This is a genomic window from Pseudonocardia lutea, from assembly GCF_042658055.1.
GTDB lineage: Bacteria > Actinomycetota > Actinomycetes > Mycobacteriales > Pseudonocardiaceae > Pseudonocardia > Pseudonocardia lutea.
Genome location: NZ_JBHSQK010000093.1, coordinates 1 through 57,226, shown reverse-complemented (window position 1 = coordinate 57,226; position 57,226 = coordinate 1). Strand labels below are relative to the sequence as shown.

The following is a 57,226-nucleotide window of genomic DNA, read 5'->3' as shown; positions in this document are numbered from 1 at the left end:
GTGACGAACACGGGTGACCAGCTGGGATCGGTGTAGGCGGTGACGAGGATGTCGTCGGTGCCGAGGTCGGCGTGCGCCATGTCCAGGACGACGCGGGCGCGCCCCTCGACGGTTCCGGCGGACACCGCGAGCCCGGCCAGCGCACCGGCCGGGACGTCGTCGCGCCGGTAGGACCCGGAGAGCGCCTCGCCGTCGGACGTGAGCACCCGCGGCGGCGTGAGCGCCTGGTACCCGCGGTACTCCTCCCTGCGCCGCGCGAGGAGCTGCCGGTCGGCGCACCCGGCGCGGACGACGTCGCACAGCTCGTCGAAGCGCAGGTAGTAGATGTCCTCGCGGTCGGCCAGCACGCCCTCGGCCACGAGGCGGTCGGCCTCGCGCAGCAGGGCCTGCTTGTAGCGGAAGTAGCGGCTGACCATGCCGAACTTGGGGTACTCGCGATAGCCGATGAAGGTCCGCAGGCGGTCGATCATCGTCTTCGTCTCGGCCGCCCGCCGGTCCCCGCCGGGCAGGGCCCGCAGCCGGGCGAGCAGGTCCTGCTCCTTCTCCCACGCCTCCTGCCGCCCCTGCGCGAAGCGCCGGCGGCTCGCCCCGGGCTCGGCGTGCTCGACGTGCCCGAGCAGCACCGGCACCAGGACCGTGGGCTGCTCGCTCCATCGCGGCCTCGTGATGTCGATCTCGCCGGCGCACCGCATGCCGTAGGTGTCGAGGTAGCCGCGGATCGCGTCCCGCGCCGCGCGCCCGCCCGCGACCCGGGGCAGCTCGTCGAGGAAGCCGTCGTCGATGACGCCGCGCAGGAACTCCACCACCTCCGGGTGGGGGCGGACGACGTCGGCGACGTCGAGGAGCGCGAGCCCCATCTCCGAGGTGACGCTGTTCGGGACGGACTGGGTGAGCGTGTCGGTCGCGCCCTCCTCCCCCAGCCACTCGCGCAGGTGCTCGTCGAGCCACCACGCCGCGTTCATCGCCGTCATGAACACCCGGTGGCCGAACGGGTCGAAGAGCAGCCGCCGCAGCTCCTGGAGGTCCTCGCGGATGAAGTCGAGCAGCTCCGGTCCCCGGCGGGTGCGGATCTCGCGGTCGAGAACGGCCAACGACGCCCGGGTCCGCGCGATCAGCTCGTCGACGACGGCCGGGTCGGGGTCGACCGGGTCCGTCGGCGGGACGGCACGCGGTCCGTCGTCGGCGGACGGCGCTCCGCCGAGGTCGCCGCGGGCCAGCACCGTCCGCAGCGCGTCCGCCATGAGCGGGTCGGACCGGCCCATGACCTCCAGGATGTTCTGCCGGCCGGCCGCCGACGCCAGCATCGGGGTGGCGTCGACGAACAGCCGCCCGCCGGCCTCCGCCATCGGCCGCGGTGTCGTCATCTGCCAGAACGACAGCCCGAGCGGCTTCAGCGCGTCGGTCATCATCTGCTGGTGCCCGACGGAGAGGTAGACGTGGGCGCCCCCGTCGTCGGCCGGCGGGACGGGGAACAGGGTGGTGATCGGGCGGGTCTGCACGATCCGGAGGTCGTTCCCGGTCAGGCACCACTCGATGTCCTGCGGGCAGCCGAAGTGCGCCTCGATGCGGCGGCCCAGGTCCGCGAGGCGCAGCACCTGCGTCTCGGTCAGGGCCGGCGCCTGCCGGGCCTGCGGGGCGACCTCCTGCCGCCGGGTACCGCCGCCGGCCGAGGCCCGGACCGCCCACTGCTTCGTGGCGATCGCCCGGTCGACGACGGCGCCGTCGCGCACCGTGAAGCGGTCGGCATTCACCAGGCCGGAGACCAGGGCCTCGCCGAGCCCGAGCACGGCCTCCACGCAGGTGACCTGCCGGTTCGACGTCACGGGGTCGGCCGTGAACAGCACACCCGACGCGTCCGGGACGACCATCTCCTGCACGACGACGGCCATCCGGACCTGCCGGTGGTCGACGCCGCCGCGCAGCCGGTAGGCCACGGCACGCTCGGTGAACAGCGAGGCCCAGCACCGGCGGACGTGGTCGAGGACGGCCGCGGCGCCCACGACGTTCAGGTAGGTGTCCTGCTGACCCGCGAAGGAGGCCGTCGGGAGGTCCTCGGCGGTCGCACTGGACCGCACGGCGTAGGCGGTCGCCTCGCGGACCGGGCCGGTGACGGCCGCCGCGAGGTCGTCGGGGACGGGAAGGGTCGCGACGACCTCACGGATCTCGGCGCTGAGCGCCGCGATCGCGTCCCGGTCGTCCGGGTCCACGGATGACAGCCGGTCGAGCCGGTCCTCGAACGCCGGCACCCCCGCCGTCACCCGTCGGAACGCCTCCGTCGTCACGCAGAAGCCGGGCGGCACGTCGACGCCCTCGATCCGCGAGAGCTCCCCCAGGTGCGCGCCCTTCCCGCCGACCGAGCCGATCCGGCCGCGGTCGATCTCCTCGAACCTGAGCACGGGACGACCGAGCGCGACCGTCGTCGCCGCGCCACCGCCGCTACCCACCACTGCTTCCCCCACTTTCGTCGGCTGCCGCCACCGTCCGCACCTCGCGGACCCCGGTGACGGCCGCAGAGTCTGCGGCACCCACCGGGTCTTGTGGCAAGCCCCCTGGGGCGCTATACGTTGAAGTGGGACAGAGATCGAGATGCCTTCGGCACTCGGCCCTCCCCTGAATCTCACCCGGTCACCGCGTGCACGTCCGACACCCGCCCCCTCCTGGGCGCCTGGGCACCCTCGCCGATCACGCGGGCCCGGAGCGGCACTGGCGGGCATTGGCCGGCCGGCTGCGGCCCTCCATGCTGGAGGACGCGAGGTCACCCGGCGCGGCACGACACCGACGGAGGGGAGTGCGCTGTGGTCGCGGAGCAGAGCGGTGCGGTGACTGCATGGCCGAGCCTGCCGGTGGCGGACTGGACGGCCACGCGGGACACCCTGCACATGTGGACCCAGGTCGTGGGCAAGATCCGGATGGCCCACGCGCCGCTGGTCAACCACTGGTGGCAGGTGACGCTGTACGTCAGCCCGCGCGGGCTGACCACGTCGACGATCCCGTACGCCGCGGGCGCGTTCGAGATCGAGTTCGACTTCCTCGGTCGTCGGCTCGAGGTCCGCAGCAGCGACGGCGGCTCGGGCGGGCTCGAGCTCCGGCCGATGTCCGTCGCCGACTTCCACGACGAGACGATGGCGGTCCTCCGCCGGCTGGGCATCGAGGCGCCGATCCGCCCGGTGCCGAACGAGGTGGACCCCGCCATCCCCTTCCCCGACGATCACGAGCACGCGTCCTACGACGGTGAGGCGGTCCTGCTGTTCTGGCGGCAGCTGCTGCAGGCGAACCGCCTGATCGGTGAGTTCCGGTCGCGTTTCGCGGGCAAGGTCAGCCCCGTCCACTTCTTCTGGGGCTCGATGGACCTGGCCTGCACCCGGTTCTCCGGGCGTCCCGCCCCGCCGCACCCCGGAGGGGCGCCGAACTGCGGGGACTGGGTGATGGTCGAGGGCTACTCGCACGAACTGTCCAGCTGCGGGTTCTGGCCCGGTGGTGGCGAGGAGGGCGCTTTCTACGCCTACGCCTATCCCGTGCCCGACGGGTTCTCCAAGTACCCCGTCGAGGCGGAGGGCGCGTTCTACAGCGCGGAGTTCCAGCAGTTCGTGCTGCCCTACGAGGCCGCGCGCACCGCCGCCGACCCGGACCGGCTGGTACGCGAGTTCCTGCAGGGCACCTACGAGGCGGCCGCCGAGCTCGCCGGGTGGGACCGCGCCGCCCTGGAGATCGACCCGGGCCGCTGGCAGCACCGCACGAAGGGCGGAGAGGGCCGATGAACGCCACCGCCCGCACCGCCGTGGTCGTCGGCGTCGACGGGTCGGACCCGGCGCTCGCCGCCGTCCGCTGGGCGGCGGTCGAGGCCGCACGGCGGGGCGCGCCGCTGCGGCTGGTCGCGGCCGTAGGAACGGGCGCCAGGAGGCCGGGAAGGTCAGGTCGAAGGAGTGCTCGTCGTAGATCGGGTCGAAGCTGCGCCGACGACGGACGGCTGAACACCCCGAGGTGGCGGTCGAGCGGGTCGTGCGGCGCGACCCCCCGGCGGCCGCCCTGATGGCGCGCTCGCGCGGCGCCGGGCTGGTCGTCGTCGGGTCACGGGGGCGCGGCATGGTGCGCGGAGCGTTGCTGGGCTCGGTGAGCCAGGCCGTCCTGCAGCACGCCGACGCCCCGGTCGCCGTCGTGCGGCCCGAGGCCGGCGACCGTCCGGAGCAGTGGCCCTGAAGAACCGGGGGCGCTCAGCCCGCCGGCACCTCGTCGCGCTCCCGCTCGTGGTGGTGCGGCAGGCGCTCGGCCACCCGTCGGATCCGGCGCAGCAGGGGGATGCTCGGGTAGCGGTCCTGCTCGACCTTCGCCTGCAGCACCCTCAGGTACTCCGGGATCCTGCGGCGGGGGATCCATTGCTCGAGGAGGTCGAGCTGGGTGTAGCTGGGACAGCGGCTCTCGCGGACCCTGTCGAGGAGCAGCTCGACCAACCACTCGCGGACGTCGTCGCGGGTCATGTCGTCCTCGATCTCGTCGCGGTTCATGTCGGGATCGAACCTCCGCCGCCGTCGGGCCGTCAGCCCGGTCAGGGTCGGTGGACCGGGTGGCGGGGGCCAGGGACGAAGGACCTCGTGTGCCCGGTCCCCCGGGGAGTCGCCGGCACCGGGGCGGGTAGGCCGCGGACATGCTGAGTCGTGCGGTGTGGCAGGGGGCCCTGGCCGGGGCCTGCGGGGTGGCGGTGATGACGCTCGGCGAGAAGCTCGAGCAGCGGCTGACGGGCCGGCCGGACTCCCACGTCCCGGCCCGGACGCTGGAGCGGCTGACCGGGGCGAGGGAGCGGCCGCGGCGCCAGCCGGTGCCGGTGAACTGGGCGATGCACTACGGGCAGGGCGCCCTGCTCGGGGTGCTGCGCAGCGTGATGGCGCAGGTGGGGCTGCGCGGCCCCGCGTCCTCGGCGATGTTCACCGTGGTGCGGCTGACGAACGACCAGATCCTGGAGAACGCGACGGGCGTCGGGGCGCCGCCGCAGACCTGGCCGCGCCCGGAGCTCGCGGTGGACCTGCTGCACAAGGCCGTCTACGCCTTCGCCACCGGGGCGGTCGCCGACGCGCTGGCGGCGCGGTCCGGACCCGGGCCCGGGCAGCAGCACGCCGCCCTGCGCTCCGGGCGCCGGCCGGACGTCGGCCCCCTCCCCCGCTGAGCGGCCCGCCGCCGACCGGCACATGTCGGGGCAGAGGAACGCCCGATCCGTGATGCGGCGACGGCCTCAGGGCGGACCCAGGGGTGGATGGCCGTGGGCGACCGGAGTCTCGGCGATCCAGGCCTGCAGCCCAGGGTCCAGCGGGCCGTGCAGGTGCACGGAGGTCATCTCGGCCAGCGCGGGAACGCGATGCAGGAGGTCGGCACAGTGCCGGTTGTGCGCCAGGGCCGCCTCGGCGTCGGCGTACTCCTCGACGACGACGAGATCGTCCGGATCGTCGCTGGTGAACCACTCGTAGCGGAGGGTTCCCGGTTCTTCCGCGGCGGCCTCGGCGAGGGCGACCGCCAGTCCGGTGAGCTCCTCGCGCCTGCCGGCGCGAGCCCGCAGCTCGGCACGGACGAGGATCGACATGAACACCTCCCGGTGATCGACCGTCAGGGTGCCGCCGGGGCGAGGAGCGGCCCCGCGGGCACGGCCACGCGGCGGCCCGTCCCCGGCCGCACGAACAGGGCGCCGATCGCGGCGAGGGTGCGCGCGTGCGCGGCGCCCCTTCCCAGGCCGACCTCGACGACGTCGTCGAACACCGCCCGGTCCCCCGCCGCGGCGAGCACGGCGGCGTGCACGAACCGGGGGCTCCGCATCAGGCGGGCCAGCGCCGCGGTGTGGCGGTGGTGGCGGGCGAAGCAGCGGCGCAGGCTCGCCCGGTGGACCGCGCCCGCGGCCGCCCCGCACAGCGCGGCCTGCCCGGCGAGCACCCCGGAGGCCACCGCGTCGAAGATGCCCTCGCCGGTGAGCGGGTTGACCAGCGCGGCCGCGTCGCCCGCGAGGAGCACCCGCCCGTCGGGCTGGACGCGGCCGCCGGTGGACAGCGGCAGGCGGTGCCCCCGGACGGTCGCGGGGTCGAGGCGGCTGCCCGGCAGCTGCGCGTCGAGCCCCGCGAGGAGCTCGTCGCGGCTGGTCGGCGCGGTGCCGTCGAAGATCCCGTAGCCGACGTTCGCGCCGCCGTCGGCGAGCGGGAAGGACCACGCGTAGGCCGGGCGCCGCCCCTCCGCGAACGCGATGTGCAGCGCTCCCGGGACCGCGGGGGCCTGCGGGCTGTAGCCCCGGACCGCCACGGCCGTGTCCCGCGGCCGGGACGCGATCCCGAGGCTGCGCCGGACGACGGAGTTGGCCCCGTCGGTGCCGATCACGATGCGCGCGGCCGTGTCGCCGTCGAGCACCACGTGGTCGGCGTGGGCGTCGACGCGGCGGACGCGCTGCCGCCGCAACCGGGCCCCGCGCCCGACGCAGGCCCTGACCAGGGCGTCGTCGAGCACGGCCCGGGGCACGACGCGGTTGGGGCGGGCGCAGCACCGGTCGACCACGGCCCCGCGCGGCGAGCGCACGTGCAACCTCGGCACGGACGCACCGAGCCCGGCGAGGTCGGGCACACCCAGGGCCGCGAGCAGGTCGAAGACCCCGGCCGCGATCCCGTCGCCGCAGGTCTTGTCGCGCGGGAACCGGGCCGCGTCGAGCAGCAGGACGCGGGCGTCCGGCCGGAGCTGCAGCACCCGCAGGGCGGCCGCGCTCCCGGCCGGTCCCGCCCCGACCACGGCGACGTCGTACATCCCGGTCATCACGACCTCCCCGGCCGCCGGCCGGAGCGCCGACGTCGCCGGGTGGTACCCCGTGACGGCGCGACCGGAACCGACCGGCTGCGGCGGACACGGCGGCGGGTACGGACACTAGCGGTTCACACGGGTACGGCGACGGACGAGCGGGGGCGGACATGGCGGGTCGGGGGCGGCCGACGGGTCCGACGGGCCCCGTGCTCACCCGCGGGCTCGCCCTGCTCGCCGCGTTCGGGCCGGCCCGCCCGGCGATGACGCTGAGCCAGCTGGCCCGCCACGCGGGGATGCCGCTCTCGACCGCGCACCGGCTCCTCGGCGAGCTCGTCGAGTGGGGCGCCCTGGAACGCGACGACACCGGCTGCTACCGGGTCGGACTGCGGCTCTGGGAGCTCGGCGCGCTCGCCCCGCGCGGGCAGGGCCTGCGCGAACGCGCCCTGCCGTTCCTCGAGGACCTCTCCCAGATCACCCGGGAGAACGTCCAGCTCGCCGTCCGCGAGGGCACCGAGGTCGTGTTCGTCGAGCGGATCGGCGGGTCCGGCGCGGTCCCGGTGCTCACCCGGGTCGGCGGGCGGTTCGCGCTCACCGCCACCGGCGTCGGGCTGGTGCTGCTCGCGCACGCCCCCGTGGAGGTGCAGGACGACGTCCTCGGCAGCCGGATCGAGCGGTTCACCGAGCGCACCGTCACCGACGCCGAGCAGCTGCGGCGGATGCTGGCCGACGTCCGCACGAACGGCTTCGCGATCAGCGACCGCCAGGTGACCATGGACGCGCTCTCGGTCGCCGCGCCGATCCAGGACGAGCGCGGGCAGGTGGTCGCGGCCGTCTCGCTGGTGATCCGGCACGGCACGGCCTCGCCGCACACGCTCACCCCGCTGGTGCGGACCAGCGCCCGCGCGATCGGCCGGGCGCTCGCCGAGGGCTACCGCCCCGGCTGACGCCTCCCACAAACCCTTCCATTTCCCGGAAGTCGGGTTCGGCGGGGCCGGACCCCGCACGCATGCTCTCGGACACCGCCCCGGGACCCGATCCGGGCGGCGCCCGCCCCGGCCACCACCTCCCGCCGGCGGGCCCCGACGCAGTCGACAACGGAGTGCTGCCATGCGTCCTCCCACCCTTCCCGCTCGCGAGGGCCGGCGCGGATGAGCGCCTCGGTCCGGGAGCTGATCGACGACCGGCCGATGTCCCGCTTCCAGTGGGGTGCCGTCGTCGTGTGCGTGCTGCTGAACATGCTCGACGGCTTCGACGTGCTGGTCATGGCCTTCGCCGGCAAGTCCGTCTCCGCCGACTGGGGGCTGAGCGGCGCCCAGCTCGGCCTGCTCCTCTCCGCCGGCCTGATCGGCATGGCCGTCGGGTCGATGGTCGTGGCCCCGTGGGCCGACCGGTTCGGCCGGCGGCCGATCGTGCTCGGCTGCCTCGCCGTCGCGGCCGCCGCGATGCTGCTGTCCGCGGCCAGCCAGTCCGCGGTCCAGCTCGGCGTGCTCCGCGCGGTGACCGGCCTGGGCATCGGCGGCATCCTCGCGACCAGCAACGTCATCGCGGCCGAGTACGCGTCGAAGCGGTGGCGCGGCCTCGCCGTCAGCCTGAACTCGACCGGATACGCGCTGGGCGCCACGCTCGGCGGCCTGCTCGCCGCCCTCCTCGTCGGCCAGTTCGGCTGGCGGTCGGTGTTCCTGGCCGGCGGGCTCGCGACGGCCGCGTCGATCCCGCTGGTGTGGTGGCGGCTGCCCGAGTCGCTGGACTTCCTGCTGGTCCGCCGCCCGGTGCGCGCCCTGGAGCGGGTCAACGCCCTGCTCGCCCGGATGGGCCACGCGGCGCTGGCCGCCCTGCCCGAGCGGGTCGCCGCGCCGAAGGGCGTCGGCGCCGGGTACCGGGAGCTGCTCACCCCGCGGCTGCGCCGGACCACCCTGGTGCTCTGGCCCGTCTTCTTCTGCATCATGGCGGGCTTCTACTTCGTGACGAGCTGGACGCCGACCCTGCTGGTCGAGGCGGGCCTGTCCCCCACCGCCGGGATCGCCGGCGGCACCCTGCTCAACGTCGGCGGGATCTTCGGCGCCGCGCTGCTCGGCCTGCTGGCCGCGAAGTTCGCCCTGCGCACCGTCCTGGCGACCTACCTGGTGGCCACCGGCGCGCTGCTGGCGATCTTCATCGGGGCGTCCTCCTCGCTCACCCTGGCCTTCGTGATCGCGGCCGTGATCGGGGTGTTCGTCAACGGCTGCGTCGCCGGCCTCTACGCCCTCACCCCGACCGTCTACGACCCGGCCGTGCGCACCACCGGCGTGGGCACCGGCCTGGCCATCGGCCGCGCCGGCGCGATCCTCGCCCCGACCCTCGCCGGCACGCTGCTCGACGGTGGCTGGACGCCCGAACAGCTCTACGTCGTCTTCGGCGCGGTCTTCGTCGCGACCGCGGCCCTGCTCTTCCTCCTCCGGCTGCGCCGGACCGACGGGGCCGCCCCCGCCGCCACCCCCCGAACCACCACCCGGGACACCGCCGCACCCACCACGGCCCGAGTCGAGGGAGCGTCCTCGTGAGCACCATTCCCCGCAACCAGTGGTACGTCGCCGCCTACGGTTCCGAGATCCGCAACGAGCTGTTCGCCCGCACCATCTGCGACGAGCCGATCCTGTTCTGGCGCACGGAGGCCGGTGAGGTCGTCGCCAACTCCGACCGCTGCGTGCACCGCCGCTTCCCGCTCTCCCAGGCGCCGTCGCGGCTGGTGGACGACAAGGTGGTCTGCGGCTACCACGGCTTCACCTACGGCGCCGACGGCAAGTGCGTCGCCGTGCCCGGCCAGACCCGCGTGCCGCGCACCGCCCGGCTCACCCCGTACCCGGTCGTCGAGCTCGACTCCCTGGTCTGGATCTGGATCGGCGACCCCGCGCTGGCCGACCCCACCCGCATCCCGCGCGCGTCCTACCTGGCCTCGCCGGACTACACGACCGTCCGCGGGCTGGAGCCGCTGGCCGCCCGCTTCTCGCTGCTGGTCGACAACCTGCTCGACCTCTCGCACGAGACCTACCTGCACGGCGGCTACATCGGCACCCCCGAGGTCGCCTCGACCCCGATCTCCACCGAGGTCGACGACGAGGCCGGCGTCGTCTACGTCTCCCGGCACATGGACGACGCCGAGTGCCCGCCGTTCTACTCGCGCTCGACGGGCCTGCAGGGGCGGATCGCCCGCTGGCAGGACATCGAGTACACGCCGCCGTGCCTCTACAAGCTGCACAGCCGGATCGCCCCGGTCGGCTCCGTCCCGAACCCGGACGGCACCGACCCCGACGCCTTCCACGTCGAGGTCGTCTACGCGATCACCCCGGAGACCGAGCACTCCACGCACGACTTCTGGATGGTCGCCCGCGACTTCGCGCTCGGCGACGAGGAGGTCTCCGCCTTCCTCGCCGAGAACAACCGGACCGTCGTGCTCCAGGACGTCGAGGCCCTCGACGTGCTCGAGCAGGTGATCCGGCGCGAGCCCGAGGGCTACCAGGAGCTCTCGATCAACATCGACACCGGCGGCCTGGCCGCGCGCCGCATGCTCGCCCGCATGGTCGGGCAGGCCCCGCGCAACGCCCCCGCCGCGCCCACCCGATGAGCGGCCCCGCGAACGGCGGCATCCCGGAGACCCCGCCCGTCCTGAGCGGGGACCGGGTCTACCGCATCCACTGGGTCCTGGGCACCGACCGGCTCCGCGCGGTCTGCCACTGCGGCAGCGAGCGGATCTTCGACGACCCGGTCGAGCTGTGGGAGTGGCTGCTCGCCCATCCCGAGGGCCACGACCCCGTCGCCGTGCCGGAGCCCTCGCCCGAGCCCGCCCCGTCCCGCGAGCCCGCACCGGCCTGAGCCACCCGAGGAGACCGATGACCACCGACCCGCGGACCGAGCCCGAGCTCGACCTGGTCCTCGAGAAGAAGGAGACCCTGGCCGACGGCGTCGTGCAGCTGACCCTGCGCGACCCCGCCGGGGCGGACCTGCCCGCCTGGGAGCCCGGGGCGCACGTCGACCTGGTGCTCTCCGGCGACCTGACCCGGCAGTACTCGCTCTGCGGCGATCCCGCCGAGCGCTCCGTGCTGCAGGTCGCGGTGCTGCGCGAGCCGGCCGGCCGCGGCGGCTCGGCCCACGTCCACGACGTGCTCGCCGAGGGCGACAGCGTGCGGGTGCGCGGGCCGCGCAACCACTTCGCGCTCGTCCAGGCCCCGCGCTACCTGTTCCTCGCCGGCGGCATCGGGATCACGCCGATCCTGCCGATGATCGCCGCGGCGGAGGCGGCCGGCGCGGACTGGCGGCTGGTCTACGGCGGCCGCACCCTCGCGTCGATGGCCTTCCGGGACCGGCTGGAGGAGCGGTACCCCGACCGGGTCGAGGTCCGGCCGCAGGACGAGACGGGGCTGCTCGACCTGGCCGCCCTGCTCGGCGAGCCGGCCGCGGACACGGCGGTCTACTGCTGCGGCCCCGAGCCGCTGCTGGCCGCCGTCGAGGAGCGGTGCGCCGCCTGGCCAGCCGGTTCCCTGCACCTGGAGCGGTTCGCACCCAAGGCCGGCGCGGACGACGGGCCGCGGGAGGCCTTCGAGGTCGAGCTCGCCCAGACCGGCACCACGCTGACCGTGCCGGCGGACCGGTCGATCCTCGAGGTCGTCGAGGACGCCGGCGTCGGGATCCTCTCCTCCTGCCGCGAGGGCACCTGCGGTACCTGCGAGACCGGGGTGCTCGAGGGCGTGCCGGACCACCGCGACTCGGTGCTCACCCCCGACGAGCAGGCCGCGAACGACGCGATGATGATCTGCGTCTCCCGCTCCTGCTCGGCCCGCCTGGTCCTCGACCTCTGAGGACCGGCGCCGGGCGCGCCGCCGACGCCGCCGGCCGCCCGGCTTCTACCCTGCAGGACGTGCACGACCCCGCCGTGACCTCGCCCGAACACCCCGGACCCGGCCGCCCGACGTGTCGGTGACGGGCCGGGCGCTCACGCCGCGGGCCACCTCCTCGCCGCGGCGCCGGCCGCTCCCGGGGGAGCCGGCCTCGGACCTCGACCGCGACGCGGCCCTGCGCGTCGACGCGCTCGACGCGGCGGCGGACCGCTACCTCGACGCCGAACGGGTGGCCAGCACCCGGGAGGCGTACGCGCGGGACTGGGCGGCCTGGGAGGACTACACCCGCTGGGCCGGCATCCCGCTGCTGTCCGGCGGCCGCGGCGCGCTGGTCGGGTTCGTGCTCTGGTTCGAGCAGGGGGCCCCGCGGGTCGGCCGGGAGCCCGGTCCCCCGGCGGCGCCGGCCACCATCCGGCGCCGGCTCGCCGGGGCGCTGCACGGGCTGCGGAAGTTCGGCGCCGACGTCGACCCCCGCGGCCCGGCCGCCGCGCGGGAGGCGCTCACCATCTACCGGCGGAGGCTTGCGGCCGACGGCGTGAGCCGCGGCCGCGGCCAGGCCCATGCCGTGGACCTGCGGGCCGTGCTCGCGATGTCGAGTGCCTGCCCGGACACCCGCCGGGGGCTGCGCGACCGCGCCATGCTGACCATCGGCTTCTACGGCGCCACCCGGGCCAGCGATCAGGCCCACCTGCTGACCTCGGACGTGACCGTCGAGCAGAACGGCATCGTGCTCGACGTGCGCGTCGGCAAGACCACCGGCCGCAGCGCCCTGCCCCGGCGGCGTCATCCGCTGCTGTGCCCCCGCTCGGCGTGGCTGGCGTGGCTGCGGGCGGGCAGGCACACGGGCGGACCCGCCTTCCGCCGGATCGACCGGCACGACACGGTCCGCGACGAGCCCCTGTCCCCCGACGCCGTCACCGCCGTGATCGCGCGGGCCGGCGAGCGCGCGGGGCTGCCCTACCCGGTCACCTGCCACTCGCTGCGCGCCGGGTTCGCCACCGAGTCCTACCGCGCCGGGGCCTCGCTGCTCGACATCGCCACCCAGGGCCGCTGGGCACCGGGCTCGCAGGAGCTCTTCCGCTACATCCGCACGGTGGACCAGTGGCGGCACAACGCCGCCGACGGGCTCGACCTCGACCCCGGCTGAGTCGACCGGTCGGGACCGTTTCGGCGGTGACGCGGGCGGGAACACGCGGGCTCCCCGCCGACCCACCCAGGAGGCAACCGTGCTGTCGGACCAGGCCCGCCCGGTCATCGAGGCGACGCTGCCCGTGGTGGGCGAGAACATCGGGGCCATCGCGACCCGGTTCTACGAGCACCTGTTCACCGAGCACCCGGAGCTGCTCGACGGCACCTTCAACCGCGGGAACCAGGCGGAGGGCTCCCAGCAGCGGGCGCTGGCCGGGTCGGTCGCCGCCTTCGCGAGCACGCTGCTCACCAGGCCGGACCGCGCGCCCGACACGCTGCTGCGCCGGATCGCGCACAAGCACGCCTCCCTGGGCATCCGGCCCGACCAGTACCAGGTCGTCCACGACCACCTGATGTGGGCGGTCGTCGACGTCCTCGGCGACGCGGTCACCACCGAGGTCGCCGCCGCGTGGGACGAGGTCTACTGGCTGATGGCCAACGCGTTGATCAACCAGGAGCGCGGCCTCTACAGCGCCCGCGGCGTCCGCACGGAGACGGTCTGGCGCCCCTGGCGGGTGGAGCGCAAGATCCGGGAGACGGCCGACGTCGTGACGTTCGTCGTCGAGCGGATCGACGACCGGCTGGTGAAGACCTCGCTGCCGGGCCAGTACGTGTCGGTGCTGATGCCGATGCGCGACGGCGTCCGTCAGCCGCGCCAGTACAGCCTCACCCGTGCCGACGACGGGCGGCACCGGCAGTTCGCGGTCAAACGGGTGCAGGGCGACGGGAAGCCCGACGGCGAGATGTCGACGCTGCTCTGCGACACGGTCGGCGTGGGCGACGTGCTGACCCTGTCGCTGCCCTTCGGCGACGTCGTCCTCGACGACGCCGGCCGGCCCGTCGTCTTCGCGAGCGCGGGCATCGGCGTCACCCCGATGGCGGGGATGCTCTCGCACCTGGTCGCCGCGGACTCCGGGCTGGACATCACGCTGTTGCACGCCGACGCCGACGAGGCCTCCTTCGCGCTGCGCCGCCAGGTCGTCAGCGACGTCCTCGCGGCGCGCAACGCCTCGATGCACGTCTGGTACGAGGACGGCACCGGCAGCAACGAACCGGTGACCGGCGTGCACGCCGGCTACATGGACCTGTCCGAGGTCACGCTGCCCGACGACGCCCTGTACTACCTGTGCGGCCCGATCCCGTTCATGCAGGCGGTCCGGTCGGCGCTGATCGAGCGCGGGGTCGCGCCGGCGGAGATCCAGTACGAGGTGTTCGGGCCCGACCTCTGGCAGGCCGACCTCGACTGATCGCCGGGATCGACCGGTCGGCGGGCCCGGCGGTCGGGGGCTCAGCGGTCGGGGGCTCGACGGGCGGGGCCGACCGGGCGGGCCAGCGCGTTCACCGCGCCGTCGAAGAGCGGCGGCAGCAGCCGGGAGGCGGGGACCAGGGCGCGCCGCGCGACCCGCGGGCGCGTGCCGGCGAGCAACGCCGCGGTGAGCCAGCGGTAGCGCCGGGTCAGGCGGGTCCACTCGCGCTCGTAGCGCACCGGCTCGCCGTCGACGACCGCGCGCACGGCCGCGGCCGCCTGGGCGAAGGCCAGGGCCAGGCCCTCGCCCGTCAGCGCGTCGACGTACCCGGCGGCGTCGCCGACCAGCAGGATCCGCCCGGCCACCCGCCGCCGGGCGCCCCGGCGCAGGGGGCCGGCGCCGCGCACCTCGGTCACCGGCGCGGCGCCGCGGAGCAGCTCGGTGAGGCCCGGGAGCGCGCGCAGCCGGTCGTCGAAGGAACCCTTGGTCGAGGCGAGCACCGCGACCCCGACCAGGTCGTCGGCCACCGGGGTCACGTAGGCCTCGACCTCGGGCCCCCAGTGCACCTCGACGTACGGCGACCAGGGCGCGGTGCGGAAGTGCCGGCGCAGCCCGAACCGCGGGTACCGGGTCGCGGGCAGGTCGAGGCCGAGGGCGCGGCGCACCGGCGAGTGCAGGCCGTCGGCGGCCACCAGGTACCGGGCGCGCCGCCCGTCGACCACGACGCCCGCGTCGTCCTGCCGCACCTCCGCGACCGCGCGCTCCTCGATGCGGGCACCGGCGGCCACCGCCGCCTCCTGCAACGCCCGGTGCAGCGTGGTCCGGCGGATCCCGCGGCCGGGGCCGCGGCGGAAGTCCGCGTCGGCCGACCGCCCCGCGCGGACGTACCGGATACCCCGGAACGGGTGCCCGGCCGGGTCGACGCCCAGGGCCAGCAGCGCCTGGAGCGCACCGGGCATCAGGCCCTCGCCGCAGGCCTTGTCGACGGCGCCGGGGCGGGGCTCCCGGACCTCGACGTCCAGGCCCGCGCGGGCGGCGTGCAGCGCGGTCACCAGGCCCGCCGGGCCGCCGCCGGCGACGAGCAGGTCGAGCGGGCGGACGCTCATGCCCGCATCGCCGGGGCCGCGGCCGCCGCCAAGGCCCGGCGCTCCTCGCGCAGGCGCACGGTCAGCACCGCGGCGTTCGCCACGGTGAAGGCCGCGGCGGTGAGCCAGGCGGTGTGGACGAGCGGGAGGGCCGCACCCTCCACGACGACCACGACGTAGTTGGGGTGCGGCAGGAAGCGGTAGGGCCCGGAGGTGACCAGCGGGAGCCCGGGCACGACGATCACGCGGGTGTTCCACCGCGGCCCGAGGGCGCGGATGCACCACCAGCGCACGCACTGGCACACGACGACCAGGGCGAGCATCGGCCAGCCGAGCGCGGGCACGAAGGGCCGGTCGGCGAGCCACACCTCCGCGACGCACCCGACCAGCAGGCCCGTGTGCACCACGACCATGACCGGGTAGTGCCCGCGGCCGGTCTCGACGCCGCCGCGGGCGAACGCCCAGCGCGCGTGGCGGGTGGAGAGGACCAGCTCGGCCAGCCGCTCGAGGCCGACCGCGAGGACGAGCAGCGTGAAGAGCGGCACCGAGGCCGGCACCGAGGCCGGCACGGCGGCCGGCACGGCGGTCGGCACGCTCATGCCGGCGCCCGCAGCAGGACCAGCTCGGAGCAGAAGCCGGGTCCCATCGCCAGCATCAGGCCGTACGAGCCGGGGCGCGGCGGCCGGGTCGCGAGGGTGTCGGCCAGCACGTGCAGCACCGAGGCCGAGGAGAGGTTCCCGATGCGGCGCAAGGAGTCCCAGGTGAGGGCGAGCGCGTCGCAGTCGACCTGCAGCGCGTCCTGGAGGGCCTCGAGCACCTTGGGACCACCGGGGTGCGCGACGTACCACCCGACGTCCGCGGGCCCGAGCCCGTGGTCGGCGAGGAACCGGCGCACGTCGTCTCCCAGGTACCGGCGCACGAGGGCGGGGACGGCGGCGTCGAGCACGATCCGCAGGCCGCCGGCGCCGACGTCCCAGCCCATGGTCCGCTCGGAGTCGGGGTAGAGGCGGCTGCGGGCGGCGAGCACCTCCGGCTGCACGCGCCCGCCGTCGACCAGCTGCTCGGCGCGCCGCGACCCCGCGGCGACCACCGCGGCGGCGCCGTCGCCGAACAGGCCGCTCGCGACCAGGTTGGGCACCGAGACGTCGTCGCGCTGCAGCGTCAGCGAGCACAGCTCCACGCTCATCAGCACCGCGACCGCGTCGGGGTGGCCGGCCAGGTGGTCGTGGAGGCGGGCGACCCCGGCGGCGCCCGCGACGCACCCGAGGCCGACGATCGGCACCCGCACCACGTCGTCGCGCATGCCGGTGAGCGCGGCGACCCGCGCGTCGAGGGAGGGCACGGCGAGCCCGGTCACCGTCGCCGAGACGACCAGGTCGACGTCGGACGGCGCGAGGTCGACCGCCTTGAGCGCGTCCACGACGGCGCGGGCACCGAGCTCGACCCCGGCCCGGATGAAGGCGTCGTTGGACTCGCCGAAGTCGCGGAGCCCGCCGTAGCGCTCGAGCGGCAGCGCGGTGTGCCGGGTCTCGACGCCGGCGTTGCGGTGGAACCGGTCGAGCACCGCGCGGTCGACGGCGCCCTTCAGCAGCGAGCCCGCGACGGCCTCGGTGATCTCCTCCTGGCGGTGGCGGTGGACGGGAAGGGCACCTCGGACGCTCAGGACGCGCATGCTCATCTCTCCTCAGCGGGGTCGGCGGCGGGATCCGTGGGGGCCGGCGCGGCGGGGCCGGCAGGCAGGAGGGCGGCGGCCAGGCCCCGGACGACGGCGGCGGTGATCCGGCCGCGGGCCAGCCCGAGCTCGACCAGGTCGTCGAAGACCCGCTGGTCGCGGACCGACGCGCGGAGGCCGGCGTCGAGCACGGGTCCACTGCGGCAAAGGTGCGCCGCGAGCGCGGTGTGGCGCAGGTGCGGGAGGAGATGGGCGCGGGCGGCCCGCCGGTAGCGGTGGCCGGCCGTGCCGGCCCGGCCCGTGACGATCGCCCGCGCGGCGGCCCGACCCGCCGCGAGGCCGGTGGCGACCGCGTAGTAGATGCCCTCCCCCGTCATCGGGTTGACCAGCCCGGCGGCGTCGCCGACGAGGAGCACGCGGCCGGCGGGTGGCCACCAGCGGGCCCCCGAGAGCGGCAGGTGGTGGCCCTTCCAGCCGGTGCCGTCGCGGCTCGCCCCGGGCAGCAGGGCCTCGAGCCGCTCGAGCAGCGCGGTGCGGGTGGGCGCCGGTCCGCCGCCGAGCACCTCGCCGTACCCGACGTTGGCGAGCCCGTCGCCGCGGTCGAAGGACCAGGCGTAGGCCGGCTGCCGGGCCGTCCCGAAGGCGATCACCTGGGCGTGCTCGCGCCCCGCGGACACCGGCGCGTAGCCGCGCAGGGCGAGGGCGGGACGGGCGCTGGGCCGGCCGAGGCGGCGGCGCACCACCGACCCGGCCCCGTCGGCCCCGACGACCACCGCCGCCCGGTGCGCACCGTCCAGCACGACACCCTCCGGGCCGCGCACCAGGTCGCGGACCCGGTGCCGCACGAGCACCGCCCCGGCCGCGCAGGCCGCCTCGACCAGCCGGGCGTCGAGGATCCGGCGCGGCACGACGTACGACGGCCGGGCCATCGTCCGGTCGACCCCGCGCCCGCCCCGGTCGAGCCGCAGCCGCGCGACCGGCACCCGGTCGTCGAGCAGGCCCGTGACCCCGACCTCGGCGAGCCGGTCGAGCACGTGCGGTGCTACGCCGTCGCCGCAGGCCTTGTCCCGCGGGAAGCCGGCACGGTCGAGCAGCGCGACGCGGAGCCCCGGTTCGGTGTGCAGCGCCCCCAGCGCCGTGGCCGCGCCGGCGGGTCCGGCCCCGACGATCGCGAGGTCCCACCCGGCCATCAGCCGGCCGCCACGAGCAGCACCACGTCCACCAGCGCGATCGCCATCGCGGCCCGGAACGGGAGGCGGCCGCGGCCCGCCAGCGCGACCGCCGCGAGCGCGGCGACCACCGCCAGCGCCCCCCACACCCAGGCCGGCGGGCTGCCCGCCGGACCGAACGCGGCCAGGGCCGACGCCGCGACGAGCAACCCGGCGGCCAACGGCCTCGCGGCGCGCTCCCCCAGCCGGTGCGGGAGCCCCCGGACGCCGGTCCGCACGTCGTCGGCGAGATCGGGCAGCGCGTTGAGCACGTGGGCACCGACCCCGAGCGCGGCGCCGGCGGCGGTCGTCCACCAGGGCGGCCAGACCGGCGGGGTGCCGGCGAGGGAGGCCACGGCCGGCAGGGTCCCGAAGGCCACCGCGTACGGCAGCCACGACAGCCGGGTGCCCTTGAGCCCCAGGTTGTAGGCCTGCGCCGAGCCGACGCCGAGCACGAGGTGGACGATCCCGCTGCGCCAGCCGGCGGCCAGGGAGAACACCACGCAGGCAGCTCCGGAGAGGGCGACCGCGACGGCGACGGGGCAGACGCGCACCCGCCCGGCCGCGAGCGGCTTGTCGGCGCGCCCGACCGCACGGTCGCGCCGCAGGTCGACGAGGTCGTTGACCCAGCCGACGACGAGCTGGCCGGTCAGGACGGCGAGGGTGACGACGAGGGCGGTGCGGGCCGGCAGACCGGCGTCGACCGCGAGCAGGGCGGCGACGACCGTGACGGCCGCGGCGGGTCCGGGGTGGGCGGCCGTGACCAACCCGGGGACGGTGCCGGCCCGGCGGGTCGTTCGCGGCGGCGCCGCGCTCACGGCCGGGACCGTCTGCCGACGTGCCCGTGGAGCAGGGCGTCCCCGACCGCGCCGGCGACGGTGCGGGGGCGCAGGACCGCCGTCGGCCCGGACGCGGCGGTGCGCATGCCGTCGACCACCTCGCCGAACACCGCGACGGCGTCCTTCGTGGGCTTCCAGCCCAGCTCGGTACGGGCGCGCGTGGTGTCGAGCAGGGGAAGCGCGAAGGCCATGTCGAGCCAGCCGGTGTCGACCTGCTGCAGGCGCAGGTGCCACGCCGCGGACATCGCCGGGCGCACGAGCGCCGACGGCACGTGCACCAACCGGGCACCGAGCACCCGGGCGATGTCGGCCGCGGTGAGCGGGGGGTCGGCGGCCAGGTTGAACGCGCCGGCGGCGCCCCGGTCCAGGACCCGCGCGACGGCGTCGGCGACGTCGTCGGCGTGCACCACGGGGATCGCCAGGCGGCGGTCGAGGGGCAGCACCGGCAGCCAGGTGAGGGCGCGCGCCGGCACCAGTCCCGGCAGCCCGTAGCGCAGCAGGGCGCTCCCGGCCGAGTGCTGCCCGACGATCCCGGGCCGCAGCCGCGTGACGGTCGGGACCGCGCCCTCCGCCTCGGCCTCGTCGAGGATTCGTTCGGCGGCCGCCTTGTGCCGGCTGTAGCGCGAGGTCGGGACGCCGTCGGTGGGCCAGCTCTCGTCGACCGGGGCGTCGTCCCGGCGCGGCGAGTAGGCGCCGATCGACGACAGGTGCACCAGGTGCGGCACCCCGGCGGCGGCCGCCGCGGCCACCACACGCCGGGTGCCGCCGACGCCGAGCTCCCGCAGGTACCGCAGGTCGTGCGAGGGCTGGAAGCCCCAGGCGAGGTGGACGACGGCGTCCGCGCCGTCGAAGACCCGGGCGAGCTCGTCCGGGGTGACGCGGGTCAGGTCGACCGATCGCCACGCCGCGGGCTGCCCGCCCGCCAGGGGCCCGGCCGGCACCCGGCGGGCCAGGCCGACCAGCTCGTGGTCCTCCGCGGCGAGGCGGCGCAGCACCGCCGTCCCGATGTTGCCCGTCGCGCCGGTGACGACGATCCGCATCCTGCCTCCCCCAGCCTCGACCGACTCCTCGTCGATTCCCCTCGGGCCGGGACCTCACACGCACCGCGGTGGCCTGTGGAGAGGCGACCGGGCGGCGCGCGAGGATCAGGCCCGGCGCAGCCGCTTGAGCGGTTCGGGCAGGTCCGCGGCGTGCACGACCGTCAACCGCTGCGTGGCCCGGGTGAGCGCCACGTAGAGGTCGTTCATCCCGCGCGGGCTCTCGGCCAGCACCTCCGCGGGTTCCAGCAGCACGACCGAGTCGAACTCCAGCCCCTTCGACGCGCCCACCGGCAGCACGACGACCGGCGCCTCCAGGTCCTCCGGGTCCTCGGGGACGGCGTCCCCGAGCACGGCCCGGCGCACGGTCGCGACCCGCGCCGCGGGCACGAGCACCGCGGTGCGCCCCTCGCCCACCGCCTCCCGCTCCTCGGCGACGATCCCGGCGAGCACCCCGTCGGACCCGTCCAGCGTGCCCGCGGCCACGGGCAGTGCGCGCGGCGGGACACCGGTGCTGCGCACGGAGGTCGGCGGGGTGAGGGTCGGGTCGATGGCGGCCAGGACGTCGTCGGCCACGTCGGCGATCTCGGCCGGCGTCCGGTAGTTCACCGTGAGCTGCTCGAGCCGCCAGCGGTTCTGCACGAACGGCGAGAGCACCTCCGACCAGGTGGAGGCCCCGGCGATGTCGCCGGTCTGCGCCACGTCGCCCACGACGGTCATCGACCGGCTCGGCACCCGGCGCATCACCAGCCGCCAGGCCATCGCCGACAGCTCCTGCGCCTCGTCGACGATCACGTGCCCGTAGGTCCACTCCCGGTCCGCGGCGGCGCGGTCGGCGGTCGACTCGTAGGTCCGCACCTGCATGCGCTCGGCGAGCCGGTCCGCGTCGACGATGTCCGTGGCGCGCAGCAGCTCCGGGTCCAGGTCCTCCTCGAGGTCCAGCACGTCGAGCACGCCCTGGGCGTACTCGACCTCCTCGCGCAGCGCGGCCTGCTCGGCCGCGCGGGCCGCCGACCCGTCGTCGCCCAGGAGCTCGGCGGCCTCGTCGAGCAGCGGGACGTCCGCGGGGGTCCACCGCAGGTCGGCCGGGACGTCCGCGCCGGGGGCGGGCCGCTCGAGCAGCGCCCGGTCCTCGGCCGGGATCCGGCGGGCGATCGAGTTGAGCCTGCGGCGGTCGGCGAACAGGTCGGTGAGCAGCTGCTCCGGGGTGAGCGTGGGCCAGAGCGCGTCGAGCTCGCGGGCGACGGCCGGGTCCTCGGCCAGCTCCTCACGGATGTCCTCGACGTCGAGCCTGCCCAGCAGGTTCCGGCCGCCGAGGGTCTGCGCGACCTGCTGGGCGAGCAGCCGCAGCGCCTCCGTGCGGAAGGTGCGCCTGGCCTCGTTGTGCGGCTTGCGGGAGCGCCGGGCGCGCGACCGCGCCTGGTTGACGATCTCCCGGTCGAGGCGCACCGGCTGCTGCTCGACCACGAGCTCGATCGCCCGGCGCGGCAGCTGCTGGCGGTCGCGCACCGCCGCGGCGACCACGGCGGCCATCTCCGGGCGGCCCTTCACCTCGGCGGTGCGGGCGTCCTCGTGCCGGCGGGCGTGCAGGCCCGGGAACAGCTCCGCCGGGGTGGCGAGCACGACCGAGGTCTCGCCCAGCGACGGCAGGACCTGCCCGATGTAGCGCAGGAAGGTCGGGTTCGGGCCGATCACCAGCACGCCGCGGCGGGCCAGCCGGTCCCGGTGCGTGTAGAGCAGGTACGCGGCGCGGTGTAGCGCGACCGCGGTCTTGCCCGTGCCCGGACCGCCCTGCACCACCAGCACACCCGACGGCTTCGAGCGGATGATCCGGTCCTGCTCGGCCTGGATGGTGGCGACGATGTCGCCCATGCGGCCCGTGCGCGCCTCGCTGACCGCGGCCATCAGTGCGGCCTCGCCGGCCAGCCCCGTGCTCGACCGGTGCGCCGAGGCATCCGTGAGGTCGAGCACCTCGTCGTCGATCGCGACGACCGTGCGGCCCCGGGTGCGCAGGTGCCGGCGCCGGCGCATGCCCTCGGGGTTCGCGGCGGTGGCGGTGTAGAAGGGCTGCGCGGCGGGGGCACGCCAGTCCATCAGCAGCGGCTCGTACTCGTGCTCCTCGTCGAGCAGGCCGAGCCGGCCGATGTAGCGGACCTCCCCGGTCTCCGCGTCGAGCCGGCCGAACGCCAGCCCGTGCTCCGCGGCCCGCAGCGCGGCGAGCCGGTCCGTGTACATGGCGGCGGCGGCGTCGCGCTCGGTCAGTGCCTGCGGCGTGCCCACGGTCTCGCCGTGCAGCACGTCGGCCAGCCGGCGCGCGGTGTCCCGGCGGCGCTCGTCGAGCCGCTCGTAGAGCATCGCGACGTACGCGCGCTCGTGCTCGAGCGGCTTCTCGTCCGTGGCGGGTTCGGAGGTCGGCACCTGCTCAGATGTCCTTCGCGGGAGTGACGGATCGGCCGGTCGACCCGGTCGTCCCTCGATCTGTCCATGTGGCGCGCCGGCGGCGCGGCCGACGTCCTCGTCGTCCCTCGTCGCCCGACGGCGCGGCAGTCCAACCTACCAGCGATCTCGCGCGGGTTCCGCCCGCATTTCCGCACCGGTGCCCCGTCCGGGGGGTGCCCGGCGCCCGCGTTTCCGGATCGGGGCGGTCGGGTAGATCCGTGCGTGGCGCCGGACACCAGAGCCAGCAGAGACCGGACGCCGGGACGTCGTGGCTGACCGCGACCCGGCCCCCGAGCAGGCCCCCGACCAGAACGGGCGGGCGGCCGACTCCGAGTACGCGCACCTCGCCCCGCTGTTCGAGAAGTTCGTGGCGCTCCCCGCCGGCCACCCGGAGCGCGACGCGCTGCGCACCGAGCTGGTCACCGGCCACCTCCCGGTGGTGCAGCACATCGCACGGCGCTTCGCCAACCGCGGCGAGCCGGTCGACGACCTGGAGCAGGCCGGGACCGTCGGGTTGATCAACGCGGTGGACCGGTTCGACCCGGAGCGCGGCGTCGACTTCCTGTCCTACGCGATCCCCACGATCACCGGCGAGGTGCGCCGGCACTTCCGCGACCGCACCTGGGCGATGCGGGTGCCCCGGCGGCTCAAGGAGATGCAGAGCTCCATCAACGGCGCCATCGGGCCGCTGTCGCAGGAGCTGGGGCGCGCCCCGAAGCCCTCGGAGATCGCGGAGCGGCTCGGCCTGTCCGCCGAGGAGGTGCTGGAGGGGCTCGACGCGCAGCAGGCCTACCGCGGCCCGTCGCTCGACGAGCTGGTGGCCGGGGCGGACTCCCCCCTCGCGGACACCCTGGGCGAGGCCGACGCGGAGCTGGACAAGGTCGAGTACCGGCAGACCCTCGCCCCGTTGCTCGACGAGCTGCCCGCGCGCGAGCGCACCATCCTGGTGCTGCGCTTCTTCGGCAACAAGACGCAGACGCAGATCGCCGACCAGATCGGGATCTCGCAGATGCACGTGTCCCGGCTGCTGGCCCGCACGCTCGCGCAGCTGAGGCAGCGGATGAGCGAGGAGTAGCCCGCGGGGCTCAGCCCCTGATCAGCCGCACGACCGCCCGCTCCACCGCCGCCCGGCTCCGGTCGTCCGTGAGGTCCGGGGTCTCCAGCCGCTTCAACGCCACGAGCACCGTGCGGCCCTCCTCGAACTGCTCCACCACGCGCGGGTCCACGTAGGAGTTCTTCGCGACCGTCGGGGTGTTGCCGAGGTGGTCGGACACGGTGGTGATGGCGTGCCGCACCAACCGGGCCCGCGCCCGCTTGGCCGACGGCACGCGGCCCTCCTCGGCGACCGCCCCGGCGAGGGTCACCGCGGCGAGCACGGTGGCGTTCCAGGTGCGCAGGTCCTTGCAGGTGAACCGGTCCCCCGCCAGCTCCTTCACCGCGTTGTTGAGGTCCTCGGAGCGCACGTCGTGCCAGCTCGTCCGGTTCAGCCGGTAGGCCAGCAGGTCCTCGCCGCCACCCTTGCGCCGCAGCAACCCGTTGACCAGCCGGTGCAGCAGCGGGTCGCGCAGGTCGAGCTTGCGCGGCACCCCGCCCTTGGCCGGGTAGTCGAAGTGGATCAGGCCCCGGCGCAGCGTGACGTGCTCGCGGCGCAGGGTGGCCAGGCCGAAGGTGCCGGACTCGTCGTGGTCGTCGCCGTCGTGCCCGCAGTTGTCCGAGCCGTCGTCGCCGCAGCTCGGGGCGTACTGCTCGCCGCCGGCCCGGAACACCCCGATGTCGAGCATCCGCACCGCCCCGGCGAGCACCCGCTCGCGGTGCAGCCCGGAGGCCTCCAGCCGCGTGGTGATCTCCCCGCGGACGTCGGCCAGCTTGAGCCCCAGGGAGAGCACGCGGTCGTGCTTCTCCTGGTCGCGGGCCCGGCGCCAGTCGTCGTGGTAGCGGTACTGCCGGCGGCCGGCGTCGTCCGTCCCGACGGCCTGGATGTGGCCGCGGGGGTCGGGCGAGATCCAGACGTCCCGCCACGCCGGCGGGATGACCAGGCTCTTGATCCGCGCGATCTCCGCCCGGTCCTCGATCCGGCCGCCGTCCGGGGCGAGGAACACCCAACCCCGCCCGGAGCGGCGCCGCCCGTACCCCGGGGTCGCGGGGTCGGAGCGGACGAGCCCGGCAGGGGCGTCGGCTGCTGCTGCGGTCACGGGCGGGAGATACCCCGGCCGCCCCCGCGCAATCCCCCGGCGGAGCGAACCTCGCGGCGACCGCCCGGGCGGGGCTCAGCTCCCGTGGTGGCGCTGGCGCGGCGCGCGGCCGTACGGCTGCTCCACCGGGTCCACCGGCGGCGGCGGCGGCAGCGGCCGCACCTGCGGGTCCTCGGCCAGCGCGACCGGCTCGCCGTGGTGGCGCAGCCGCATCGGCGGACCGCTGACCAGCCGGTACTCCACGTCGTCCTGGGTGATCGTGACCCGGATGTGCCGGCCCTGCCAGCGCAGCCCGAACGAGATGCGGGTGAGCGCGGCGGGCAGCACCGGCGCGAAGGCCAGGCCGGTCGCGTCGCACGTCATGCCGCCGAGCCCCGTCGTGATCGCCACCCAGGTGCCGGCCATGGACGCGATGTGCATGCCGTGGTCGGTGTTCCCGGCCAGGTTGTTGAGGTCGATCAGCGCGGCCTCGGCCAGGTAGTCGTAGGCCAGGTCCAGGTGCCCGGTGCGCGCGGCCACCATCGACTGGGTGCACGCCGACAGCGACGAGTCCCGCACCGTGATCGCCTCGTAGTAGGCGAAGTTGCGGCGCATCTGCTCGGGGGTGAACGCGTCGGGCCGCAGCTGCATCGCCAGCACCAGGTCGGCCTGCTTGATCACCTGCTTGCGGTACAGGTCGAAGTACGGGTAGTGCAGCAGCAGCGGGTAGGTGTCGGCCGGGGTGTTCTCGAAGTCCCACACCTTGTGCTTGGTGAAGCCCTCGGACTGCGGGTGCACGCGCAGCTCGTCGTCGTACGGGATGCGCATCGAGTTCGCGGCGTCGCGCCAGCTGGCCATCTCCTCGGAGTTGACGCCCAGCTTGGCCGCGCTGCGCGGGTGCTTGGCGGCGACCTCGGCGGCGTAGCGCAGGTTCAGCTGCGCCATCAGGTTCGTGTAGACGTTGTTGTCCACGATGGCCGAGTACTCGTCCGGCCCGGTCACACCGTCGATGCGGAACTCGCCGGCGGAGTCGTGGTGGCCCAGCGAGCGCCACAGCCGGGCGGTGGCGACCAGGATCTCCAGGCCCACCTCGAGCTCGAAGTTCGTGTCGCCGGTCGCGGCGACGTGCCGGCGGACGGCGTCGGCGATGTCGGCGTTGATGTGGAAGGCCGCGGTGCCGGCGGGCCAGTAGCCGGAGCACTCCTCGCCGCGGATGGTGCGCCACGGGTAGGCCGCCCCGTCCAGCCCGAGCTGCTGGGCGCGCTCGAAGGCCTGCGGCAGGATCGACTGCCGCCAGCGCAGCGCGTCCGCCGCGGCGTCCGGCGCGAGGAAGGACAGCACCTGCAGGCAGAAGGTCTCGGTGTCCCAGAAGGTGTGGCCGTCGTACCCGTCGGCGGTGAGGCCCTTCGCCGAGATGCACCGCCGCTCGGCGCGGGCGCCGGCCTGCAGCACGTGGAAGGTGGCCAGCCGGACGGCCTGCTGCAGCTCCGCGTCGCCGTCGATCTCGACGTCCGCGGTCTCCCAGAAGTCCTCGAGGTAGTCGGCCTGCTCGCGGAGCAGCCCGTCCCAGCCGGTGTAGCGGGCGGCGGCCAGCGCCGCCCGCACCTGGTCGTAGACCGCCGGCAGGCTGCGCTGCGACGACCAGCCGTAGGACAGGTACTTGACGACCTTGAGCGTCTCCCCCGGCTGGACCCGCCCGATGACGGTGGTGCTGCCGGCGTCCTCGGTGGCGTCCGAGGTGATCTTGATGCCCTCGGGCCCGTGCACCTCGTGGTCCATCGCCGCGGCCACGCGCAGCCCGGACTTGCGGGTGCTGTGCACGAGCGTGGCCCCGGCCTCGTCGGCGCGGAACATCTCGGACTGCAGCGCGTTGGTGAGCGCGGCCTCCAGGCGCGGGTCGTCCGCGCCCCGCGCGGGCAGCTGCTCGTTGGCCACCAGCTCGGACTGCACGACGAGCAGCGCGGCCTCGTCGAGCACCTCGACCTCGTAGCAGATCGCGGCGATGGCCCGCTGGGTCAGCGACACCAGCCGGGTGCTGCGCACCCGCACCACGCGCCCGGCCGGGGACTCCCACTCCACCTCGCGGTGCAGCGTGCCGGCGCGCAGGTCGAGCACCCGCTCGTGCCGGCGGAGCTTGCCGTAGCGCAGGTCGAAGGGCTCGTCGTCGACCAGCAGCCGGATCAGCTTGCCGTTGGTGACGTTGATGATCGTCTGCCCGGACTCCGGGTAGCCGTAGCCGCCCTCGGCGTAGGGCAGCGGCCGGACCTCGTAGAAGGAGTTCAGGTAGGTCCCGGGCAGGTGGTGCGGATCGCCCTCGTCGAGGTTGCCGCGCAGCCCGATGTGGCCGTTGGAGAGCGCGAAGACGGACTCCGTCTGCCCCATCGCGGCGATGTCGAGCGTCGGCTCCCGCACGACCCAGGGCTCGACCGCGAAGGTGCGGCCCGCGTCCGGCTTCACCACTGGTCCTCCAACAGCTCGGAGAGGTCGGACACCACCACGTCGGCGCCGTGCTCGCGCAGCTTCTCGGCCTGCCCGAGCCGGTCGACGCCGACGACCCGGCCGAACCCGCCCGCCCGGCCCGCCTCGACCCCGGCCAGCGCGTCCTCGTAGACGACCGCTTCGGTCGGCGGGACGTCCAGGTCCTGCGCGGCGGCGAGGAAGGTGTCCGGCTTCGGCTTGCCCGGCAGGTGGCGCGCCCGCGCGACCACGCCGTCGACCCGGTGGTCGATGAGGTCGGACAGCCCGGCGACGTCGAGCACCTGCTCCGCGTTGGCCGACGAGGACACCACCGCCACCTTCAGCCCCGCCGCCCGCACGGCCTCCAGGTACGGCCGCGAGGCCGGGTAGACGTCGACGCCCCTCTCCTGCAGCACGACCTGCACCAGGTCGTTCTTCCGGGTGGACAGGCCCCACAGCGTCTCGGCGTCGGGCGGGTCGTCCGGGGTGCCGTCGGGCAGCGTGATCCCGCGCGAGGCGAGGAAGCTGCGGGTGCCCTCCAGCCGCGGCTTGCCGTCCACGTAGGGCCCGTAGTCGGCGGCGACGTCGAAGGGCCGGTAGCCGGGGCCCTCCCGCTTCGCGAGGTACTCGTCGAACATCGTCTTCCACGAGGCCGCGTGCACGCTGGCGGTGTCGGTCAGCACACCGTCCAGGTCGAACAGACAGGCGCGTGCGCCGGCGGGGAGTCCGAGCATGCGCGGAACCGTAGCGTCCTCCTGATCGCCCGCCCAGACCGGCGCCGCCCCGTCACCGCTGCCCGGAGAGATCGTCACACACCGTTCACACGGCGGGGTGGTCTCAGCCGGTGCAGGCCGCGGGAGCCGGCAGCCGCAGCCTGCGTTCGCCGTGTCCCCGGTCGCGCACGACGACCTCGGCGCCGCCCCCGCCGTCCGGCCCGACGTGCACCGTGACCGCACCGCCCTCCGGGCGCGGCTCGATGTGCTGCTGGACCGTCTCGCGGACGAGGACCAGCACCTGCAGCGGGGCGACGGCCAGGTCGCCGAGCTGTCCGGTGAGCCGGTCGTCGACCGTCACCTCCGTCTCGAGGCGGCGGCCGAACCGGGCCTGCTCGATCGCAAGGTAGGCGCGCACGGCGGCCAGCTCGTCCGCCAGCGGGATCTCCGGGGTGCCCACCCGGTCCGCGGTGCGGCTCAGGTCGGCGAAGCCGAGCAGCAGGTCGCGGGCCTGCGCCGGGTCCGTGCGCATCAGGGCGGCGATGGTGTTGAACGCGTTGTAGACGAAGTGCTGCTCGAGGCTGCGGTTCAGCGAGCTCGCCGGGGCGGGCGGTGTCACCACGGGCGAGTCGGGCACCGGCGGGAGCGCGGCCGGTTCCGGGTCCGGCGGCGCGGGTGCGGGCGCGGGTCCGGTGGGCCGGCCGTGCTCGTGGGGCGTGCGGACGCGTTCGCCGCGGCGGGCGGGCCCCCAGACCTGGGTGCCGTCCTCGGCGGGTGCGGCACCGTCGCGGTCCCAGGGCGTGCCGGCCCAGTCCTCCGGTGCGACCTCGCCGGGGCGCAGGACGCCCCGCCACACGGGCAGCCGCAGGTGGTTGCCGCGGGTCCAGCCCTGGTACTCCGCCTGTCCGACGAGCCGGGGCACGACCCAGCGCGCGTCGTCCGCCACCGCCTCGGGCACGGCGCCCGGGCCGCCGGCCACGAACGCCGGCACCTGCGCGTTCAGGGTCCGCAGCAGCTCGCCGATCTCCCGCCGGGCGGCCCCCGATCCGATGCCGACGCGGCCGACGTACCGCAGCGGCCCGAGCGGCTCCCCCGGCCCGGGCGGGGTCTCCGGGATGCCCAGCAGCAGCGCCCCGACCCGGCCCGGCCGGTTCCGCTCGGCCGGCATCCAGCCCCCGACGACGACTGGGCGCGCGCGGCGCAGCGGCACCCGCAACCAGTCCCGGGTGCGCCGGCCGGCCCTGTACGCGGCGTCGACCCGCTTGAGGTGCAGCCCGTCGAGACCGAAGCGCTCGGCGGCCTCCATGACGAACCCCGCCTCCGACGCGGGGTGCGAGGGCGGCACCAGCACGTGCGGCCCGGCGATGTCCAGGCCCTCCAGGAGCCGCCGCCGCTCGGCGTAGGGCCGCCGGAGCAGCGGGCGGCCGTCCAGCCAGAGCAGGTCGGTGACCACGAACCCGACGGGCACCCGGGCGCGCAGCGACTCCGAGGGCGTCACGGTCGAGGTGCGGCGCATCAGCGGGCGCCGGCTGGGCCGGCCGGCGTCGTCCAGGGCGACGACCACGCCGTCGAGCACCATGCCGGACCCGCGCACCCGCTCGCCGAGCACGGCGAGCTCCGGGAAGCTGCGGGTCACGCTCCGGGCGGTCGAGGACAGCAGCCGGACGTGGCCGGGGCGGACGTAGGCGACGCAGCGGAAGCCCACCCAGGCGAACTCGACCGCCCAGTCGCCCCGCTCGCCGTCGGCCAGGTCCCCCTGCGCGGGGAGCATCGGCGGGACGACGTCGGGCATGCCGCCGCCCGCTCCCCGCCCTGTCACGGATCCCACGGTAAACGGCCGAACGGGCGAAGTGTCACCTGATCGGCCCTACGGCGGTGGCAGCGCGCCCAGGGAACGGCGATCTGCGGCGGATGGTGGTGTGCGTGCCGGGGGCGGCCGGGCAGGTCGGCCCGCGCGGACGGACTCGTGGACAATCGGCGGCATCATGACCGCCACCTCCGCCGCGCTGCTCACCGACCGCCTCCCCGTGGGCGAGGATCCGGACGCCCTGGTCGAGGTGTTCGCGGACTGGGCCTTCGAGGAGCGGGGCCTCTCGCTCTACCCGGCCCAGGAGGAGGCGCTGCTGGAGATCGCGACCGGCGGCAACGTCATCCTCTCCACCCCCACCGGGTCCGGGAAGTCGCTCGTCGCGATCGCGGCGCACGCCGCCGCGCTCGCCCGCGGGGCCCGCACCTTCTACACCGCGCCGATCAAGGCGCTGGTCAGCGAGAAGTTCTTCGACCTCATCGAGGTGTTCGGCGCGGACAAGGTCGGCATGCTGACCGGCGACGCCGCGGTGAACGAGGGCGCGGAGATCATCTGCTGCACCGCGGAGATCCTGGCCAACATCGCGCTGCGCCAGGGCGCGAAGGCGGACGTCGGGTCGGTCGTGATGGACGAGTTCCACTTCTACGCCGACCCGGACCGCGGCTGGGCCTGGCAGGTGCCGCTGGTCGAACTGCCCCAGGCGCAGTTCCTGCTGATGAGCGCCACGCTGGGCGACACCTCTTTCTTCCGGGACGACCTCACCCGGCGCACGGGCCGGGCCACCCGGGAGATCACCTCCGTCGAGCGGCCCGTCCCGCTGCACTACCGGTACGTCCTCACCCCGCTGCACGAGACGATCACGGAGCTGCTCGAGACGCACGAGGCGCCGGTCTACGTCGTGCACTTCACCCAGCAGTCGGCGGTCGAGCGGGCGCAGGCGCTGATGAGCGTCAACGTCACCTCGAAGGAGGAGAAGGCCGCGATCGCCGAGCTGATCGGCGACTTCCGGTTCACCGCCGGGTTCGGCAGGACGCTCTCCCGGCTGGTCCGGCACGGGATCGGTGTGCACCACGCCGGGATGCTGCCCCGCTACCGCCGGCTCGTGGAGACCCTCGCCCAGGCCGGCCTGCTCAAGGTCATCTGCGGCACGGACACCCTCGGCGTCGGGATCAACGTGCCGATCCGGACGGTGCTGTTCACGGGCCTGTCGAAGTACGACGGCCGGCGCACCCGCCCGCTCAAGGCGCGCGAGTTCCACCAGATCGCCGGGCGCGCCGGGCGGGCGGGCTACGACACCGTCGGCACGGTCGTCGCCGAGGCGCCCGAGCACGAGATCGAGAACCACAAGGCCCTGCAGAAGGCCGGCGACGACCCGAAGAAGCGCCGCCGGGTGGTGCGCAAGCAGCCGCCGGAGGGCTTCGTCGGCTGGTCGCAGACCTCCTTCGAGAAGCTGCAGGCGGCCCAGCCCGAGCCGCTCACCAGCCATTTCCGCGTCACGCACGCGATGCTGCTGAACGTGATCTCCCGGCCCGGGGACGCGTTCACCGCGATGCGGCACCTGCTCGAGGACAACCACGAGCCGCGCTCCCGGCAGCGCAGGCACATCCTGCGCGCCATCGCGATCTACCGGGCGCTGCTCGCCGCGGGTGTGGTGGAGAAGCTCGACCGGCCGGACGCCGAGGGCCGCACCGTCCGGCTCGTCGGCGACCTCCAGCTGGACTTCGCGCTCAACCAGCCGCTCTCGCCCTTCGCACTGGCCGCGTTCGACCTGCTCGACCGGGAGTCGCCGTCGTACGCGCACGACGTCGTCTCGGTGGTGGAGGCGACGCTCGACGACCCCCGCCCCGTGCTCCATGCGCAGGAGAACAAGGCCAAGGGCGAGGCCGTCGCGGCGATGAAGGCCGAGGGCATCGAGTACGAGGAGCGGATGACGCTGCTCGAGGACGTCTCGTACCCCAAGCCGCTCGAGGAGCTGCTGGTCGGGGCGCTGGAGACCTACCGGCGCGGGGCGCCGTGGGTGGAGGACGCCCGGCTCTCGCCCAAGTCCGTGGTGCGGGACATGTCCGAGCGGGCCATGACCTTCCACGAGTACGTGGCCTTCTACCAGCTGGCCCGGTCCGAGGGTCTGGTCCTGCGGTACCTGGCGGACTGCTACCGGGCGCTGCGGCAGACCGTGCCCGAGCACGCGCGCACGGACGAGCTGACCGACCTCATCGAGTGGCTCGGCGAGCTGGTCCGGCAGGTCGACTCCAGCCTGCTCGACGAGTGGGAGAAGCTCGCCGCCGGCGGTGGGGTCGAGGACGAGTCCGCGCCGCCGTCGCTCGACCCTGCCGATCTCTCCGGGCGCCCGGCCGGTGTCACCCGCAACGCCCGCGCCTTCCGCGTCCTGGTCCGCAACGCGCTGTTCCGCCGCGTGGAGCTGGCGTCCCTGCAGCGCTGGGACCTGCTCGGCGAGCTGGACAAGGAGGCGGGCTGGACCGCGGAGCGCTGGCGCGAGGCCTTCCGGCCCTTCTTCGACCTGCACGGCTTGGGCGGCGTCGGGATCGGGCCGGACGCCCGCGGCCCCAAGATGATCGACATCGTCGAGGAGCCGGAGCGCTGGCTGGTCCGTCAGGTCGTCGACGACCCCGAGGACGACCACGACTGGGCCATCACCGCCGAGGTCGACCTCGCCGCCTCGGACGAGGCGGGCGAGGCCGTCGTGTGGATCACCGGCTTCGGCGACTCCTGACCGACCGGGCGAGCGGCACGTCCGCTCCTCAGGTGTGAGCGGACGTGGCGTCCGCTCCCACCGCCAGGGACGCGAGCAGCTCGAGGACGTGCCGGTAGGTCCGGTCGGTCGCCCGCGTCATGCCGAGCTCGCAGGTGCGGTTGCAGGACACGTGGGCGGTCGCGTCCCGCGCACGGACCTCCGCGGCCTCCCGCGCGGTGGCCGAGGCGGTCAGCTCCGGGTGGAGCAGGCCGCGGTCGCCGGCGAAGGCGCAGCAGCCCCACTCGTCCGGGACGTGCACCTCGTCGGCCACCTCGCGGGCGAGGGCGAGCAGTGCGGGATCGAGCTGCATCCGCACGGACGAGCAGGTCGGGTGCACGGACACGGACGGCACCTTCGCGTGCTCGCCCAGCCGTGGGAGCACCTCGTCGAGCACGAACCGCATGGCGTCGACGACCCGGATCCCCGTGTCCGCGAAGAGCCCCTGGAAGCCCTCGCTGCAGGACGAGGCGTCGCTGATCACCGGCAGCGCGCCGTTCCGGGTCGCCGCCAGGACAACCGGGCGGACCCGCTCCCGCATCGCCGCGTACCCGTCGGGCAGGCCCTTGGACGACCACGGCGTCCCGCAGCACAGCGCGTCGATGCCCTCCGGCACCAGCAGTGCGACCCCGGCCGCCCGGCAGAGCGCCTCGACGCTCGCCTGCACCCCCGGACCCACGGGGTCTCCCGCGAGGTCTCCGGCGGGACCGAACATCGTGTTCACGCAGGACGGGAGATAGACCGCGGCCGGCGCCCCCGTCGGCGCCGGTCTGGCCCGGCGAGGTCCGCCGCCCGGTAGCTCGGAGGACCACAGCGGCACGTGCTCCGCGCCGGCCACGGCCCGGGCCGCGCGATTGACCGCGGTGACGGCGGGATCGACGGCCTCGGGCGCCTTCGCCAGGGCCGTGAGCGCGAGCGAGCCGCCCCGGGTGACCGCACCCCAGTGCTTCGCCGCCGTGGTCCAGGCCGCGGCGGTCGCCTTCGGCTGCTCCCGCCGGCGGTGCTTCTTCACCAGGTCCCCGGTGTTGATCAGCACCGGGCAGGCGGTCTGGCACATCCCGTCCACGGCGCAGGTCTGCACCGACTGGTACTCGTAGTCCGCGCGGATCCGCTCGACGAGCGCGTCGTCGCCGGCGAGCTCCGCCCCGCGGATCGACCGCCAGGCCGCGATCCGCTGCCGGGGCGTGAGCGTGAGGTCGCGGCTCGGGCACACCGGCTCGCAGAACCCGCAGGCCGTGCAGCGGTCGACCTCCGGGTCCACCTCCGGGTTCAGCTTGATGTGCTTGAGGTGCAGCTCCGGGTCGTCGCTGAGCACCACGCCCGGGTTGAGCACGCCGTGCGGGTCGACGAGCCGCTTGATCTCCTGCATCACCGCGTACAGCTCGTCGCCGTACTGGCGGCGGACGTACGGCGCCATGACCCGCCCGGTGCCGTGCTCGGCCTTGAGCGAGCCGCCGTGGCCGAGGACGAGGTCGACCATGTCCTCGGTGAAGTCGCGGTACCGGCCGAGCTGCTCGTCCGTCTCGAAGCGGTCGGTGAGCATGAAGTGGATGTTGCCGTCCTTGGCGTGCCCGAAGACCACGCTGTCGCGGTAGGCGTACCGGTCGAACAGCACCGCCAGCTCCCGGCAGGTCTCCGCCAGGGCCGGCACGGGGACGACGACGTCCTCCAGCAGCGCCGTGCTCCCCGGCGGCCGGGCGCCGGCGACCGAGGAGTAGAGGCCCTTGCGCAGCTTCCACAGCGGACCCCGCACGCCGGGGTCGGTGGACAGCCGCACCGGCTCGGCGGTGCGGAGGGTGGCGAGCGTCGGCCCGGCGGCGGCGACCCGCTCGGCCAGCTCGGCCTCCTCGGTGGCCTGGTACTCGAGCAGCAGCGCGGCCTGGGCGTCGACCGCGATCCGGGCGACCTCCGGCGGGCAGTCCGCGAAGGACTGGCCGACGCGCAGCGAGGTGGCGTCCATCAGCTCCAGGGTCGCCGCGTCCGTGGCGACGAGGGCGGGCAGCGCCTCGCTGGCCGCGACCAGGTCGTCGAACACGAGCAGGGCGGAGGAGATCTTCGTCCGCAACGGGACCGTCCGGAACACCGCGGACGCGACGAACGCCAGCGTGCCCTCGCTGCCGACCAGCAGATGGGTCAGGATCGCGGCCGGGGTGTCGTGGTCGAGCAGTGCGTTGAGCCCGTAGCCCATGGTGTTCTTCATCGCGAACTGCCGCTCGATCGTCGCCACCGACGCCGGGTTCGCGAGCACCCGGTCCCGCAGCTCCAGCAGGCCCTTCGCCAGGTCCGGCTCGAGGGCGCGCAGCCGCTCGTCGGCGTCCCGGGCGCCGGTGTCGATCACGGTGCCCGACGGCAGCACGGCGACCACGGACTCCAGCGTCCGGTAGCTGTTCTCCACGGTGCCGCAGGCCATGCCGCTGGCGTTGTTGGCCAGGACGCCACCGACGGTGCACGCCGCCTCGCTGGCCGGGTCGGGGCCGAAGCGGCGGCCGTGGCGGGCCAGGCGGGCGTTGAGCTGGCGGACCGTGACGCCCGGTTGCACGCGCACCCGCAGCCCGTCGTCCAGGATCTCGACCTCGCGGAAGTGCGTGCGGGTGTCGACGAGCAGCTGGTCGGTGACCGCCTGCCCGGACAGGCTGGTCCCGCCGGAGCGGAAGGTCAGCGGGACCCCCGTGCGGTGGCTCAGCGCGAGCAACCGGCCGACCTCGGGCGCGCCGCGCGGCACGACGACCGCGGTCGGCAGCAGGTGGAAGTGCGAGGCGTCGTGGGCCTGTGCGTGGCGGGCGAGCTCGTCGTCGCGGAGCTGCTCCGTGGTGGTCACGCAGGCCCGCAGCTCGCGCAGCAGCGCGTCACGGGACATCAGGGCACCATGCCATCCGGCACCCCGGACTGCCGCTCCACCAACCCGGTGAACACGGCAGGCCGGGGCGCCGGTCCGGGTCAGCCGAGCGGGCTGCGCGGGAGCAGACGGTCCGCGATGATCTTCTGCTGGATCTCGCTGGTGCCCTCGAAGATCGTGGTGAGCCGGGCGTCGCGCCAGTAGCGCTCGACCCGGTGCTCGGTGGTGTAGCCGTTGCCGCCGTGCAGCTGGATCCCGTCGCCCGTGACCTCCGCGGCCATCTCGGTGGCCAGCAGCTTCACCATCGCCGCCTCGCGCTCGCACGGTTCGCCCTGGTCCAGCCGGTGCGCGACGTGCTGGTAGAAGGACCGGGCCTGCTCGACCTTCGCGGCCATGGTGGCGAGCTTGAACCGGACGGCCTGGAAGTCGCCGATGGGGTGCTCGAACTGCTCGCGTTCCTGCAGGTAGACGATGCAGTCCTCGACGGCGCCCCGGGCCAGTCCGACCGCGCGGGCCGCGGTGTGCACGCGGGCGATGTTGAGCCACTGCTGGGTGTCGGCGAACCCCTGGTCCCCGGACGCGAGCTGGTTGCCCGCCGGGACCCGCAGGCCGTCGAACTCGAGGTCCCAGGTGACGAACCCGTGGTAGCCGATCTTGTCGATGGGCCGGCCGGTGACGCCCTCCGGGAAGGAGTCGCGTTCCTTCTCGACGACGACGGTCGCCAGGCCCGCCGAGCGCCGCTCCCCCGGCTGCGGGTCCTCGGTGCGCACCAGCACCTGGATGAAGTCGGCGGCCTTGGCGTTGCCGGTCCAGCGCTTGCGCCCGGTGATCACGAAGTCGTCGCCGTCCCGGACCGCCCGCGTGGCGACGGCGGCGAGGTCCGATCCGGCGTCCGGCTCGGACAGGGCGATGGCCCCGATCCAGGTGCCGGCGGCGCTGCGGCGCAGCAGCTCGGCCCGGCGGGACCCGTCGGCCACGCCGGTGCCGGCGCCCTGGGCGCGGGCGATGATGCTGCCGACGCTCATCCACCCGCGGGCGAGCTCCTCGGCGATCATGCAGTACTCGAAGGCGCCGAGCCCCAGGCCGCCGTGCTCGCGCGGCACGGTGATGCCGAAGTAGCCGAGCTCGGCCATCTCGTCGAGCAGCGAGCGCGGGATCTCGCCCTTGACCTTGTCCAGCTGGTCGGCGAGCGGCAGGACCCGCTCGGCCGCGAAGGCCCGCGCCTGCTCCTGCAGCTTCTCCCGCTCCGGGGTGTGGAACGGCGCCGGGACGACCGGGACGGGCGGGGCCAGGAAGTCGCTCATGCTGGAGTTCTGCCACACCGCGGCCGAGCGCGCCCGCCGGACCGGCCGCCCGGGCAGTCACCGGCGTTCCGGCACGACGATCGGCGATCCGCGGCTACAGTCCCCCGGTGGTCCGCTTCCTCCCGCTCGCCCGGCCGTGGTTCGGGCTGGTGGCGGCGTTCGCGCTGCTCGGCGTCGCGCTGCAGGGCGTGGCCACGGCGCTGGACCCGGCCCCGCACGCGTACTTCACGAGCACCGGCGCCCGGGTCGCCAACGTGTTCGCCTTCTTCACGATCCTCAGCAACCTGCTCGTCGGGGTCGCGCACGTGCTCCTGGCGGTCGACCCCCAGCGGGACTCCCCGGCGATGCGGGTCCTGCTGCTCGACGCCGTGGTGGGCATCGCGGTCACCGGCATCGTCTACAACCTGGTGCTGGCGCAGACCGCGGACCCGCGCGGCCTGCACCAGGTCGCGAACGTGCTCTGCCACATGGTCACGCCGCTGCTCGCCGTCGTCGGGTGGCTGCTGCTCGGGCCGCGCGGGCTGGTGGACCGGGAGGTCGTGCTGATCTCGGCGGGCTACCCGCTCGCCTGGCTGGCGTTCACGCTGGTGCGCGGCGCGATGATCGACTGGTACCCCTACCCGTTCGTGGACGTCGTCGCGCACGGGTACGCCCGGGTCGCGGTCAACTGCCTGGTCGTGGCCGTGTTGTTCGTCGGGTTGGGGTTCGGGGCGCTCGCCCTGGACCGTAGGCTGCCGGGGCTCGCCGCGCGCTGAGCCGGACCACGGTCGATCACGGGGAGGTGGGGTGGGAACCACCCGCGCGCAGGGGCGCCCGTCCCCGGCCCGTCGCACGGGGAGCTCGACGCTCCCGCCGTTCGGGCGCCGCCTGTTCCTCCTCGGGGCCACCGCCGCCACCGGCGTCCTCGCGGCGGGTGCCGCGTCCGGACCGGCGACCCGCGATCCCTTCACCCTCGGCGTCGCCTCGGGGGACCCCACGCCCGACGGCGTCGTGCTGTGGACGCGGCTCGCGCCGGAGCCCCTCGCCGCCGACGGCCGGGGCGGGATGCCCGCGCGGGTGGTGCCGGTGGAGTGGGAGATCGCCCGGGACGAGCGCTTCACCGCGGTCGAGCAGCGGGGCACGGTCGACGCCGTGCCCGAGTTCGCCCACGCGGTGCACGTCGAGGCGACCGGCCTGGCGCCGGGGCGCGAGTACTTCTACCGCTTCCGTGCGAACGGGTCCGTCTCCCCCGCGGGCCGCACCCGCACCGCTCCCCCGCCGGGCGCGCTCGGGCCGGCGCTGACCACCTGCGTCGCCTCGTGCGCGAACTACCCCATCGGGTACTTCACCGCCTACCGCCGGCTCGCCGAGGACGAGCCCGACCTCGTCCTGCATCTCGGCGACTACCAGTACGAGTACCCGACGCCCGAGCAGGCGGTCCGGTCCGTCGCCGGCCCCGAGACGACGGACCTGGCGGAGTACCGCCAGCGGTACGCGCAGTACCGGACCGACCCGGACCTGCGGGCCGCGCACGCGGTCGCGCCCTGGCTGGTGGTGTGGGACGACCACGAGGTCGACGACAACTGGGCCGGTGCCGAACCCGAGGACGGCCAGTCCCGGACGGCCTTCCTCGCCCGCCGCGCCGCCGCCTTCCGGGCCTACTACGAGAACATGCCGCTGCGCCGCACGTCCGTGCCGCGCGGCCCCGACATGCAGCTCTACCGGCGGGTCGAGTGGGGCGGGCTCGCCACCTTCCACCTCCTCGACACCCGCCAGTACCGGGACGACCAGGCGTGCGGCGACGGCCGGCGGGTCGACTGCACCGCCCGGCTCGACCCCGCCCGGTCGCTGCCCGGCGCGGCGCAGGAGCGGTGGCTCGCCGACGGCTTCCGCCGCTCGCGGGCGCGCTGGGACGTGCTGGGCCAGCAGGTCTTCTTCGCCCAGCGCGACCTCGACCCCGGTGCCCCGGAGCGGCTGGCGATGGACGGGTGGGACGGCTACGCCGCCTCCCGCGACCGGGTCACCCGCAGCTGGGTCGACGCCGGCGTGCGCAACCCCGTCGTCCTCACCGGGGACGTCCACACGCACTGGGCCAACGAGCTCAAGGCCGACTACCGGGACCCGGACTCGCCCGTCGTCGGCACCGAGCTCGTGTCCAGCTCGATCACCTCGAGCGGCGACGGCGACGCCTCGACCGACCACCCCGACCTGCACACCAACCCCCACCTGCGGTTCCGCAGCAACCGCCGGGGGTACGTGCGGGCCCGCTACGAGCCCGGGCGGCTGACCGCGGACTTCCGGGTGGTCGACGCCGTGACGCGGCCGGGCGCCCCGGTCCGCACGGCGGCGTCGTTCGTGGTGCCGGACCGCGAGCCCGGGCCGAACCGGGTGTAGGCGCCGGCCGACCTCACACCGCACCGTGCGCGGGAATGTCGCCACGGTCCGCCATGCTGTGTCCCGGTAGGACGACCGGCGGAGGGACGGGGCATGGCGATCACCCGAGGTTTCACCGGGCGCGGCCGGGCGTCGCGCGATCCGCGCCTGCCCCCGGGCCAGTACGACGCGAAGGACGACTGGCCGGTGCTCAACGCGGAGGCCACGCCGCGGATCGGCACCGACCGCTGGACCTTCACCGTCGAGGGCCTCGTCGACCGGCCCCGCAGCTGGACCTGGGACGAGATCCACGCCCTGCCGGCGTCGCGCTACTCCGGCGACATCCACTGCGTCACCACCTGGTCGAAGCTGGGCATGACGTTCGACGGCGTCTCGGTGGACACCCTGCTCGACGCGGTGGGCGTGCAGCCGGAGGCGAGGTTCGTGATGGCGACGGCCCACACCGGCTACACCACCAACCTGCCGCTGGCCGACGTGACCGGCGGCAGGGCGTGGGTGGTGTGGGAGGCGGACGGGCGGCCCCTGACCGTCGAGCACGGCGGCCCGGCGCGGCTGCTGGTGCCGCACCTGTACTTCTGGAAGAGCGCGAAGTGGGCCTCCGGGCTGCGCGTCATGGCCGAGGACGAGCAGGGCTTCTGGGAGCGCAACGGGTACCACGACCGCGGCGACCCCTGGCTCGAGCAGCGGTACCAGGGGGACTGATGGCGTCCTGGCAGACGGCGACGGTCCTCGACGTCCGGCGGGAGACGCCCACCGCGAAGACCTTCCGGCTCAAGCTCCCGGCCGCGTCGGGGCACATCGCCGGGCAGTACTACGTGGTGCGGCTGACCGCGGAGGACGGCTACACCGCCCAGCGGGACTACTCGGTGGCCTCGGTCCCGGGCACGGACGAGATCGACCTCACCGTCGAGCTGCTGCCCGGCGGCGAGGTGTCGGAGTTCCTGCACGAGGTCGTCGAGGCCGGCGACGAGCTGGAGGTCCGGGGCCCGATCGGGGGCTGGTTCGCCTGGCGCGGCGCGACCCCGGCGCTCGGGGTGGCGGGCGGGTCCGGGGTGGTGCCGCTGATGGCGATGCTGCGGTCCGCGCGGATCGCCGGGTCGGGCCTGTTCCGGCTGATCGTCTCGGCCCGCACCCCGGCCGCGCTCTACTACGGCGACGAGCTGCCGGGACCGGAGACCACGATCGTCTACACCCGTGAGGTGCCGCCGGGATACGCCCGGCCGCCGGGCCGGATCACGGCGGCGGACCTCGAGCCGCTGCTGCTGCCCGAGCAGACGGTCTTCGTGTGCGGCACGCCGCCCTTCTGCGACAGCGCGACGGACCTGCTCATCGGCCTCGGCGTCGCCACGGACCGGATCCGCGTGGAGCGCTTCGGCCCCTCGAGCTGACCGCCCGGACGCGCGAGTCGCGAGCCCCGCACCCGCGAGTCGCGCTCAGGCGCGCCGGTACATCTCGGCCGCGGCGCGGGAGAAGCCGTCGGGCACCCCGGCCGCGGCCAGTGCGGCCGCCGCCTCCTCCATCTCGGCGACCCACCGCCAGCCCTTCTCCTTCGCCCGCGCCGACACCGCGGCCAGCTCGGTGGGATAGTCGACGCCGGTGCGCGCCAGCTCCTCGCGCAGCGGACCGTCGACGCCGAGGCGGTGGGCGGCCTCGTCGAGCGCGAGCCAGATCGCCGGCAGCGCCTTGCTCTGCAACGCGAAGCAGGCCTTGAGCGCGCTGGCGGTGCCCAGCTCGGGCCCGAGGGTGCGGGCCGTGAAAGGGGTGCCGGCGAACAGCGCCTCGACGGTCGCCGCGCGCGGCCCGGAGAGCCACAGGACGGTGCTGCCCGCCTCCCACGCCGGCGGGCCGATCACCGCCCCGTCGACCACGACGTCGTCCGGGAAGAGCTCGCCGATCCCGGTGACGGTCGCCGGCGACACGGCGTTCGCGTCGACGTAGAGGGGCACGCGGTCCTGCCCGGCGACCGCCTCGGCCACCTGCTCGGCCACCTCGCGCGCCGCCCCGGGCGGGCAGACGGAGATCACGACGTGGGCGCGGCGGGCCAGCTCGCCGACGTCCGGCACCGCGACGAGGTCGGCCAGCTCGGCGCGCTTCGACGTGGCCTGCGAGCGGCCCGCGGCCGCCCAGATCACCGCGCCGGCCCGCGTCTTGAGGGCCGACCCGAGGGCGGCGCCCATGGCCCCCGGGTGCAGGATCCCGATCACGGGGCGGGCGGGCAGGCTCCGGTCGCTCACGTCGACCATCATCCGCCCGCGACGAGCCGGGCGCGCAGGTCCAGCAGGACGTCGAGCGCCCCGGGCACCACGTAGACCGCGAGCGCGAGGGTCCCGAGGGTCAGCAGCGGCGCGATCAGCAGCGCCTCCACCCGCCCGCCGGCCCGGAACCGCAGCGGCCGCGGGCTGCCGATCGGGTACCAGTGCCGGCCGCGGATCGGCAGCGGCCAGAGCAGCGGCGCCCCGGACTCGGTGACGGCGTCGCCCAGCGAGTGCACGAGCATCCCGAGCCCGATCGCGAGGCCGAGCCAGCCCGCCGTCCCCGCGGTGCCGCCCGGGAGCTGCTCCTCGGCCAGCCAGGTCAACCCGGCGGCGATCACCAGTGACGGCGGGCCGGGGACGAGGCCGTCGAGCCCCTTGATCGCCAGCGCCAGGCACACGAAGAGCACCCCGGCGGTGACCGGCGTGCCCCAGCGCGCGCTCGCGAGCCCGACGCCCGCGGCGAGGAACAGCGCCCCCGCGAGGGTGTGGGTGAGGCCGCGGTGGGTGCCGCGGCCGGTGTCCCGCGGGCCCCGGGTGAGCCGGAAGACCAGCGCCGACAGCGGCCGGACCGCGTGGGCGGCCAGCCAGGAGGCCCAGGAGAACCGGCGGCTGGCGGTCGACGACGGGTGGTCGAGGTCGGGCAGCAGCGCCGCCCCCGCGGTCACGCCGGCGAAGGTCAGGATCGTGCCCGCCGTCGGGGCCGTGCCCACCGCCTGCGGGGCGAGCCCCGCGACCGCGAGCCCGAGGGCCGCTCCGGACGTGGCGTGACTGACCCCGAGCACCCGGTGACCGTACGGTCGGCGGACCCGGCTTCCCGCGAGGCGCGCCGAGGGGGCAGGGTCGTGGGATGACCCTCTCCTTCGACGGCGCCGTCGCCGGGTGGTGCCAGCTCCCCTCCCCCGCCGCGGCCGAGATCGTCGGCTCCTCCGGCGTCGACCTCGTGTGCCTCGACGCCCAGCACGGTCTCCTCGGCGACGACTCCCTCCTCGCGTGCCTGCAGGCGCTCCGCGGCGTCCCCACCCTGGTCCGCGTGCCGCACAACGCCCCGGACCCGATCGCGCGGGCCCTCGACCGCGGAGCCGACGGCGTGATCGTGCCGCTGGTCGACTCCGCCGCCGAGGCCGCGGAGGCCGCCGCGGCGTGCGCCTACCCGCCGGCCGGCGTGCGCAGCTTCGGCCCGACCCGGGTGGGGTGGACGGGTGGCGACGTCCTCGAGCGGGGTCGCTGCGTGATCATGGTCGAGACCATGTCCGCGGTCGCGGACCTGGCGGCCATCCTGCAGGTCCCCGGCGTCGACGCGCTCTTCGTCGGCCCGTCGGACCTCTCGCTGAGCTCGGGCCGGGCCGCCGTCCCGCCGCTCGACGACGAGGGCTACCGCGACCTGCTCCGCTCGGTCACGGGGCCGTGCCGGGAGGCCGGGCTGCCGGTCGGGGTGTTCTGCGGGTCGCCCGGCTGGGCCGCGACCTACCGCGAGCTGGGTTTCACCTGGCTCACGCTGCCCTCGGAGGCGGGGTTGCTGCAGGGCGCGGTGGGCTCGGCCGTGGCGGCGCTCCGGCGCTGAGCCGACCGTGATCCTCGATCGTGGAGCGGCACGGTCGAATGCCGACCGCCCGCGTCCACGGCGGACGATCACGCCAGGGAGCGGTCAGCCGGGAGCCCCGTCCGCGATCCCGGCGAGACGCAGGCGGAGGGCGGCGGCGGAGGACTCGGGCTCGGCGGCGGGGGCGGCGAGGAACCGGGCGAGGTCGTCGCGGAGACCGTCGAGCCAGACCCGCAGGTCCGCGAGGTGGTAGAGGTCCGTGCCGAGGTCCGTGGGCCAGGCCAGGTCGGGCGGCGGGAGGGTCGGCGCGGTGAGGGCGGTGCGGTCCTGCCGGGCGAGCCCCAGGGCGACGTGCTCGAAGCGGGCGGCGACGTCGGCGGCGGCGAGGTCGAGCGGGCCGACGCAGCTGAGGAGCCGCCCGGTCGGGCACTCCCGGACCAGCGCCTCGGCGCCGCGGACCGCGTGGTGGCCGGCCACCAGCGTCGCCTGCCAGTCGACGACGCCGGGCCGCAGGTGCCGTTCGCTCTGGTAGAGCGCGTAGGAGGCCTCGGCGAGGCGGCCGGTGCGCCGGGCGCGGGGCAGCGCGTCGGCGGGCCGGGCGCCCTCGGCGACCACCCGGACCGTCTCGCGGACCACGCCCGCGGCGTCGGCCAGGAACTCGGCGGCGGCCCGGTGCAGCTCGCCGGTGCCGCCCCGCGGCCAGGCGATCAGCCCGATCACCACGCCGATCCCGGCGCCGACGACGACGTCGAGCAGCCGGGCCTCGGCCAGGTGCCAGTCCGCGGGACTGACCTGCGCGAACACCATGGAGATGACCAGGGTGAGGAGCGCCTGTGCCCAACCGGGGCCGAGCAGCGGACCGGCCGCGAAGCCGACGAGCATCAGGATCGGCAGCAGGACGGCGTAGGTCGTCGGCGGCACGCCCACCACGAGCAGGCCGGCCGCGACGAGGGCGCCGATCGTGGTGCCGACCAGGGCCGGGCGCAGCAGCGCCCGGGTCTCGGCCGCGGTGGTCCGCAGCACGGTGAGGATGGTGAGCAGCACCCAGAACCCGTGGGACAGGTCGAACAGCCCGGCGAGCAGCCGGGCCACGGCCAGCGCGGTGGCGAGCCGGAGCGCACCCTGGAAGGAGACCGAGCGCGGGGTGAGGTGTTCGCGCAGCCGGTGCCAGAGCAGCGCCCACTCCGGCTCGTGGGCGAACCAGAACGCGCCCGGGCGCGCGGAGGGCGGGGTCGGGTCGGGCGGGACGGGTGCGCCCGCGACCACCCGCAGGGCGGTGACCAGCGTCTTCGTCCACTCGCCGAGCTGCAGGGCCAGCGAGCCCGGGCGCAGCCGGTCCGGCGGGAGCCCGTCCGGCGGGGTGGCGGCGCGGGCCGCCCGGAACGCGCGGAGGGCGGCGGCGACCCGGTCGGTGTCGGGGACCTCGCCCTCGCCGCGCAGCCAGGCCGCGGCGGCCTCGACGCAGGAGGCGACCTGGCGCAGCAGGGCCGTGGCGGCGGGCAGGTCCGGGGCCGCCCGGTCGTCGGTCAGGGCGAGGTCGGCGACACGGCCGAGCAGCAGCCGGGTCGTCCCGGCCGCGGTGGCCAGGGCGTGGTCGCGGCGGCTCGCCGAGGCGGGGGCCTGACCGGGTGGCAGCGTGGAGGGCCGGAGGGCGTCGGCGGCGTCGACTGCATCGGGCAGGAGCGCCTCGAGCCGGTCCCGCCGGCCGCCGGACCAGGCGTCGGCCAGCGCACCCAGGCAGCCGGCGAGGCCGCCGACGGCCGCGGCCAGCCGGTCGGTGTACGGCGGTGGGCTCCGGTCCGGCCAGAGCACCAGCTCGGCGCCCGCCAGCAGCACGACGGCCAGCGCGAAGCCCGCGATGCGCCAGCCCAGCGCGCCCGGGTCGAACGGCGGGAAGCACGGCAGGATGTAGAGCAGCTGCGTGCCGGCGGCCAGCCCCACCAGCCGCGGCCCGCCGACGCCGACGTAGCTGACCACGAACCCGAGGACGAACATCCCGGCCGTCGCGGCGACGAGGTCGAAGGACAGCAGGGTGCCGAGGCTGATCAGCACGGCCCCGACCGGCAGCATCAGCAGGATCGTGCGCGCCCGGCGGGACGGGGTGCCCGGGATCTGCGAGAGCACCCCGAGCGCGACGGCCCCGAACAGCGCGTACGCCGCCATGTCCGGGTCGCCGAGCACGTACCGGCAGACGTAGAAGCCCAGGCAGGCGACGACGGTCACCCGCGCCGCCCGACGGACGGCGGCCAGCCCGGGGTCGTGGCGGCGCAGCCACGCTCCCGGTGAGGTCATGCCGGGCATCCTGCCCGCGGGTGGGCCCCGTGTCAGCCCTGCAGGTGGCCGAGCTGGCGCAGGACCGTCATGTTGTCCCAGGTGATCCACCACTCGGCGATCCTGCCCTCGGCCATCCGGAACACGGCCCCGAAGCTGAACCTCGCGTAGTTGCCGCTGGCCGGGAAGGGGCCGAAGTCGCCCTCCTGCGTGCCCTCGTAGGTCGCCCAGAGCCCGACCATGTCCCCGTCGACCGCAATGTGCTCGAAGGTCTGCTTGTTGTCCGGGAAGACGGCGGCGTCGAACCGCAGGAAGTCCTTGAACTGGTCGAGGTTCGTGACCTCCATCCCCGGTGTCGCCTCGCAGTGCCGGACGACGTCCGGGGCGACCAGGGCGTCCAGGTCGTCGAGCCGACGCTCGTTCATCGCGCTCTCGAAGCGCCGCAGCAGGTCCTTGGTCTCGCCCGGGGTCAGCACGTGCGGACACCTCCGTGATCGTGGTCGACCGGAGGCGTTCGAAGCGGATCTTTCGGACGTTACGAGAGGTGCGGTTGTGGCACCTTGTTGCGGCGGTCCCTGAGCCGCTTGGGCCAGTAGTGCTGGATCGCGGCGTTGAAGTGCGCGCCCAGCACGATCGCGAGCCCGATGAAGAACGCCGCGAGCAGGAAGGCGATCGGCGCGGCGAGGGCGCCGTAGGTGTAGCCGGTGGTGGTGAGCCAGCTGATGTACACCCGCAGTCCGGTGACCCCGGCCAGGAACACCACCGCCGCGAGCAGCGCGCCGGGCAGGCCGCGGTGCCACGGCGGCTTGGCCGGCAGCGCGAGCTCGTAGAGCGTGGTCAGCGCGAGGACCAGCACGAGCCCGAGGACCGGGTAGTACAGCCACCCGATGAGCGTGACGGCCGGGTCCTGCCAGGAGGCCGGCAGCAGCTTGGGCAGCCGGTCCGGGCCGAGGGCCAGCAGCGGCAGCGAGACGATCCCGCCGACGAGGGCCACGAGGTACATGAGCAGGGCCAGGATCCGCTGCCACACGGGATTGCGGACGCCGTACTGGTCGTGGGCCCGGGTGATCGCGTCGACGAACGACGACATGGCCGAGGACCCCGACCACAGCGAGATCACGAAGCCCAGCGACACCAGCTCGCTGCGGCCGGTCGTGAGCAGCGTGGTGACGGTCGGGGCGATGATCTCGTCGACGACGTTGCTGCTGAACACCGTGGACGCGGCACGGAGGATCTGCTGCTCGGCCAGGTCGATGGTGTCGGGGCCGAACCAGCCGCCGATGTAGCCGAGGCTGCCGAGCAGCCCCAGGAGCAGCGGCGGCAGGGACAACGTCTGCCAGAACGCGGCCGCCGCCGACTCGCTGAAGATGTTGTCGTCCCAGGCGCGGACCAGCGTGCGCTTCACGAGCACCCAGGCGCCCTGCCGGCCGTAGGGCCGGGGCATGCCCTCGGCGGTGAGCCGGACGGTCGGGGCGTCCGGCAGGTCGGCCGGGCGGGCCGGGTCGCCGGGTTGCGCCTGCGCGCGCTCCCGGGGCCGGCCCGCCACGTCCGCCACGCCCCCAGCATGCGCCGACCGGGCCCGTCTGTCTCGTCCGGGCCCCGGCGCGTCCCGGGGCCGGCCCGGCGGGACCGGGTCAGCCCAGCAGGTCGAGGATCTCCTGCGCGGCGAGGGTGGGCGTGAGCCCGCCCGTGCGGACCTCCTCGGTGAGCCCCGGCAGCCGCTTCTTCACGCCCGGGTCGCTCGTCAGCCGGTCCATCAGCTGGTCGCGGACCATCGCCCACATCCACTCGACCTGCTGGTCGGCCCGGCGCTTCGCGAGCTCGCCCGCCTTCTCCAGCGCCGCGCGGTGCTCGAGGACCGTGGCCCAGACCTTGTCGAGGCCCTTGCCGGTCTGGGCGCTGCAGGAGAGCACCTTCGGCCGCCAGTGCTCGCTCGACGGGGCCATCATGTGCAGGGCCCCGGCGAGGTCGCGGGCCGCGGCCCGCGCCTCCCGCTCGTGCGGGCCGTCGGCCTTGTTCACCGCGACGACGTCGGCCAGCTCCAGGATGCCCTTCTTGATCCCCTGCAGCTGGTCGCCCGTGCGGGCGATGGTGAGGAACAGGAAGGTGTCGACCATCCCGGCCACCGTGACCTCGGACTGGCCGACCCCGACCGTCTCGACCAGCACCACGTCGTAGCCCGCGGCCTCCATCAGCACCATCGTCTCGCGGGTGCGCCGCGCGACCCCGCCGAGCGTGCCCGCACTCGGCGAGGGCCGGATGAAGGCGTTGTCGTCCACGGCGAGGGCGGCCATCCGGGTCTTGTCGCCCAGGATCGACCCCTTCGTGCGGGTGGACGACGGGTCGACGGCCAGGACCGCGACCTTGTGCCCCTCCCCCGTCAGCCGGGTGCCGAGCGCCTCGATGAAGGTCGACTTCCCGACCCCGGGCACGCCCGAGATCCCGACCCGGGTCGCGCCGCCGGCGTGCGGCTGCAGCTCCAGGAGCAGCTGCTGGGCCGCCTGCCGGTGGTCGGCGCGGTTCGACTCGACGAGCGTGATCGCGCGGGCCAGGACCGTGCGGTTGCCGTCGAGCACGCCCTTGGCGAGTGCCGGGACGTCCGGCGGCCTGGGGGGCATCAGTCGCCGTGCTCCGACCCGGCCTCCGCGTGCTCCCCGTGCCCGAGGGCGGCGGACAGCGTGCCGAGCAGCTCGACGGCCGACTCCGCGATCACGGTCCCGGGCGGGAACACCGCCGCGGCGCCCATCGCGATGAGCTCCGGCACGTCGGCCGGCGGGATCACGCCGCCGACGACGACCATGATGTCCTCGCGGCCCAGCTTCGCCAGCTCCTCCTTCAGCTCGGGCACCAGCGTGAGGTGCCCGGCCGCGAGCGAGCTGGCCCCGACGACGTGCACGTCGGCCTCGACGGCCTGCCGCGCCACCTCGGCGGGGGTCTGGAACAGCGGGCCCACGTCGACGTCGAAGCCCAGGTCGGCGAACGCCGTGGCGATCACCTTCTGGCCGCGGTCGTGCCCGTCCTGGCCCATCTTCGCGACGAGGATGCGGGGCTGGCGGCCCTCCTCCTCGGCGAACGCGGCGACGAGCTCGCGGGCACGGGTGATCGCCGGGCTCGCGCCGGCCTCCTCGGAGTACACGCCGGAGATGATCCTGATCTGGCCGGAGTGCCGCCCGAACACCTTCTCCAGCGCGTCGGAGATCTCGCCGACCGTGGCCTTCGCGCGGGCGGCGTCGACGGCCAGGGCCAGCAGGTTCTGGTCGAAGCCGCGCTCGGCGCCCTCGGCGATCGCGGCCGCCGAGCCGGTCAGCTTCTCCAGCGCGGCCTCGACCTCGCGGGAGTCCCGCTCGGCGCGCAGCCGCTCCAGCTTCTCGATCTGCTCGCGGCGCACCTGCGCGTTGTCGACCTTGAGGACCTCGACGACCTCGTCCTCGGTGACCACGTACTTGTTCACGCCGATCACCGGCTGGCGGCCGGAGTCGATCCGTGCCTGGGTGCGGGCCGCGGCCTCCTCGACGCGCAGCTTCGGAATTCCGGCGTCGATCGCCCGGGCCATGCCGCCGGCCTTCTCGACCTCGGCGATGTGCCCCCACGCCCTGCGGGCCAGGTCGTAGGTGAGCTTCTCGACGTAGTACGAGCCGCCCCACGGGTCGATGACCTTGGTGGTGCCGGACTCCTGCTGCAGCAGCAGCTGGGTGTTGCGGGCGATCCGCGCGGAGAAGTCGGTGGGCAGCGCCAGCGCCTCGTCGAGCGAGTTCGTGTGCAGCGACTGGGTGTGGCCCTGGGTCGCCGCCATCGCCTCGATGCAGGTGCGGACGACGTTGTTGTAGACGTCCTGCGCCGCCAGCGACCAGCCCGAGGTCTGCGAGTGCGTGCGCAGCGACAGCGACTTCGGGTTCTTGGGCGAGAACTGGTTCACGAGCTTCGACCAGAGCAGGCGCGCGGCCCGCATCTTCGCGACCTCCATGAAGAAGTTCATGCCGATCGCCCAGAAGAAGCTCAGCCGCGGCGCGAACCTGTCCACGTCCAGGCCCGCGTCGATGCCCGCCCGGAGGTACTCCACGCCGTCGGCCAGGGTGTAGGCCAGCTCGAGGTCGTTCGTCGCCCCGGCTTCCTGGATGTGGTACCCGGAGATCGAGATCGAGTTGAACTTCGGCATCTTCTGCGAGGTGTAGGAGAAGATGTCCGAGATGATCCGCATGCTGGGCTGCGGCGGGTAGATGTAGGTGTTGCGGACCATGAACTCCTTGAGGATGTCGTTCTGGATGGTCCCCGCGAGCTGCTCCGGCTTCACCCCCTGCTCCTCCGCCGCGACGATGTAGAGGGCGAGCACCGGGAGCACCGCGCCGTTCATCGTCATCGACACGGACATCCTGTCCAGCGGGATCCCGTCGAACAGCTGCCGCATGTCGTAGATCGAGTCGATCGCGACGCCCGCCATGCCGACGTCGCCGCCCACCCGCGGGTGGTCGGAGTCGTAGCCGCGGTGCGTGGCCAGGTCGAAGGCGATCGACAGGCCCTTCTGGCCGGCCGCGAGGTTGCGGCGGTAGAAGGCGTTGGACTCGGTGGCCGTGGAGAAGCCCGCGTACTGGCGGATCGTCCACGGCTGGCTCGTGTACATGGTCGGGTACGGGCCGCGCAGGTACGGGGTGATCCCCGGGTAGGTGCGCAGGAAGTCCAGGCCCGCGGTGTCCGCCGCGCTGTAGAAGGGCTTGACCTCGATGCCCTCCGGGGCCTCCCAGGCCTCCGGTCCGCCCGCCCAGTCCGCGGTCGGCGCCGCGGCGGACGCCAGGTCCACCTTCGTGAAGTCGGGGATGCTCACTTCGCGACCTCCAGGGCGGAGTAGACGTCGTCGAGGACGGCGAGGGCGTCGCACCCGGCGAACAGGTACCCGTCGACGCCGTCGTAGGAACCCCCGGGAGACGAGGGCTTGCCCGCGAGCAGGATGCGCGCGGCGCCGGCCTCGCGCAGCGCGGCGGCGGTGGCCTCGGCGCGCTCGCCGTACAGCGCGTCCGTCGAGCAGAGGACGGCGACCGGGGAGCCGGACTTGCGGAAGGCCTCAGCGACCTCCTCCGGCGTCTCGGTCGGGCCGGCCTCGGGTCCGGCGATCCCACCGGCCTGCAGCAGGTTGCGGGCGAACCCGGCGCGGGCGGTGTAGGCCGCGAGCGGACCGAGGGTGGCCAGGAAGGCGGCCGGCCGCGCTCCGGTCTCCGCCAGGATCGCGTCCGACCGGTCGCGGTAGGCCTCGTACGCCTCCGCGGGTCGGTAGAGCGGCAGCTCGCCGCGGGCCACCGGCTCGGGCAGCGGGGTGCGCTCGACCGGCTTCTCGTCGAGGTCGGGGAACTCGCTGACCCCGGTGAGCGGGGTCCGGCGGGTGGCGACGCCCTTCTCCCGCTTCGCCCGGACCTCGGCGACCTTCCCGGCGAGCAGGCCGGAGTCGAGCGCGGCGACGGCCCCGCCCGCGGCCTCGAGCTCCTGGAAGAAGGCCCAGCCCGCGCGGGCGAGGTCGTCCGTGAGGTGCTCCACGTACCAGGAGCCGCCGCCCGGGTCGATCACCCGGGCCAGGTGGGACTCCTCGATGAGCAGCGACTGGGTGTTGCGCGCGATGCGCCGCGAGAAGGGTTCCGCCTCGCCGATCGCGATGTCGAAGGGGGGCACGGTGACGGCGTCGGCGCCGCCGACACCCGCCGCGAACCCGGCGACGGTGCCGCGCAGCATGTTCACCCACGGGTCCCGCCTGCTGAACAGCGTGGGCGAGACGACGGCGTGCTGGGCCTGCCCCGGGCCGCCCGCACCGGACGCCTCCAGGACCCGGCCCCAGAGCCGGCGGGCGGCCCGGAGCTTGGCGATGGTCGGGAACTGCTCGGCGGTGGCCGAGTACCGGAACTCGAGCACGCGGGCGGCGTCGGCCACCGGAAGGCCGGCCTCGGTCAGCGCGCGCAGGTAGGCCACGCCCGCGGCCAGCGAGAAGCCGAGCTCCTGGGCCTCGGACCCGCCGGCCTCCTGGACCGGGGTGGCGTCGACGACCACGGCCTTGACCTGCGGGTACTCCCCCGCCACCCGGGTCGCGAGCGGCACGACCGAGTCGACGGCGACCTGCCCGGCACCCTCGGACCCGGCCCGGGCGCGCAGCCCGATCGGGTCGAGGCCGAGGGTGCCGAGCAGGGCGTCCTTCGCGACGCCGCGCTGCTCGGCCAGGGCCAGGAAGGCCTCGGCGGCCTCCTCGGCCGACTCCCCCGCGTCGAGCACGACGGGGGCGAGGTCGAGCATGACGCCCTCGAGCGCGGCCCCCAGCTCGGCGACCGGCACCCCGCCGGCGCCGACGGCGAGCCAGACCGAGGAGACGCCGTTCTCGAGGTCGGCCAGCAGGGCGTCGTGCACCGCGGTGGCCGAGGGCGCGGCGTGGTGCTGGCGCACGTCCCACCCCGCGGGCACGTGCCCGCCGGTGCGGGAGCCGCGCACGAACGGCAGCGCGCCGGGCACGCCGGTCGCGGGCAGTTCCGCGACGTCGTCGGCGGTGTAGAGCGGCTGGACGTGGATGCCGTCGGCGGTGTCCCAGGCGAGCTTCTCCACGCCCGCGCCGCGCGGCGCGTCCTCGCCGATCCGCCCGGACCTGCGCACCACGGCGTCGACCGCGGCCGCCCACTGCTCGCGGCTCGCCTCCTCGAACTCCGCCGCGAGCACCAGGTGCTCCGGGGGCTCGGGGGCGTTCTCCGCGAGCTCCTGCTCGTCCACCTGGTCGGTCGGGGCGTCCTGCGGGGCCCTGCCTGATGTCATCCGCGCAACTCCTCACCCACCCCGGCGAGCGCACACGCCGTGGTGCGTCGTCGCTACGCGGGGTTGTGCGGAGTCTAGTGAGCGCACCGAGTCACGGTCAGCCGTGACCGTCGTGATCTGGGACTCTGATCGGTCCTGTTCAGGCCAGGGTGACCGCGCCGCCCGAGACGGTGACGGCCTTCTCGGGGAGCGGCTTCCTCGCAGGTCCCTCGGTGGGCGCGCCGTCGGTCACGGAGAAGGAGCTGCCGTGGCAGGGGCACACGATCGAGCCGTCCGCGACGGAGGTCACCGCGCAGCCCTGGTGGGTGCAGGTCGTCGAGAAGGCCTTGAACAGGCCCGCGGTGGGCTGGGTGACGACGACCTGCTGTGCGGCGAGGATCACGCCGCCGCCGACGGGGACCTCGGCGGTCCTCACCAGCGGGGCGGCCGCCTCACCGGGCCGGGGTGCGGCGGTCGCGTCGCCGGCCGGAGCCGCCTCCGGCTCGGGCGCGGCGGAGTAGGTGGCGCACCCGGCGAGGGCGGCGCAGCCCGCGGCGCAGGTGCCGGCGAGCATCGAGCGACGGGTCAGCTGGGGGCTCATGGGTCGGTCTCCCGAGGTCAGAACGTCAGGCCCCGGGTGGTGAAGAACCACACCGAGGACGTCAGGAAGAGGACGGTCAACGCGGTGAACACCAGGCCGCCGAGGAGGGGCAGGGCCCAGCGGGGCGCGTCGTGCCGCGGCAGGACGAGCATCTTCGCGGCGAACGCGCCGTAGAAGAAGCAGCCCAGCAGCGAGTGCAGGAGCACCCGGAGGGTCGCGTCGGAGTAGCCGAGCGCGTAGAGGCAGTGCACCGCGACCGGGATGGTCACCAGCACCGCGAGACGGCCGGACCAGCGGTGCACCGTCGCGGTCCGGGGGCCGGCGGGGCGGCGGCGCGCGAACCGGCCGTACATCCGCATCGAGGTCCAGAGCTGCACCAGGACCAGCACGAACGCCGCGGCGGTGAGCCAGCTCTTGGCCGCCAGGCCGCTGGAGAAGCCGGCCAGGTTCAGGGCGGTGCCGGTGCCCTCGTGGAGCCGGGCGTAGGCGCCGAGGCCGACGGAGACCGCCACCCCGACGACGGTCGGGACGAGGAGCGCGGCGACGCGGGTGCGGCGCTGGTGCGGCGCCTCGACGGCCTCCCGCGCGAGGTCGGGGTCCCCGCCGTGGGCGTGCGGGCCCTGCCCCGGCCCGGCCGCACCGGGGCCGAAGGNCCGTCGACACCGTCGACACCGTCGACACCGTCGACGGCGTCGAAGCCGCCGAATCCACCGAAGCCGCCGAAGCCGCCGGGGGCGCCGGACCGGTCGAGCTCGTCGTCGTAGTCGGGGCGGTCCCAGGAGCGCTGACCCCAGGAGGGGTCCGCCCAGGCCTCCGCGCCGTCGTCCCGGCCGGTCCGGTCGGGCACCGCGGCGAAGATCGAGGTGGTGGCGTCCTGCATGCCGATGTCCTGCATGCCGATGTCCTGCATGCCGATGTCCTGCAGGCCGGCGGGGCCCGCGGGGACGGGCCGGAGGCCGGGATGGGTCGGCGGGTCGAACCGGCCGGGGTCGTCGCCCGGTCGGGAGCCGGCGTCGGCGAGGTCGGGGTGGAGCCCGGTGCCGTGCTCGGCGGGGACGTCGCCGAGATCGGTGGTACCGGTGCGCGGGGAGCGGCTCACGGGGTCCTCCGGAGGGATCGGGATCAGGCGGTGCCGAGCTTCTTCAGGACGGCCCGGTCGGTGGCGGCCCCGGCGGGCGCGTCCTCGGGCTGGGCGGAGAAGGGCCAGCTCTTGTCGCCGACGGCGACGGTGCCGAACACGGCCTGGTCCGTGGCGTCGGGGGTCAGGTCGCCGTCGACGCCGCTGAGCTGCAGCTTCCCGCCGTCGACCGTGCCCTCGAACCAGGACTCGACCCGCTTGCCGTCGCAGACGTAGGCGACGACCTTGTCCCCCTCGACGCCCATCGCGACCGTCACCTCGTTGCCGGCGGAGCGGCCGGCGAAGGCGGCGTCGGAGACCGCCGGGGCCGCCTGCTGCTCCTGCCGCTCCTGCCGGGGGGCGCCCTGGGGAGCGGCCGCCTGCGGGGCCGCCTGCGGTGCCGCCTGCGGGGCCTCGGCGGTCGGAGCCTCGACCGGTGCGCCGTAGCCGTCGGAGCCCGCGGAGCCCGCGGAGCCCGTCGAGCCCGCCGAGCCCGCCGAGCCGGACTGCGCGGTCGTCGTCACGGCCGGCTCGTCGGCCGGTCCGCCGGCCAGGACCGTGTTCACGCCGAACACCGCCAGGCCGACCGCCAGCACGGCGAGCAGCGTCAGCATGGGGCCGCGTGTCCTCATCGGGTCACCTCGTTCGTGGGGGAGCGTTCACGAGGGGACACGGACGCGGGCGGGACGCGGTTCACCGGTTCGGGAAAGAAATCTGCCGTGAACCGTTGCGCCGGCGCGTCCGTGTCGCCGACGTGGACTTCGCTACCCTCACCGCGCTCCGCAGGGGCACGGGACCGCCGGTGGGTCCGGCTCGTCCCGCCCGCGGTGTCGTCCGTCGTCTCTCCGGGAGCGTGCATGGTCGGGTCGGGTCACCGGGCGCGGGGACGCGCCCGGGAACGCAGGGGTCCGCGGGACCCGGACGAGGCGCTGATCCGCGCCGTCTACGCCGAGCACGGGCGGGCGCTGCTGGCGTTCACCACCCGCCTGCTCGGCGACCGGGCGGCGGCCGAGGACGTGGTCCAGGAGGTCCTGGTCCGCGCGTGGCAGCACTCCGACGTGCTGACCAACGGCCGCGGGTCCGTCCGCAGCTGGCTGCTGACGGTGGCCCGCAACCTGGTGACCGACCGGGTGCGGGCCCAGCGCGCCCGGCCGTCGGAGGTCGAGGAGGACGCCGCTCCCCCGGTCCCGACCGGCGACCACGCGGACCGGGTCGTCGACGCCCTGACCGTCCTGCCCGCGTTGGAACGGCTCTCGCCCGACCATCGGGACGTCCTGGCGGAGGTCTACTTCCGCGGCCGGACGCTGCCCGAGGCCGCCCAGGTGCTCGGGGTGCCCCCGGGCACGGTGAAGTCCCGCTCGTACTACGCGCTGCGCGCCCTGCGCACCGCGCTCGGCCCGACCGTGGAGGGAGTGCCGGGATGACGACCTGCGGCATCGACGGCGGCGAGCTGTCCGCGCACGTCCTGGGGCTGCTGACCCCCGAGGAGCGGGCGGCCGTCGAGGCTCATCTGGAGGGGTGCGCGCAGTGCCGCGCCGAGTGGGAGGACCTGCGCGCGATGACGCGGACGCTCGACGAGCTGCCCGACGAGGCCCTGCTGGAGGGCCCGCCCGACAGCGACCTGGTGCTGCACCGGGCGCTGCGGGAGATCCGCGACGAGCGGACCGCCGAGCGGCGCCGGCACCTGCTGACCCGGGTGGTCGCGGCGGTGGTGGTGGCCGCCGCGCTGCTCGGCGGCGGGATCGTCGCCGGCCGCGCCCTGGCCCCGACGGCGCCGGCCACGACCGTGGCGGCCGGCGCCCGGACCATGGAGGTCACGCAGGGCGCCGTCACCGCCGCCGTCACCGTGACCCCGGCCAACGGCTGGGTGCGGCTCGCCGCGAACGTCAAGGGCGTCCCGGCGGGCGAGCACTGCCGCCTGGTCGTGCTCGCGAAGGACGGCTCCCGCGAGGTCGCCGGCGGCTGGGTGGTCCCGCCGCAGGGCGAGGCGGGCGGCGTCCACCTCGACGGCAGCGCCGGCATCCCCGCCGACCAGGTCGCGGGGGTGGTCGTGGAGAACACCGCCGGGCAGAGGTACGCGCAGATGACCGTGTGAGACGACCGTGTGAGCGCGAGGTCGGGTCCGGCGCCGAGGGCGACCGGCGGTCCGGCCCGGAACGCCGTTACCCACCCGTCCGTCCGGAAGCGCCCCGCCACCCGGCGGAGGAATCCGCCGGGTGGCGGTAGGCAGTGCGGGTGCGCATGGGCAGAGTCCGAGTGCCGGGCCGCGGGGGGCGGTTCGGGGCGGTGGGACCCTCCTGCGAGGTTTTCCGGTGAGTTGCGCTCTCGGCCGTCCTGCTCTCGGCGTCGCTTCCGCTCGCGCCGCGGACCCCCCGCGGGCTCGGCCGGCTCCCGGGGCGGCCGGGCGGCGGCCGTGATCCGCAACTGGCCCTTCGTGGGCCGCACCTCCCAGCTGGCCCGCGTGCGGCGCATCCGGTCCGGGCCCGGCGGCCGGGCCGGCGTGGTGCTGGTCGGGCCCGCCGGGTCCGGTCTGACGCGGCTGGCCCGGACGGTCCTCGACGCGGCCGCGGCGGAGGGATGGACGGCGCGCTGGGTGATGGCGACGCGGTCGGCGTCGGAGATCCCCCTCGGCGCCCTCGCCCAGCTCCTCGTCACGGCGGACCCCGTCGCGGGGCCGCAGCTGCTGCCGCAGGTGGCGGCCCATCTCGTGGAGGGCGCGGGCGGACGCAACCTGATCGTCGGCGTGAACGACGCCCATCTCCTCGACACCGTCTCGGCGAGCGTGCTCCACCACCTGGCCGTGACACGCTCGGCCTTCCTCGTGCTCACGGCACGGACCGACGTGTCCGTGCCGGACCCGGTGTTCGCCTTGTGGAAGGAGAACCTGCTCGAGCGCGTCGACGTCCACGAGTTCGACGAGGACGAGACCGCCGAGCTGCTCGGCCGCGTCGTCGAGGCGCAGGTCGACCGGGCGACCGTGCACCAGCTGCACACCCTCACCGGCGGCAACGCGACCTACTTGCGCGAGGTCGTCGAGGACGCGGTGCGGTCGCGGGCCCTCGCCCCGGTCGACGGGATCTGGCGGTGGGGGGCCGGGCCGCCGCGCCCGACGCGGCGGCTGAGCGACCTGGTCCGGGCCCGGATCGGCGCCCTCCACCCCTACGAGCAGGAGGTCCTCGAGCTCCTGGCCTTCGGCGGCGACCTCGACGCGGACGGCCTGTTGCAGCGGTACGGCGCCGACCTGCTGGACCGGCTCGAGCAGCGCGGCCTGCTGGTGTCGCGGGCGGTGGACGACCGGGTGCGGGTGGCGCTCGCGCGTCCCCTCTACGTCGAGGTGCTGCGCTCGACGGCGTCGCCGCTGCGCGAGCGCGCCATCTACCGGCGGCTCGCGGAGTCCTTCGACGGGGCCGACGCCGAACCGGTGGACCGGATCCGGACCACCTCCTGGCGGCTCGCCGGCGGGCTGCCGGTCCCGGCGGAGACGCTCGTGGCGGTCGCCGGGCAGGCGGCGACCGCGGCGGAGCCGGACCCCCCGGCGGCGGTCAGGGTGGCGCGCGCGGCGGTGGGCAACGGCGGCGGGTTCGACGCGTCGATGGCGCTGGCCCGGGCGCTGATGGCGCTCGGCAGCCCGGCCGAGGCCGAGGAGGTGCTCGGCGGTCTGACGGCCGCCGCGGACACCGACGCCCGACGGGTCGAGCTGGCGGTGACCCGGCTGGGCAACCTGCACTGGGGCGTCGGGGCCCCGGACCGGGCGGCGGAGCTGACCGCCGAGCTCGACCGGACGTCCTGGATCGACGCGCGGCGCCCGGAGCTGAGGGTGCTGCGGGCGGCGCCCCTCGCGTACGCGGGCCGCTACGGGGAGGCGCTCGCCGCGGTCGGGGCGCTCACCGACGACGGCGACCGGCTCGGCCCCCTGGCCGGCCCGGCACGGGCC

Annotated in this window: 48 protein-coding genes and 1 pseudogene (1 of these 49 cut by a window edge); 21 read left to right on the top strand and 28 right to left on the bottom strand. The window is 75.3% G+C overall.

The features are described from left to right. Positions 1–2,396: the 5' portion of a rifamycin-inactivating phosphotransferase gene (rph, locus tag ACFQH9_RS27995; RefSeq protein WP_379570700.1), read on the bottom strand. 172 nt of this gene lie to the left of the window's left edge; the window shows 2,396 of its 2,568 coding nt (coding positions 1–2,396); it begins with the start codon at positions 2,394–2,396; its stop codon lies beyond the left edge, outside the window. 423 nt (positions 2,397–2,819) lie between these two features. Between rph and ACFQH9_RS27990 the strand changes: the two genes are divergently transcribed. From ACFQH9_RS27990 to ACFQH9_RS27980, 3 genes are read left to right on the top strand one after another with little or no spacing between them, the layout of a single operon-like run. Continuing rightward, entirely contained in the window at positions 2,820–3,758 is a 939-nt protein-coding gene (locus tag ACFQH9_RS27990) for a DUF5996 family protein (protein ID WP_379570698.1), read from the top strand. Continuing rightward, entirely contained in the window at positions 3,755–4,030 is a 276-nt protein-coding gene (locus ACFQH9_RS27985; protein WP_379570696.1) for a universal stress protein, read from the top strand. The genes ACFQH9_RS27990 and ACFQH9_RS27985 overlap by 4 nt, the downstream gene beginning before the upstream one ends. Further along, positions 3,982–4,197 carry a universal stress protein gene (locus ACFQH9_RS27980; protein WP_379570694.1) on the top strand — a complete coding sequence of 72 codons (216 nt, stop codon included), beginning with the start codon at positions 3,982–3,984 and terminating at the stop codon, positions 4,195–4,197. Before ACFQH9_RS27985 ends, ACFQH9_RS27980 begins: the two co-directional genes overlap by 49 nt. Before the next feature lie 14 nt (positions 4,198–4,211). On the opposite strand, the gene ACFQH9_RS27975 is transcribed toward ACFQH9_RS27980, so the two are convergent. Then, positions 4,212–4,502, bottom strand: coding sequence for a hypothetical protein (locus tag ACFQH9_RS27975; RefSeq protein WP_379570692.1), 291 nt, complete (start codon positions 4,500–4,502; stop codon positions 4,212–4,214). 140 nt (positions 4,503–4,642) lie between these two features. Between ACFQH9_RS27975 and ACFQH9_RS27970 the strand changes: the two genes are divergently transcribed. After that, a complete protein-coding gene (locus ACFQH9_RS27970; protein WP_379570690.1) occupies positions 4,643–5,158 on the top strand; it encodes a hypothetical protein in 516 nt (171 codons plus the stop codon). A gap of 66 nt (positions 5,159–5,224) precedes the next feature. Here the strand turns inward: ACFQH9_RS27970 and ACFQH9_RS27965 are convergent, their stop codons facing one another. Continuing rightward, complete coding sequence (locus ACFQH9_RS27965; RefSeq protein ID WP_379570688.1) at positions 5,225–5,569, bottom strand: putative quinol monooxygenase; 345 nt, start codon at positions 5,567–5,569, stop codon at positions 5,225–5,227. 23 nt (positions 5,570–5,592) lie between these two features. Then, a complete protein-coding gene (locus tag ACFQH9_RS27960; protein ID WP_379570686.1) occupies positions 5,593–6,774 on the bottom strand; it encodes a geranylgeranyl reductase family protein in 1,182 nt (393 codons plus the stop codon). 152 nt (positions 6,775–6,926) lie between these two features. Here ACFQH9_RS27960 and ACFQH9_RS27955 point away from each other — a divergent pair, with 152 nt between their 5' ends. The 7 genes from ACFQH9_RS27955 to ACFQH9_RS27925 all read left to right on the top strand — a co-directional run bounded on the left by ACFQH9_RS27955 (position 6,927) and on the right by ACFQH9_RS27925 (position 14,065). Further along, positions 6,927–7,703, top strand: a complete 777-nt coding sequence (locus tag ACFQH9_RS27955; protein ID WP_379570684.1) for an IclR family transcriptional regulator — start codon at positions 6,927–6,929, stop codon at positions 7,701–7,703. Between the two features lie 204 nt (positions 7,704–7,907). Next, positions 7,908–9,299 carry an MFS transporter gene (locus ACFQH9_RS27950; RefSeq protein WP_379570682.1) on the top strand — a complete coding sequence of 464 codons (1,392 nt, stop codon included), beginning with the start codon at positions 7,908–7,910 and terminating at the stop codon, positions 9,297–9,299. After that, a complete protein-coding gene (locus ACFQH9_RS27945; RefSeq protein ID WP_379570680.1) occupies positions 9,296–10,360 on the top strand; it encodes a Rieske 2Fe-2S domain-containing protein in 1,065 nt (354 codons plus the stop codon). The genes ACFQH9_RS27950 and ACFQH9_RS27945 overlap by 4 nt, the downstream gene beginning before the upstream one ends. Next, positions 10,357–10,608, top strand: coding sequence for a hypothetical protein (locus tag ACFQH9_RS27940; protein WP_379570678.1), 252 nt, complete (start codon positions 10,357–10,359; stop codon positions 10,606–10,608). The genes ACFQH9_RS27945 and ACFQH9_RS27940 overlap by 4 nt, the downstream gene beginning before the upstream one ends. Positions 10,609–10,625: 17 nt before the next feature. Then, entirely contained in the window at positions 10,626–11,591 is a 966-nt protein-coding gene (locus ACFQH9_RS27935; RefSeq protein WP_379570676.1) for a PDR/VanB family oxidoreductase, read from the top strand. Positions 11,592–11,709: 118 nt separating this feature from the next. After that, positions 11,710–12,777, top strand: a complete 1,068-nt coding sequence (locus ACFQH9_RS27930) for a tyrosine-type recombinase/integrase (RefSeq protein WP_379570674.1) — start codon at positions 11,710–11,712, stop codon at positions 12,775–12,777. 79 nt (positions 12,778–12,856) lie between these two features. Next, complete coding sequence (locus ACFQH9_RS27925) at positions 12,857–14,065, top strand: globin domain-containing protein (RefSeq protein ID WP_379570672.1); 1,209 nt, start codon at positions 12,857–12,859, stop codon at positions 14,063–14,065. A 41-nt stretch (positions 14,066–14,106) separates the two neighbouring features. On the opposite strand, the gene ACFQH9_RS27920 is transcribed toward ACFQH9_RS27925, so the two are convergent. The 7 genes from ACFQH9_RS27920 to ACFQH9_RS27890 all read right to left on the bottom strand — a co-directional run bounded on the left by ACFQH9_RS27920 (position 14,107) and on the right by ACFQH9_RS27890 (position 22,261). Beyond that, complete coding sequence (locus ACFQH9_RS27920) at positions 14,107–15,171, bottom strand: NAD(P)/FAD-dependent oxidoreductase (protein ID WP_379570670.1); 1,065 nt, start codon at positions 15,169–15,171, stop codon at positions 14,107–14,109. Continuing rightward, positions 15,168–15,749, bottom strand: a complete 582-nt coding sequence (locus ACFQH9_RS27915) for an isoprenylcysteine carboxyl methyltransferase family protein (protein WP_379570668.1) — start codon at positions 15,747–15,749, stop codon at positions 15,168–15,170. The genes ACFQH9_RS27920 and ACFQH9_RS27915 overlap by 4 nt, the downstream gene beginning before the upstream one ends. Continuing rightward, positions 15,746–16,822 carry a type III polyketide synthase gene (locus ACFQH9_RS27910; protein WP_379570666.1) on the bottom strand — a complete coding sequence of 359 codons (1,077 nt, stop codon included), beginning with the start codon at positions 16,820–16,822 and terminating at the stop codon, positions 15,746–15,748. The genes ACFQH9_RS27915 and ACFQH9_RS27910 overlap by 4 nt, the downstream gene beginning before the upstream one ends. Positions 16,823–16,824: 2 nt before the next feature. Further along, entirely contained in the window at positions 16,825–18,012 is a 1,188-nt protein-coding gene (locus tag ACFQH9_RS27905; RefSeq protein ID WP_379570664.1) for an NAD(P)/FAD-dependent oxidoreductase, read from the bottom strand. Then, a complete protein-coding gene (locus ACFQH9_RS27900; RefSeq protein ID WP_379570662.1) occupies positions 18,012–18,848 on the bottom strand; it encodes a UbiA family prenyltransferase in 837 nt (278 codons plus the stop codon). The genes ACFQH9_RS27905 and ACFQH9_RS27900 overlap by 1 nt, the downstream gene beginning before the upstream one ends. After that, positions 18,845–19,909 (bottom strand): NAD-dependent epimerase/dehydratase family protein, encoded by a 1,065-nt coding sequence (locus ACFQH9_RS27895; RefSeq protein WP_379570660.1) that lies wholly within the window; start codon positions 19,907–19,909, stop codon positions 18,845–18,847. The genes ACFQH9_RS27900 and ACFQH9_RS27895 overlap by 4 nt, the downstream gene beginning before the upstream one ends. A 105-nt stretch (positions 19,910–20,014) precedes the next feature. Continuing rightward, positions 20,015–22,261, bottom strand: coding sequence for a HelD family protein (locus ACFQH9_RS27890; RefSeq protein WP_379570710.1), 2,247 nt, complete (start codon positions 22,259–22,261; stop codon positions 20,015–20,017). A 352-nt stretch (positions 22,262–22,613) separates the two neighbouring features. Between ACFQH9_RS27890 and ACFQH9_RS27885 the strand changes: the two genes are divergently transcribed. Next, positions 22,614–23,420 (top strand): RNA polymerase sigma factor SigF, encoded by an 807-nt coding sequence (locus tag ACFQH9_RS27885; RefSeq protein ID WP_379570658.1) that lies wholly within the window; start codon positions 22,614–22,616, stop codon positions 23,418–23,420. Between the two features lie 10 nt (positions 23,421–23,430). Here ACFQH9_RS27885 and ACFQH9_RS27880 read toward each other — a convergent pair whose 3' ends face one another. The 4 genes from ACFQH9_RS27880 to ACFQH9_RS27865 form a co-directional block, all read right to left on the bottom strand. Beyond that, positions 23,431–24,537: a DNA topoisomerase IB gene (locus ACFQH9_RS27880; protein WP_379570656.1), complete on the bottom strand. Its 1,107-nt coding sequence runs from the start codon at positions 24,535–24,537 to the stop codon at positions 23,431–23,433. A gap of 75 nt (positions 24,538–24,612) precedes the next feature. Further along, on the bottom strand, positions 24,613–26,973 hold the full coding sequence (locus ACFQH9_RS27875; protein WP_379570654.1) for a glycoside hydrolase family 65 protein: 2,361 nt from the start codon (positions 26,971–26,973) through the stop codon (positions 24,613–24,615). Next, the gene (locus ACFQH9_RS27870) at positions 26,970–27,707 is read right to left on the bottom strand and encodes a beta-phosphoglucomutase family hydrolase (protein ID WP_379570652.1); all 738 of its coding nucleotides are present in this window, start codon (positions 27,705–27,707) and stop codon (positions 26,970–26,972) included. The genes ACFQH9_RS27875 and ACFQH9_RS27870 overlap by 4 nt, the downstream gene beginning before the upstream one ends. A gap of 103 nt (positions 27,708–27,810) precedes the next feature. After that, a complete protein-coding gene (locus ACFQH9_RS27865) occupies positions 27,811–29,505 on the bottom strand; it encodes an ATP-dependent DNA ligase (RefSeq protein ID WP_379570650.1) in 1,695 nt (564 codons plus the stop codon). Between the two features lie 166 nt (positions 29,506–29,671). On the opposite strand from ACFQH9_RS27865, the gene ACFQH9_RS27860 reads away from it, so the two are divergent. Next, entirely contained in the window at positions 29,672–32,224 is a 2,553-nt protein-coding gene (locus ACFQH9_RS27860) for a DEAD/DEAH box helicase (protein WP_379570648.1), read from the top strand. Positions 32,225–32,252: 28 nt separating this feature from the next. Here ACFQH9_RS27860 and ACFQH9_RS27855 read toward each other — a convergent pair whose 3' ends face one another. Then, the gene (locus tag ACFQH9_RS27855) at positions 32,253–35,099 is read right to left on the bottom strand and encodes an FAD-binding and (Fe-S)-binding domain-containing protein (RefSeq protein ID WP_379570646.1); all 2,847 of its coding nucleotides are present in this window, start codon (positions 35,097–35,099) and stop codon (positions 32,253–32,255) included. An 80-nt stretch (positions 35,100–35,179) separates the two neighbouring features. After that, positions 35,180–36,382 carry an acyl-CoA dehydrogenase family protein gene (locus tag ACFQH9_RS27850; protein ID WP_379570644.1) on the bottom strand — a complete coding sequence of 401 codons (1,203 nt, stop codon included), beginning with the start codon at positions 36,380–36,382 and terminating at the stop codon, positions 35,180–35,182. 107 nt (positions 36,383–36,489) lie between these two features. Here ACFQH9_RS27850 and ACFQH9_RS27845 point away from each other — a divergent pair, with 107 nt between their 5' ends. The 4 genes from ACFQH9_RS27845 (at position 36,490) to ACFQH9_RS27830 (ending at position 40,143) form a co-directional block, all read left to right on the top strand. Continuing rightward, positions 36,490–37,137, top strand: coding sequence for a Pr6Pr family membrane protein (locus tag ACFQH9_RS27845; protein WP_379570642.1), 648 nt, complete (start codon positions 36,490–36,492; stop codon positions 37,135–37,137). 31 nt (positions 37,138–37,168) lie between these two features. After that, positions 37,169–38,755, top strand: a complete 1,587-nt coding sequence (locus ACFQH9_RS27840) for an alkaline phosphatase D family protein (RefSeq protein WP_379570640.1) — start codon at positions 37,169–37,171, stop codon at positions 38,753–38,755. A 93-nt stretch (positions 38,756–38,848) separates the two neighbouring features. Then, positions 38,849–39,457 carry a sulfite oxidase-like oxidoreductase gene (locus tag ACFQH9_RS27835; RefSeq protein ID WP_379570638.1) on the top strand — a complete coding sequence of 203 codons (609 nt, stop codon included), beginning with the start codon at positions 38,849–38,851 and terminating at the stop codon, positions 39,455–39,457. Continuing rightward, positions 39,457–40,143, top strand: a complete 687-nt coding sequence (locus ACFQH9_RS27830) for a ferredoxin reductase (RefSeq protein WP_379570636.1) — start codon at positions 39,457–39,459, stop codon at positions 40,141–40,143. The genes ACFQH9_RS27835 and ACFQH9_RS27830 overlap by 1 nt, the downstream gene beginning before the upstream one ends. Positions 40,144–40,188: 45 nt before the next feature. Here the strand turns inward: ACFQH9_RS27830 and ACFQH9_RS27825 are convergent, their stop codons facing one another. Continuing rightward, positions 40,189–40,989 (bottom strand): DUF1932 domain-containing protein, encoded by an 801-nt coding sequence (locus ACFQH9_RS27825; protein ID WP_379570634.1) that lies wholly within the window; start codon positions 40,987–40,989, stop codon positions 40,189–40,191. An 8-nt stretch (positions 40,990–40,997) separates the two neighbouring features. Next, positions 40,998–41,792 (bottom strand): metal-dependent hydrolase, encoded by a 795-nt coding sequence (locus tag ACFQH9_RS27820; RefSeq protein WP_379570632.1) that lies wholly within the window; start codon positions 41,790–41,792, stop codon positions 40,998–41,000. A 65-nt stretch (positions 41,793–41,857) separates the two neighbouring features. Here ACFQH9_RS27820 and ACFQH9_RS27815 point away from each other — a divergent pair, with 65 nt between their 5' ends. Then, a complete protein-coding gene (locus tag ACFQH9_RS27815) occupies positions 41,858–42,571 on the top strand; it encodes an HpcH/HpaI aldolase family protein (protein ID WP_379570630.1) in 714 nt (237 codons plus the stop codon). Between the two features lie 84 nt (positions 42,572–42,655). On the opposite strand, the gene ACFQH9_RS27810 is transcribed toward ACFQH9_RS27815, so the two are convergent. From ACFQH9_RS27810 to ACFQH9_RS27770, 9 genes are all read right to left on the bottom strand, one after another. Continuing rightward, positions 42,656–44,842, bottom strand: coding sequence for an FUSC family protein (locus ACFQH9_RS27810; RefSeq protein ID WP_379570628.1), 2,187 nt, complete (start codon positions 44,840–44,842; stop codon positions 42,656–42,658). 32 nt (positions 44,843–44,874) lie between these two features. Beyond that, positions 44,875–45,297: an ester cyclase gene (locus tag ACFQH9_RS27805; RefSeq protein WP_379570626.1), complete on the bottom strand. Its 423-nt coding sequence runs from the start codon at positions 45,295–45,297 to the stop codon at positions 44,875–44,877. A 59-nt stretch (positions 45,298–45,356) separates the two neighbouring features. Then, complete coding sequence (locus ACFQH9_RS27800) at positions 45,357–46,265, bottom strand: YihY/virulence factor BrkB family protein (protein WP_379570708.1); 909 nt, start codon at positions 46,263–46,265, stop codon at positions 45,357–45,359. Between the two features lie 190 nt (positions 46,266–46,455). Further along, the gene (gene meaB / locus ACFQH9_RS27795) at positions 46,456–47,439 is read right to left on the bottom strand and encodes a methylmalonyl Co-A mutase-associated GTPase MeaB (protein WP_379570624.1); all 984 of its coding nucleotides are present in this window, start codon (positions 47,437–47,439) and stop codon (positions 46,456–46,458) included. After that, a complete protein-coding gene (scpA, locus tag ACFQH9_RS27790; protein WP_379570622.1) occupies positions 47,439–49,640 on the bottom strand; it encodes a methylmalonyl-CoA mutase in 2,202 nt (733 codons plus the stop codon). The genes meaB and scpA overlap by 1 nt, the downstream gene beginning before the upstream one ends. After that, the gene (locus ACFQH9_RS27785; protein ID WP_379570620.1) at positions 49,637–51,595 is read right to left on the bottom strand and encodes a methylmalonyl-CoA mutase family protein; all 1,959 of its coding nucleotides are present in this window, start codon (positions 51,593–51,595) and stop codon (positions 49,637–49,639) included. The genes scpA and ACFQH9_RS27785 overlap by 4 nt, the downstream gene beginning before the upstream one ends. Before the next feature lie 139 nt (positions 51,596–51,734). After that, positions 51,735–52,175 (bottom strand): Rieske (2Fe-2S) protein, encoded by a 441-nt coding sequence (locus ACFQH9_RS27780; RefSeq protein WP_379570618.1) that lies wholly within the window; start codon positions 52,173–52,175, stop codon positions 51,735–51,737. A gap of 17 nt (positions 52,176–52,192) precedes the next feature. Next, on the bottom strand, positions 52,193–52,687 hold the full coding sequence (locus tag ACFQH9_RS27775) for a DUF6529 family protein (protein ID WP_379570616.1): 495 nt from the start codon (positions 52,685–52,687) through the stop codon (positions 52,193–52,195). Between the two features lie 610 nt (positions 52,688–53,297). Further along, on the bottom strand, positions 53,298–53,924 hold the full coding sequence (locus tag ACFQH9_RS27770; RefSeq protein ID WP_379570614.1) for a hypothetical protein: 627 nt from the start codon (positions 53,922–53,924) through the stop codon (positions 53,298–53,300). A gap of 225 nt (positions 53,925–54,149) precedes the next feature. Between ACFQH9_RS27770 and ACFQH9_RS27765 the strand changes: the two genes are divergently transcribed. The 3 genes and pseudogenes from ACFQH9_RS27765 to ACFQH9_RS27755 form a co-directional block, all read left to right on the top strand. Beyond that, a complete protein-coding gene (locus ACFQH9_RS27765; protein WP_379570612.1) occupies positions 54,150–54,716 on the top strand; it encodes a sigma-70 family RNA polymerase sigma factor in 567 nt (188 codons plus the stop codon). After that, entirely contained in the window at positions 54,713–55,387 is a 675-nt protein-coding gene (locus tag ACFQH9_RS27760) for an anti-sigma factor family protein (RefSeq protein ID WP_379570610.1), read from the top strand. Before ACFQH9_RS27765 ends, ACFQH9_RS27760 begins: the two co-directional genes overlap by 4 nt. A gap of 318 nt (positions 55,388–55,705) precedes the next feature. Then, positions 55,706–57,226: pseudogene (locus tag ACFQH9_RS27755) on the top strand (AAA family ATPase); the annotation flags it as partial.

Coding starts and splice junctions, on each gene's coding strand:
- ACFQH9_RS27870 (WP_379570652.1), bottom strand. CDS start 27,707: ATGCTCGGACTCCCCGCCGGCGCACGCGCCTGTCTGTTCGACCTGGAC.
- ACFQH9_RS27810 (WP_379570628.1), bottom strand. CDS start 44,842: ATGACCTCACCGGGAGCGTGGCTGCGCCGCCACGACCCCGGGCTGGCC.
- ACFQH9_RS27965 (WP_379570688.1), bottom strand. CDS start 5,569: ATGTCGATCCTCGTCCGTGCCGAGCTGCGGGCTCGCGCCGGCAGGCGC.
- ACFQH9_RS27850 (WP_379570644.1), bottom strand. CDS start 36,382: ATGAGCGACTTCCTGGCCCCGCCCGTCCCGGTCGTCCCGGCGCCGTTC.
- ACFQH9_RS27935 (WP_379570676.1), top strand. CDS start 10,626: ATGACCACCGACCCGCGGACCGAGCCCGAGCTCGACCTGGTCCTCGAG.
- ACFQH9_RS27915 (WP_379570668.1), bottom strand. CDS start 15,749: ATGAGCGTGCCGACCGCCGTGCCGGCCGCCGTGCCGGCCTCGGTGCCG.
- ACFQH9_RS27920 (WP_379570670.1), bottom strand. CDS start 15,171: ATGAGCGTCCGCCCGCTCGACCTGCTCGTCGCCGGCGGCGGCCCGGCG.
- meaB (WP_379570624.1), bottom strand. CDS start 47,439: ATGCCCCCCAGGCCGCCGGACGTCCCGGCACTCGCCAAGGGCGTGCTC.
- ACFQH9_RS27940 (WP_379570678.1), top strand. CDS start 10,357: ATGAGCGGCCCCGCGAACGGCGGCATCCCGGAGACCCCGCCCGTCCTG.
- ACFQH9_RS27815 (WP_379570630.1), top strand. CDS start 41,858: ATGACCCTCTCCTTCGACGGCGCCGTCGCCGGGTGGTGCCAGCTCCCC.
- ACFQH9_RS27905 (WP_379570664.1), bottom strand. CDS start 18,012: ATGGCCGGGTGGGACCTCGCGATCGTCGGGGCCGGACCCGCCGGCGCG.
- ACFQH9_RS27855 (WP_379570646.1), bottom strand. CDS start 35,099: ATGTCCCGTGACGCGCTGCTGCGCGAGCTGCGGGCCTGCGTGACCACC.
- ACFQH9_RS27800 (WP_379570708.1), bottom strand. CDS start 46,265: ATGCCCCGGCCCTACGGCCGGCAGGGCGCCTGGGTGCTCGTGAAGCGC.
- ACFQH9_RS27975 (WP_379570692.1), bottom strand. CDS start 4,502: ATGAACCGCGACGAGATCGAGGACGACATGACCCGCGACGACGTCCGC.
- ACFQH9_RS27765 (WP_379570612.1), top strand. CDS start 54,150: ATGGTCGGGTCGGGTCACCGGGCGCGGGGACGCGCCCGGGAACGCAGG.
- ACFQH9_RS27960 (WP_379570686.1), bottom strand. CDS start 6,774: ATGACCGGGATGTACGACGTCGCCGTGGTCGGGGCGGGACCGGCCGGG.
- ACFQH9_RS27760 (WP_379570610.1), top strand. CDS start 54,713: ATGACGACCTGCGGCATCGACGGCGGCGAGCTGTCCGCGCACGTCCTG.
- ACFQH9_RS27785 (WP_379570620.1), bottom strand. CDS start 51,595: ATGACATCAGGCAGGGCCCCGCAGGACGCCCCGACCGACCAGGTGGAC.
- ACFQH9_RS27955 (WP_379570684.1), top strand. CDS start 6,927: ATGGCGGGTCGGGGGCGGCCGACGGGTCCGACGGGCCCCGTGCTCACC.
- ACFQH9_RS27950 (WP_379570682.1), top strand. CDS start 7,908: ATGAGCGCCTCGGTCCGGGAGCTGATCGACGACCGGCCGATGTCCCGC.
- ACFQH9_RS27970 (WP_379570690.1), top strand. CDS start 4,643: ATGCTGAGTCGTGCGGTGTGGCAGGGGGCCCTGGCCGGGGCCTGCGGG.
- ACFQH9_RS27890 (WP_379570710.1), bottom strand. CDS start 22,261: ATGCTCTACGAGCGGCTCGACGAGCGCCGCCGGGACACCGCGCGCCGG.
- ACFQH9_RS27895 (WP_379570660.1), bottom strand. CDS start 19,909: ATGCGGATCGTCGTCACCGGCGCGACGGGCAACATCGGGACGGCGGTG.
- ACFQH9_RS27780 (WP_379570618.1), bottom strand. CDS start 52,175: ATGAGCCCCCAGCTGACCCGTCGCTCGATGCTCGCCGGCACCTGCGCC.
- ACFQH9_RS27985 (WP_379570696.1), top strand. CDS start 3,755: ATGAACGCCACCGCCCGCACCGCCGTGGTCGTCGGCGTCGACGGGTCG.
- ACFQH9_RS27910 (WP_379570666.1), bottom strand. CDS start 16,822: ATGCGCGTCCTGAGCGTCCGAGGTGCCCTTCCCGTCCACCGCCACCGC.
- ACFQH9_RS27835 (WP_379570638.1), top strand. CDS start 38,849: ATGGCGATCACCCGAGGTTTCACCGGGCGCGGCCGGGCGTCGCGCGAT.
- ACFQH9_RS27860 (WP_379570648.1), top strand. CDS start 29,672: ATGACCGCCACCTCCGCCGCGCTGCTCACCGACCGCCTCCCCGTGGGC.
- ACFQH9_RS27770 (WP_379570614.1), bottom strand. CDS start 53,924: ATGAGGACACGCGGCCCCATGCTGACGCTGCTCGCCGTGCTGGCGGTC.
- ACFQH9_RS27830 (WP_379570636.1), top strand. CDS start 39,457: ATGGCGTCCTGGCAGACGGCGACGGTCCTCGACGTCCGGCGGGAGACG.